The sequence below is a fragment of the Pseudomonadota bacterium genome, assembly GCA_036339585.1.
In the GTDB taxonomy this organism is placed as follows: domain Bacteria; phylum Pseudomonadota; class Alphaproteobacteria; order UBA8366; family UBA8366; genus UBA8366.
In genome coordinates this window covers 115,343-172,154 of record JAYZAS010000004.1, presented here as the reverse complement: position 1 = coordinate 172,154, position 56,812 = coordinate 115,343, and the positions used below count along the sequence as shown (strand labels likewise).

Below are 56,812 nucleotides of genomic sequence, written 5' to 3'. Positions count from 1 at the left end.
CTGAAGCAGCTCTAGGCGCTGAAGTGTTTGGTTTAGATCTTCGTCAACCAGTATCCGATGAGGTTCGAGATCTTCTACTTGAATGCTGGTTCCAAAATATGGTTCTCCTTTTCCGTAATCAAGATTTGTCAGATGAAGACATTCTATCAGTCGCTGACGTGTTTGGTGGACAGCAAGTAGCGGGTAGCCGTGCATTTTTTCTGAAGGCAGGTTTTCATGCGGGTGCAACACATCGAGTTGCGAAGCACGCTGGCATTAGTTTGGTTTCGAACCTTGGCGAGGACGGTAAGCCAGCACGCGAAACTGCGGGTGTTGGAAGCTTGGAGGCACTCTGGCATACCGACAACTCCTATGTCGATGTACCTCCGGGAGGTACCCTGTTGTGGTCAGAAATAGTGCCAACTAATGGGGGGGGTGAAACCTCTTTTAACAATCAATATCAAGCTTACGAGGAATTGCCGAGCGATCTCAAGAAGGCTATCCAAGGCAAGCATATTCGACATGACAATCTCCGGAACACCGCTGGGAAACTCCGGCCGACCGTAAAAGAGCCGCAAACTCGCGAAGAGATCACTGGGCCGGCACATCCGATCGTTCGCATTCATCCAAAAACGGGCAAACAATGCCTATATCTCGGTCGCAGGTATGAAGGTAATTCAAGTTACATTGAAGAGTTGCCTAACGAAGAGGGTGATCGGTTGTTAGATCGATTATGGGCGCACACGACGCAGGACCACCTTAAGTGGACCCACCATTGGCGGGTGCACGACCTTATTCTTTGGGATAATAGATGTACGATGCACCAGCGTAATCCGATTGACCACACCCAAGCTCGGGTAATGCACCGAGCACTTATAAAAGGTGAGCCGATTATTTCAGCTTGGAAAAACTAAGCCGTTTCAAAATGAGAAAGTGTGAAATATATTCAGCATTATGGGAAAGTGTTATTTAAATAAGGTTTGTGGTCTCAGGAGGAATAAAAAATGGCAATGGAAACTCATGAATTTGCTGCAAAGTATACGCATGCACCAGAGGTGCCTTCACCTGTAGAATTGGAGCAAAATACATTAGAAACCTTGAGTGTCATTCCTACTGGCAAGGCGGTGGGCGCCGAAATACAAGGGGTTAATCTGTCTAAACCCATTTCTAGAGATGTAGCTGCAGCGTTGAGAAAGGCTTGGGCAGACCATTTGGTACTTTTATTTCGCCACCAGAAGCTGGAACCTGATGATTATATGGCTGCAGCTAGAGTATTCGGTAAACCCCAGGAGGGGGCGAACAAAAAATTTTATGAAAGAGCGAAGAAAAAGTCTCTTTACCATGCAATGGACAACGAAATATCGATTTTATGCAATCTTGGCGAAGATGGTAATCCGGTGGAGAAAAATGATGGCCTTGGGAGCTTGGAGGTTGTGTGGCACTCAGATAATTCTTATATCGAGGAGCCCCCTGCTGGTAGCACACTCTATTCCCTAGTAATTCCGGACGATAATAGTGGGCAAACCTCTTTTAATAATCAATATTTGGCGTATGAAGAAATGCCTGATGACCTAAAAAAAGCTATTGAGGGCAAACGTTCCAAGCAGGATGCCACGCGCAACTCAGCCAATGTTCTCCGTCCCGGTGTTACCGAACCGACTTGTCCAGAGGAGGTTCCCGGGCCTATGCATCCCATGGTTCGCATCCATCCTGTCTCTAAAAAGAAAGCTCTTTATCTCGGGCGGCGGCGTACGTGGCCATCTCAATATATAGAGGGGATTCCAAATGACAGCGAGGAACTACTTGACAGAATTTGGGCGCACGCTACGCAGCCCAAGTATGCTTGGACACACAGTTGGCAGGTTGGCGACTTTCTGGTCTGGGATAATAGGTCTGCAATGCACAGACGCGAAGTAGTCAACCCGACACAACCAAGAGTGATGTGGAGGTGCCAATTTGCAGGAGATAAAGTCATTCCAGGGTGAATAGAAGCTCTACCTAGATGAGCTGACTCTGGCGCAGAAAAATAACGAATTTCTGCAAACAATTATTCTTTCTTAGGGGCTTCCTTACTGACCTTCTCGTACGAATCGGTTTCTGAGAAGGCCTATTCCGTCGATTTCTACTTCCACAGTATCGCCGTGTTGCAGGTTCGGTGCCCGTCCTTCTGTTCCCATCCAAATCATGTCGCCCGGGTGCAGCGTAAGGCAGCTAGTCATTGCTTCAATAAAAGTTGGAATGTCGAAATGGAAATTATTAGTCGGAAACTGTATTGTTTGTTTGCCATTCACACGAACTGTTGTGGTTAGGGATTCCAGATCAACATCAGTCTCAATCCATGGACCCATAGGCTTAAATGTATCTGTATTCTTCGCTCTCCACATCGTTCGGTCACCTGTTTGCCAGGTCCGTTCACTCACGTCGTTTCCAATTGTGTATCCCATAATACACGAGAGGGCATTTTCTTTTGTCAGATTTTTCGCTTTTTTGCCGACAATCGCTACGATTTCTCCTTCGTATTGGACAGTGTCAGGGGCGTGTGCCGGGATTACTACGTCTTCATCATGAGCAATTAACGCATTATTGGCCCGATATCCTATATCTGGCTTTTCCGGGAGATTCGGTTCCCTCCCGTGCATTTCTGCTTGCTCCTTCACATGCTCAGCATAGTTTAAGCCTGCTGCATAAAACACTTCAGGTTTAAACGGGACTAAAAGCTTGGTTGCACTTAACGCGTGGGTCTCTCCGGTCTTATTGAGGCCATCAAAAAGGCCACCCTCTACTTCATAGATAGTTTCACCTTCAATAATTCCGTGGCATGGGCGACCGTCCTTATCAAACCTCGCAATACGCATCGAATATGTCCCCTCTTAATTTGGATTAGAATTCCGCCAACTATTTGGCAAGCATAGCATCAAATTGTCCAGTGTATACTCCGTAGAGTGTTATTACCGCAAAGATCGCAACGCTCACGATAAAATAAGTTTTCATCATTACCTCCCTACTAGGGCTACTGTTCCCGGGTGAGTTTCTTAGGAACGCCATTATAATCACTTAAATGCGGGCCACGCGGCCATGGCTTTCCATAATAGTTGAGCCAAAGTCGTACCATGTGTCGTTGATCTTGCTCTTTCTCCCCATCCGTAAATTCTTTACGTGAATGCACTACCCGATAGTTATTTACGAACTGAATATCGCCATTGAGGAGCAGCATGTCCAGCCTGTAATCAGGGTGTTCAGCATAGAAGTCGAAGGCTACTAGTGCACGTGCCTCCTCTGGCGTAATGGGAATGTTTGCGCGTAGATGCGAGTTTTCAATTGGACCTCTGTTAAGTCGGCAACTCAAGACGCCATCTTGCTCGTGGAAGACTGGTAGTCGCCTAGGCTCATCGAGTCCAATATCTTCGGCATGTGCATGCATGTAACCACGTGTTAGTGCTGGAAGGTATTCAGGATGATGTTGAAGGATAGCATTGTAAATGGTCATCGAACTTGTAATACTACTTTCTCCTCCGGATAAGGCCTTCCTGAGACACAGTAGGCTAACAACATCTGCCCTATCGGTGTGAAACCGCAGCAATTGGTTCGTACGATATCCCCGAGGACTAACTTCGCTGGGGTCAGGTTTTTCATCATAGACATGGCCCAGCATGTCCCCAAAAGAGTTCTGCGAAAGTGCCAAACCAAGATGCGTTCCAATGCCCCAGTGGGCACGGTACACTTCCTCATTGGACATCTCACTGACGGGCAGTCCGCGCAATACGACGAAACCCCTTCCATTACGGATTTCGTCAACCAATCTCTCTAAACGGGGTGCAAGGAAAGGAACATGAAACTTCTGTCGAGTTATGCTCTCCAATTTTAGATCCCAAGTGTCGCTAACGACATTTCTCAGTTCCGCGATCTCGCCTTTCGTTAAAGTCCATATCCAATCATCAGTCTTAGTAAGGTCGGCACCTTTCCAGCTAGCTGGTCCAATGAATTTTGTATAATCAATCATTGAGAAGCCTTAGGAATGCCATCAAAATCAAAAAATGCGTCACCCACGGGTCGTGGTTCCGCAAATTTTAGCCAAAGTCGTAACATAAGCCTCTTCTCATTTTTATTCGGGCTGTCGGTGAAGTCAGTCCGTCCATGGGCAATGACATAATTGTTACAAAGCTGAATATCACCGGGCTCCAGATCCATTTCGAGGACAAATGCCTCGCTGTCCGCCAGTTCATCTAAATGATCTAGAGCCTCCCGTTCAATTTTAGTTAGCGAAATCCCGCATTTTTTTGCAGACATTTCAATTTGATTACGCTGCAGTCTGCAACTGAGGACACCATCAGCAACACTAAATGTTGGAACCCGTATGGGTTTAGTATCACCAGAAAGTTCGCTAACAACATACATAAATCCCCGGTAAAACGGCTCAAGCAGATCTGGGCGGGTAGCGAGAATTTCGTCATGAAGTGCGGTCATGCTTACTAAACGACTTACTCCACCATCTCTCGCTTTTCTAATACAAGCCAGAGCAACGAGGTCACAACGGTCAGAGTGAAAACGCAGATGGTCTGGCGTCATGTAGCCTCGAACCCGCTCCGTATGCATATGTACCCCGTGATCGAAGACATGTCCCAATAGATCCCCGTTAGAATTTTGAGAAATAGCTCGTCCCAAATATGTCCCAATCCCCCACGTAATAATTTCATTTTCGGACTTCGAAAATTGATGAATTGGTATGCCGCGCAGAACAGCAAAGCCACGCCCATGTTGCACATCATTTAAAATCCTCTGCAACGTCTTGGAAAGGCACGGCAGAGGAAAATCTTTTTTTGTCATTTGCAGGAGCGGAATATTTTGTGCCTTTACGCGTCGAAGGGCGCTTTCTAAGTCCGAAATTTCATTCTTACCAATTGTGTAGAGCCATTCCATGTTGGAATTCATTTTTGGCCCTCTCCAGCAACTTAGATCATTTACTGTCTGGGGTGATATCATGATGCCTCCAATCTTGTACTGCGGGCCTCTCGGCTTACAGCCGTTGAAAGCGACCCACTGGGAATATAGACGCCTCAGTAGATGTTTGATATCACGTAAAAATTGATCCGCAGGCGATTGCTATATTCGTGAGGCACTAATTATGCCATTATTTTGTAATTCGTCCAACGACTCCGAAATGTTATCTAAAGAAAAAAGGAATTTTATGAAAGTTTATTTGACTCACCATGCCAACGCACTAAGTGCCGAACAAGACCCGGAACGTCATTTAAGCAAGGTTGGTGTTTGTGAGGCCGAAAGACTTGGTATGTTTATGAAAGGTATAGATGCGATTCCATCGCAAATAATTCACAGCGATAAGCTGTGGACTAGAGAAACGGGAGAACTCGTGGCGGCAAATCTGGGTCAGCCTGTACCCGTTGCTATTTCAAATTACGGTATTGCTCCAGAGGATCCGGTCGAGCCTTTCATTGACCATGTTGAGTCAGGTGGGGGAGATATTATGATGACTGGGCACGGTGATTTTCTCCTGCGTGCTAGTGCGAAACTCCTCACTGGTGACGAGCGTAGATGGGTCCTAGAGTTCAGCCCCGGAAACGGCACGACCTTTTGTTTGGAGAAAAACAAAGGTGCTTGGAAGATTGTTTGGGGTTGGAGGCAAGAGCAACTGTCCTGTTTTTAAACAGGCTAAAAGATTTTAGCCTTAGATAATATATCTGAGAAAACAATTGGGAGCAGTAGGATGTTATCGAAATGCTGGAAATGTTCTGTAAAGCTCTTTGAAGCTTATTTGCGCCAAAATTCCAGTATTAAACTCAACGAAAGATAGTGGCATTGTTTCCGCTACTCGGGCGATCCCAATTATATATCGTGGAAGATTTACAGATGACGAGACTTACGATGTTGCGTACTAAATTGATTATTCCAGTACTTATTTTTGTTGCTTTGGTCTCTAAAATATCTCTAGGCTCTGCTTTTGCCGCTGATGAAAAAAAAGGAAGCAAAGCCGAGATGTTTTTTCCGATCGATAATATGAGTGTTCCTATCCTTCAAGACGGCAAAGCCAAAGGAGCCTTGCTTTTTAACTTGCTCATTGAAATGCAGCAACCCGGCGAACGGCCAATAATGTTGCAATATAGTCCAAAATTAACGGCAGTTTTTTTCGAGGAACTCTATAGGTATGCAGCAACGCTTGGCCAAGACAAAAAGGTGCGTCTGCGGAAGGTGAAGACGATTCTTACTGCCGCTGCCAGAAAAGTTGCAGGTGACGAGAGAGTTAAACAAGTGCTTGTGAAAGATTTCTATAGAGTTTTCGCAAAGTAATGTAGCGGGCAATTCTTGTCGTTACCAAAAGCGCGTGGCGTTTGGGCCTTCAAATTATGTTGCAAAAGATTTAGCTATGGAAGTATGAGTGAAATAAAAAAAATACGAAATTTCTCCATTGTTGCCCATATTGATCATGGGAAGTCGACCCTTTCAGATCGATTAATTCAAGCGTGTGGAGGGCTCAGCGATCGAGAAATGCGAGAACAAGTGCTCGACTCTATGGAGCTTGAGCGAGAACGCGGTATCACAATCAAAGCGCAAACGGTACGACTTGACTATAAAGCCAAAGATGGAAATCACTACCAACTAAACTTTATGGACACACCTGGTCACGTTGATTTTTCTTACGAGGTGAGTCGTTCACTCGCTGCTTGTGAGGGATCGTTGTTGGTTGTTGACTCAAGCCAAGGAGTTGAAGCGCAGACCCTTGCCAACGCTTATTTAGCTATCGAAAACAATCATGAGATTATCCCTGTTCTTAATAAAATAGACTTGCCGTCCGCAGAGCCGGAACGTATTCGAACTCAAATCGAAGACGTGGTTGGGATTGATGCATCCGATGCTATTGCGGTTTCTGCCAAAACGGGAGAGGGAATTGTGGACGTTTTAGAGGCACTCGTTAACAAGTTGCCCTCCCCAAAAGGTGCTGCCAATGTCTCTTTAAAGGCCTTGCTTGTTGATAGTTGGTATGACCCATATCTCGGTGTGGTTGCGTTGGTCCGTATTGTTGATGGATGCCTAAAGGCTGGCATGAAATTGAAGATGATCGCAACGGGAGCAATTCATGAAGTCGATCAAGTTGGTGTTTTTCGTCCAAAGCAAGATACTGTAGCTGAACTTGGCCCGGGTGAAATAGGTTTTATCACCGCAGGTATAAAATCTGTATCTGATTGTAAGGTCGGCGATACTTTAACAGAAGCGAAGAATGGGTCTGTCGAAGCTCTGCCGGGATTTAAGCCAACGGTCCCTGTTGTATTTTGTGGACTGTTCCCGGTCGACAATGCCGATTACGAGGATCTTAGAGAAAGTTTGGGTAAACTAGCACTCAACGACTCGTCTTTCCATTATGAGGCGGAAACCTCTGCAGCACTGGGTTTCGGGTTTAGATGTGGCTGTCTTGGTCTTTTACATCTGGAAATTATCCAGGAGCGCCTTAGTCGTGAATTCGATCTCGACTTAATAACAACGGCACCTTCTGTAGTTTATCGGTTACTCCTTATGAGTGGGGAGGAAATGACACTCCACAATCCGGCAGATTACCCTGATCAGGTTCAAATCAAATCGGTTCATGAGCCTTGGATAAAGGCAACTATTATTGTTCCGGATGAGTACTTAGGACCAATTCTTTCACTTTGCACGGAGCGGCGAGGCGAGCAAGATCAGCTCACCTATGTGGGGAACCGGGCGATGGCAGTTTATTATTTGCCATTAAATGAGGTTGTTTTTGATTTTTATGATCGTCTGAAATCAATTAGTCGTGGATATGCAAGCTTTGATTATGAGCTTGTCGGTTATCGTGAAAATGATCTAGTGAGGGTTGGAATATTGGTTAATGGTGAGCCGGTTGATGCTTTGTCTATGATAGTTCATAGGTCCTCGGCTGAAAGTCGAGGCCGTCAGATCTGCGAACGTTTAAAAGAGCTTATCCCACGACAATTATTCAAAGTGCCAATACAGGCCGCCATTGGTGGCAAGGTGATTGCTCGAGAGACTATTTCAGCAATGCGCAAAGATGTTACTGCAAAGTGTTACGGCGGAGACATCACACGGAAGAGAAAATTATTGGAAAAGCAGAAAAAGGGTAAGAAAAAGATGCGGGAATTTGGGAATGTGGAGATTCCACAATCAGCTTTCATTGATGCGCTCAAGATGAGCGACCGGTAGATATTTTAGATGCCGTTTCGAAGACCCTGAGCAATAGCAGCAAAGCTTTTTTCATTGTCGGGTGTGATAATTCCATGACGGATGAGGAAATCGATTATCACTAAATTGCAATTAAACTTAAAGCCGTCAGTTTCGCGAACCGTTTCTGCGACTTGCTCTATTGGCCAAAGGTAGAAGGCTTCGACCTCGCCATCTACTGGGTGAGGTTGGAAATCATTGGGCAATTCAATATCGAAGCAAAATATTTGATCCGGTTTTACTCCTCCAGTCGGCATGACGGGCATTATATGCGTGTAAGAGATGAAGCTTGTGGGTACTGATTCGGCTGCCAGCCCTATTGGTATTCCTGCTTCCTCATTACACTCTTTCATCAAATTTTCTTTTAATCCCAGTCCGATTGGCTGGCCGCCGGCGACCATGTTGTCTAGAAGGCCTGGGTATGTTTGTTTATTGCTATCACGTTTTGCAATCCACATGTGTATGCCGTCGCGTTTACGGACATAGCCATTCAGGTGAACCCCATAGGCCCTTATGCCAAAATAAGGGCAAGCAGCACGTTCAATCTGCATGACCGCGGGAGTGTGCCAATCAGAGGTGACAGGGTAAAATTCATCGCGCCATGCCTCCACGTAATTTGTTTTTAACAATTCAGCAAGGGGGGGCAGCACTGCCTCGCTTCTGCTATCAAAGTCTTTAAAGCTTTTTGATAATGCTACATGTTCGGGTGAGAGATTAAAAACATCTGTCCAAGTCGCGAGCTGGGAGGCAAATTCTGGCCCTATCCAACCGAATCTATCCCCGTTTATAATGAAAGGTACATAGTCTCCCTGATTGAAGTTATTGCAAGCACTTATATGGTCCAAATACGCCATGATTGATATCTATACTTATTCATAATGGTATGCAATCCGTCCAATGAAAACATTGATTTCATTTTGAGACAGTTTAGGTTAGGGGGCATGCTATCAATTTCTTTCTTCCGACGGAGGAGGTAATGCCGCAGTTATGGGATTTTAAGCGCAGGTCAAGTAGTTTGGTTCGTTATTTACATGGGGGTACTACTGCCCTTTATCCTTGGCAATCGTTGGACAGTATGCCGGCATTATTGTTTGAGGCTTATGCGTTTGCAGCAGCGGCAGATAGCGCTAATATGGTAGACGATAACATTCTTTCTTTTCCGGCTCGCGAAAGCCGACTAAGCCGTGCACACCATCACAGTCAATCTGGCCCAAGACTAGCCAGTAACAAGTGTCGAAAGGACTAAATTAAAGGAACGTTTCTGTTACATTCTTAAAAACATCATTACTTCGTCTGCGATGTGCGGATTAATATGCTAACTTTGGGCTAAAAGTGTAAACATGGTGATTCTCCTGATGTGATTCACCATCTTGATTATGTGGTTTGCACAATCGAAGTTGTAAACGTACAGTCAAACTTCTTAAAATGCCGCAAACAGTGCAACATTAAAAAAATTAATTTTAGGTAAAGGTAGAAAAGTGAGTCAGATCGCCACAGTGAAATCGCCCACCGAACACCCTGAAATGTTGGGTGATTACGTTATTGAACATTTGCTTGGTCATTGTGACGTGGCCGTGGCCGCTGCTGAACATTTAGCAGATAATGCCAGGGAGGTTATGCGCGGGAAGGTGGCGCCTACAGGGCAAATTGAAAGTGACCTTCTTGAGGAGGAGCAATTTGCAGCACATGGGTATGCTTGGATAGCCACTTATGTGGAAGCACTAAGGCAAATGCGTGCTTGGGCGGGCCGATTAAATGAAACTGGGCTGTTCGGGGAACAAGAGGCACTCATTCTCCAAAGCGCTTTTGGGGAATACCTTAATCAACTTTGGGGTGGCATTTCCATCAGCCAGGGGGAGATCGTGCGGCCGGAGGATATAGGTCTAGCCGATGATGCATTGGCTGAATTTGATCAACCTGCAGTGGCCGTGCTCGCAAATGAAGGAAATCGCATTGAGGTGCGTGCACGTATCGCGGAACTTATTATTGAAAATAAGCATGGAAACATGGGACTATGTGACGAAACGCTTGATATGATGGCTGATCAATTTCGGCGATTCTCAAATGAAAAAATAGCTCCCTATTGCCATCAATGGCATATCGAGGATGATTTAATTCCCCTTGACTTGATTGATGAACTTGCAAGCTTGGGTGTTTTTGGGCTCACTGTGCCGGAAAAATTTGGTGGTGCGGGGCTTGGAAAGTTAGCAATGGTGGTCGTCACTGAAGAGCTAAGCCGAGGCTACATAGGAGTTGGTTCATTGGGGACGCGCTCTGACATCGCTGCAGAACTAATTATCAAAAGCGGAACAACCGAACAACAAGATCATTGGCTACCAAAGATTGTGTCAGGCGAAGTATTGCCAACAGCCGTTTTTACGGAACCAAACACGGGGTCTGACCTTGGAAGCCTCAGAACTCGCGCCGAACGCGATGGTGAGGATTATCGAATATTCGGCAATAAAACTTGGATCACACATGGCGCTAGAAGTGACCTAATGACATTACTTGCTCGCACCAATCCAAATGAGCCGGGATACCGTGGTTTGTCTATGTTTCTTGCTGCAAAACCTCGCGGTAATGAAGATGAGCCGTTTCCTGCTCAAGGAATGTCGGGTGGGGAGATCGGGGTCTTGGGTTATCGCGGAATGAAAGAATACGATATAGCTTTTGATAACTTCAAAGTCAAAGCCGATCAGTTGTTAGGCGCTAAAGAGGGCGAGGGTTTCAAACAATTAATGGCGACATTTGAGGCGGCGCGGATACAGACGGCGGCACGTGCCGTCGGCGTTGCTCAAAACGCACTTGAGCTCGCTCTTCTATATGCTCATGACCGACAACAATTTGATAAGCCCTTAATAAATTTTCCTCGTATTTCTGGTAAAATCGGGTGGATGGCTGTGGATACAATGATCTCACGTCAGATGACCTATTTTGCGGCGCGCCAGAAGGATCAGGATCGCCGTTGTGACATCGAGGCAGGAATGGCAAAATTACTTGGTGCACGTGCTGCCTGGTCTAACGCGGACAATGCAGTGCAAATACATGGCGGTGTTGGGTATGCGGAAGAATTTCCAATTTCGCGAGTACTTTGCGATGCGCGAATTCTTAACGTCTTCGAGGGAACTGCAGAGATACAGGCTAACGTGATTGCTCGTGGTCTATTAAGTGAGCGTAATTAGGAAGGCGTTGGCTCCGTCCACTGGCTGTCAGATAATGCTTCGTATGCCGCCTCGAATGATTCAACATCACATGATTGCCACTCGCGCATGTGTCGGAATAAAGGTGTAGGCTTAGAGACGGTTGTTTGTTCTAAGACTCCCGGGAAGGCAGTCTTAAGGATGTTTTCTGATGTATCGAACAATCCTTCAACGTGTTCGAAAGTTATGCTTTGGTCAGAATCTTTTAGTTCAACTTCAACTTCAACTATGTCAATTTTGTATCCATCGAAGCTGTGTCCCATGCCGAGGTCAAATTTAATTTCAAATACGACTTCATTTTGCCCATTTGGATAATAAAGGATGGGAATACTCTGGCCCTGAAGGCAGGCTACAGGCTTCGGAATGGTGTTGCCGATTATCTTTTTTGCAAGCTCGTAGGCATCTTCCGGTAAGACGGATAAATTTATACCAAAACCGTCGAGATAATTGGAAATTTCTCGCCTGCTAAGTGTTCTCCCTTTGACGCCGGTTATCACAAACTTGACTACTTGTTCCCAGCAAGCTTCAGTGAGCATGCGTTCTGTTCTGAGCTCCACTAGACATTGATCGCTCAATTGATATCCCGACAGCATTTTTGTTGCCCAGTAAAGACGTTGATGTAATGGCTTTATGTTTGATGGAGAATGGGCGGTAGATACAAGTTGTTTAGAAAAATTTGAAGCATAAGGTGGCAAATCTAATGTTATGAAATGGGTGTGATCTTCCAAAACAAACTTAAAAATCTGGTGTAGTGAATGAGCTTTTTGTGCCCAACTATCAGCCAAAACTCTAAGTTTCCGTTCGCGTTCAGGTTTATCTCTGCCGGTGAAAATCTTCGGTTTTCTATGGTTCTCGCTCATTTCGTAACTATACCCCTGGCACTGCATGAAACACATTTGTAATTCACTTTGGATAATTATGCACTCTAGCTTAAGGGGACATTATAGTTGTTAGCTGGAAACCGAGTTTAAGCATATTTTTAAAAATTTTTCTTTTTTATGATTTTTTTGGGAAAAGACTATCCTATATATCTTGCTAATCTTTACCCCCACTGTTTCATCAATGTTCCTCAAGTGCAACGGAAGGTCTATAAATTAAAAAAAAAATGTTGATAAAAAAAAAATTGAACACACATATGATGGACGGTCTCTCTATTCGCCTAGCGCTGGGGCATCAAGGTAACACTTGGGGGAATTGACCATAATTGGAGCGTAAATATGCCGATAGAAGATCTGCTGACAGACACTAGTCGCAACTTATTTACAATTGCGCCAAACAAGGCTGTCGGTGACGCTATAGAAATATTGGCTGGTAATGATATAGGTGCCTTGCCGGTTTGTGATGCAGAAAAACATGTTGTAGGCATCATCTCGGAGCGGGACATTGTGCGTATATGTAGTGAGTCGGATGACAATTGGAAAAAGCAAAAAATTTCTGACATAATGAAAACAACAGTATTTTCTGCCAAACCGGAGGATAAAATAAGAGACATAATTGGAGTAATGAAGGAAAAACGTATACGTCATGTGCCGGTTATTGAAAAAGGAGAGTTGGTTGCCATGTTTAGTGTACGCGATTTATTTTCTTATCTCCTGAAGGTCACACAAGAGGAACGTGACACTATGACTATGGCATACGAGACCATACGATAATTTTTGAATTTGACTGAGTAGTTATGTCCAGCATTATTCCGTTTCTTATTTTTGCAGCAATAATAGCCACTGTGGGTGTCCTTATGGTCGGTTTATTCGCAATGGCACGTGGTGGTAAATTCAACTCTAAGTATTCAAACAAGTTAATGCGTGCCCGAATAGTTTTCCAATTCTTGGCGGTTGCCTTAATTGCTGTTTTGGCGCTGCTGAGTGGACAGACCTGATGGTAAAGTTGGACCGTATCTACACGGGCGGTGGCGACGGGGGGGTAACCTCCTTAGGCAACGGAGAGCGGGTCGCCAAGAGCAACATAAGAGTTCAAGCGTATGGCACTGTGGATGAGGTAAATGCAATAGTTGGATTGGTACACGCTCATTTGGATGATCAGTCGTTAAAGACACTACTTGCACGCATACAAAACGATCTGTTTGACCTTGGGGCAGATCTTTGCACTCCTCACGGTAAAGAGCGCAAAACTGGAGCCTTACGCATAACGGATGAGCAATGGCAATGGTTGGAAAATGAAATAGACGTCGTGAATGATGGGCTCAAACCATTGGGTAGCTTCGTATTACCAGGCGGATCTAAGGTAGCAGCGTATTTGCACCTTGCGCGCACTGTAGTGCGACGGGCCGAACGTCTTGTTTGCGAGTTGGGGGAACGAGAAAAAATTAGTGAAGCGGTGTTAAAGTATCTTAATCGTTTGTCCGACTACTTCTTCGTGCTTTCAAGACACTGCAATGACCGTGGTAATTTAGACTTGCTTTGGGTTCCCGGCGGCAACCAGTCGAAAAAATGACAAAATAATGATCATATGAAAGGACTCCGTTATTGTATGCAGCAGAGTTGGGCAAAACCATCGGAGTATTGCACTGATTAGGTGGCCGTATCGATTGCGATGACATGTGCGGCAGCTCTTCTTTAAATTACTGCGACAGGCTGTCCGCTTGACAGAACAACAGGTGTTTCTCATAACATTGGGCGTAGATATTCGATTTTGTAACAAAAAAGAGAAAGCAGACGATGAAAGTTCTCGTCCCCGTTAAACGGGTAGTAGATTACAATGTAAAAATTCGGGTAAAACCCGATGAGACTGGCGTTGAGACGGCAAACGTTAAAATGTCGATGAATCCATTCGACGAGATCTCTGTCGAAGAAGCTGTGCGATTAAAAGAGTCGGGCACTGCAAATGAAGTCGTCATTGTGTCAGTGGGCCCGCAACAGTCTCAGGAAACTATTCGGACTGCGCTGGCCATGGGAGCTGATAGGGGTGTGTTAGTTCAGACTGATGAAGACGTGGAGCCGCTCGCTGTAGCAAAGTTGCTCAAGACAGTCGCTGAAAAAGAAAATCCTGATGTTGTGATAGCTGGAAAACAGGCTATTGACGATGATAGTAATCAGGTAGGGCAACTACTTGCTGCTATGCTCGGATGGAGCCAAGCAACAAATGCATCAAAAATTCAACTTGGTGAAAGTGAAACTGAGGTTGTACGAGAAATAGACGGTGGGCTCGAAACCGTGAAAGTTAAGATGCCTGCGGTTATTACCGTAGACCTACGTTTGAATGAGCCTCGATATGCTTCTTTGCCGAACATTATGAAAGCCAAGAAGAAACCTATTGATACAATGACCCCGGATGATCTTGAGGTTGATATTACGCCGCGTCTCAAAACACTCAAAGTAACAGAGCCTCCTAGCAGAGACGGAGGTGAAATCCTAGAGAACATTGACGCATTGATCGAAAAACTCAGAAATGAAGCGAAAGTGATATAGATATGGCAAGTTTAGTTTTGGTAGAGCATGACAACACTGAAATTAAAGGAGCGACCCTTAGTGCTGTAACCGCAGCCCAAAAGCTAGGGGATGAAGTGCATCTCTTATTAGCCGGCTCTGGCTCCGATATGGCAGCTGAAGCTGCGGCCCAAATTAGTGGTGTTACCAAGGTTTTGCACGCCGACAGTTCAGAATACTCGGCTTCCCTTGCTGAAAACATTGCCCCACTGATAGAAAAGGTTGCCGCTGATTACACGCACATATGGGCACCAGCAAACACTTTTGGAAAAAATGTTATGCCGCGAGTATCGGCGGTTCTGGATGTACAACAAATTTCAGATATAAGCGCTGTAATTGACGATAAAACTTTTGAGCGGCCGATTTATGCTGGCAACGCTATAGCGACTGTTGAATCAGTGGATGAGAAAAAAATAATCACTGTGCGGGCAACCGCATTTGATGCTGCTGCGGCTGACGGCGGTTCGGCAGAGGTCGTAAAAATCGATGCATCCGGTGAATCTGGACTATCTTCATATGTGGGGTCTGAGTTGTCAAAATCCGAGCGGCCCGAGTTGACCGCTGCCGATATTATTATATCTGGTGGTCGTGGTATGCAGTCTGGCGATAACTTTGCGATGCTTGAGAAGGTAGCTGACAAATTGGAAGCTGCAGTTGGCGCATCCCGAGCGGCTGTCGACGCAGGGTTCGTGCCAAATGACTATCAGGTAGGCCAGACCGGTAAAATAGTGGCGCCGGAGTTATATATCGCTGTTGGTATATCTGGCGCCATCCAACATTTAGCAGGCATGAAGGACAGTAAGGTTATTGTTGCGATAAATAAAGACGAAGAAGCACCAATTTTTCAAGTGGCAGATTATGGTGTTGTAGGTGACCTTTTTGAGCTGGTTCCAGAATTGGAGCAAAAATTAAATTAACCCCCTTATCTGCATAGATAGAGCTATAATAACGTTTATCTACCGAAATTATTTTTTCTGATAGTGATTAATCAAGGCGAGGGCATCGGCGCTATCCCATTCCGCTGCACCGACAATGCGCCCGATAAGTTTGCCACGCCTATCGACTAATATGGTAGTAGGAAGGACGTTGACACCCATGGCTCTCGCTAGCATCATCTTGGTATCGACGTAAATAGGCAAATTAGTTTGTTTAATTTTTTTGAGAAAATTCAGAGGGGCTTTTGCACCTTTAGAATCGGTGCTGACTGGTAAAACTTTAAAATTCTGGCCATCTTTCTTAGCGTGGAGGCGCGCAATGGAGGGTATTTCACGTATACACGGTGCGCACCAGGTTGCCCAAAAATTTATCAGAAGCACTTTTCCTTCAAAATCAGCTAACACCTTTTTATTGCCGTTTGCATCATGAAATGGTATCCGCGGCGTTGGTATGATCCGATTGCTGATTTTAAAATTTTTCATCTGGCCTTTTATCGGTGGCGTGTTGGATGATCCGGTTATAAACCATGTGATAAGAGCTATAAAAATGACGGTGCCAAAAAACACTGGCTTGAGATATTTTTTGAGGACATATGACATTTAGGTGCCCCTTATGAAAAAGAGTAAAATGTGGGGTGGACGGTTCACCGCAGGCCCCGCTGACATTATGGAACAGATAAATGCTTCCATCGAGTTCGACCAGCGTCTTTTTGAGCAAGATATTGCGTGTTCAAAAGCGCATGCGAAAATGTTGTTAGACCAGGGTATCATTGGTGGCGATGATGGTTCTAAAATTTTAAACGGTCTTGATCAAATATTGATTGAAATTGAAACAGGTAAATTTCAATTTCAACTAGAATTCGAGGATATACATTTAAATATCGAATCCCGGTTAAAAGAATTAATAGGTGATGCGGCTGGGAGGCTCCACACTGCGCGTAGCCGAAATGACCAAGTAGCAACTGACTTTCGATTATGGGTAAGAGACACGATTGACCAGCTTGATATACAGTTACGTGACTTGCAGGCTGCTTTGATTGAGCTAGGAGAAAGTCACTTTGATACGCTTCTTCCGGGCCTGACACATCTTCAGCCTGCCCAACCAATTACATTTGGACACCACATGTTAGCCTACGTAGAGATGTTAGGCAGGGATCGTTCTCGATTAACCGATTGCCGCAAAAGGCATAATGAATGTCCACTCGGCAGTGCAGCTCTTGCTGGTACCTCGTTCCCAGTAGACCGGAACGCGACCGCTTTGTTGCTTGGTTTTGACCGACCTATGCCTAATTCGCTGGATGCAGTATCGGCCCGCGACTTTGCTGCTGAGTTCCTAAGTGTCGCTGCAATCACAGCTGTAAATCTCTCACGCTTTGCCGAGGAGATTGTGCTATGGGCATCGCCGCAATTCGGATTTGTGGAGCTAAGCGACTCGTTTAGCACAGGGTCATCAATTATGCCTCAAAAACGTAATCCTGATGCTGCTGAGCTGGCGCGTGGTAAAACCGGTCGCATTTTAGGGTCATTACAAGCTCTTTTGGTAGTCATAAAAGGTTTACCACTTGCTTATGCTAAGGATTTGCAGGAAGACAAAGAGCCGGTTTTTGACGCGACAGACTCTTTAACATTGGTAATTGCGGCCTTGACTGGAATGTTAGAAGACATGAAAATTAATAAAGAAGCAATGATGGCGGCATTAGAAAAGGGTTACCCAACGGCTACAGACCTAGCTGACTGGCTAGTAAGGGAATTAGATTTACCATTTCGTGATGCTCACCATGTGACGGGTGTACTGGTGAGAAATGCAGAGTCAAAAGGCTGTGAATTAGCTGAGTTATCGCTACCCGAGATGCAAAAAGTAGAAAAGCGTATCAACGATGCTGTATTCTCTGTGTTGAGTGTTGAGGCTTCTGCAGCGAGCCGCACAAGTTTTGGTGGCACAGCGCCGCAGCGTGTGCGCGAAGCGCTAGCAGCAGCAAAGGAGCGTTATCTGTGAAGTCAGTAAAAAACATCTTGGCGGCTTTTGTCTTATTGTCTACGACCGTGGTTATTGCTTCCTGTGGGGTTAAAAATGACCCCAAGGCGCTCGGTAAATCTGAATACCCACGCAGCTACCCTGCAACCAGATGAGTGAATTCGCATATACTAATGGGATTTTACATGCAGAGGGTAACAGTCTGGAAGCGCTTGCCCATTCCATAAGAACTCCCTTTTATTGTTATTCGACTGCTGCTCTAAAACATAATTACCAGGCGTTTGAAAACGCATTTAGTCGGCGAAACAGTCTCGTTTGTTTTGCCGTAAAAGCCAATCCAAATCTTGCGGTCATAAATACGCTATCTTCTCTCGGGGCGGGAGCTGACGTCGTTTCCGAGGGAGAATTACGCCGTGCACTTGTGGGCGGTGTGCCAGCAGAAAAAATTGTATTTTCGGGAGTTGGGAAAACTCTAGAGGAGCTTAGATACGCACTTGATAAAAGAATTCTGCAGATAAATGTAGAATCGCTATCCGAACTTAAATTATTATCCGAGATTGCATGTCAACATGGTGTCGAGGCTGAGATTGCCGTACGAGTTAATCCTGACGTAGATGCAGTTACCCACGAGAAAATTACAACAGGTCGGCAGGAAAATAAGTTTGGAATTGATATCTCAGCAGCGGAAAGTATTTACGAATACGCTTCAAGTTTACCTGGTGTTCGTCCCACAGCTGTTGCGATGCATATTGGATCGCAGCTTGTAGACCTTGACCCATTTCGAACTGCTTTCAAAAGATTAAGAGAATTGGTAACGGCCCTCGGCAGTGCCGGCCATCAAATACGTCGTATTGATTTGGGCGGAGGGCTAGGGATAGCGTACGATAGGGAGTCTAATGAGGTGCCCGGACCTGACTTATACGCGCAAGTAGTTAATGAAGTGTTAGGCGACATTGATTGTACGCTTATGTTTGAACCGGGGCGTGCTCTTGCCGGGAACGCGGGCATTCTAGTTACGAAAGTTATATACGTAAAAAAAGGCGAGGGGCGCAATTTCATTATCGTTGATGCGGCGATGAACGACTTAATTCGTCCAGCTCTTTATGACGCTCAACATGATATTCAGCCGGTACGTATGCCCCCGAAAGACGCTTGCACGAACCTCTTCGATATTGTGGGACCGGTATGTGAGACTGGTGACACGTTCGCTCGTCAAATTGCCATGCCTGATATTATGGAGGGGGATTACTTGGCAATTAATGAAGCTGGTGCATATGGCGCTTCCATGTCGTCTTCTTACAATAGTAGATGTTTGGTGCCAGAAATTCTTGTTCGTGGAAGTGACTTTTCCATTGTGAGAAAACGTCCCAGTTATGAAGAGATGTTCTCGCTCGAGCAGTTCGCGGATTGGCAGGACTAGTGTTGAATTATGGGCTCACGATAAGCTTCAGATGTGAGATTAGGCACATCACAGTAAATATTAAAAAAAATTTCCACAGAATTGCGGTGTGAAATGCTAGTACGGGGCACTAATAATAATTCTTATTGAGTTTATTTTTTGGCCGTATCTATCAAAAAAGATTATTAGAAAATTCTCAAAACTAGATAAATTGAGCATTTCATTTTCTAGTGAAAGTAATCTCGATTCGTACTGACTCAGATGGTGGGTTTTTAATTTCTGTTTTATATTTAACTTTTTCACCCGGCAATATTTCTGGAAGAGGAGCTTTAAAATGGTGAGTGAATATAATTGTGCCCATGGGGTCGTAGAATTCACTCTTTAAGGGAGGCAGGTCAATGGTATCTGCGAGGGTATTTTCGATTTCTCCGGAGATTGCCATTACACTATCGTCGCCCTCTTGCCTGAGTTTTGAGTCTGTGTTTGAAAGTTTGAGTCCATATCCCAATGGTTTCACCGGAATGTTAATAAGCTCAAAAATCCTTTCAATTGGGGGGTAAATTTTCGCAAGATCCGCTCGGAAGCTTATTCCTAGTAAAATAATAACAATTAGCGATATTAGCACTATCCCCTTGATAATGCGGAAAATTCCCTTTTTTGCGCTTTGCCTCCCCGCACTTTCTTCGAAATTATTTGCCAATCCATCTTGTGAGCCGGCATAAGCAGAAAATGGCTCATCACTATCGGAAGCTGTTGTTTGATCACCCGAAATACTCTCGTTTGTATCATTCGGACCATCAGCTAGGTCAGCGAACGGATCGGCGTCATTGATCTCCTCCTCTTGTTGTGCGTCTGGTGGAGTATCTTTGTCTGGTTGAGTGCTCGGTTCTTCCAGTACTATATCTGGAATGGCATGCCAGCGATGCCCGCATTTGCTGCATTTTACCTTACGTCCTTCTGTACCAAGCACAGCATCATCGAGGTTAAAATTGGCATTGCATTGAGGGCAAGAGAGAATCATTGTATGTAGATACTCGATAAAGTTTCAGCACAAAATATGGTATTATCGAGTTTAAGTGGTCAAACCGTTTGTTGCAACCGTCGTGGTACTTTACGGGTTTTGATTTTGCAGAAATTTTTATGGATGGTAGGACAGAAAAGAATTTTAACTTGCAGAAGGATTAGATCGGTGGTTGGTATCATCAAAGTTCGACTGCGCTAAAGAGCAGAGAAAGCATGTGATCCGATTTGAAAATGTTGGCATGCGATACGGCGCTGGCCCCGAGGTGCTCAGCGACATATCCTTCAGCCTTGAACCTGGAGCCTTTAGATTCGTCACTGGGCCAAGCGGCGCTGGAAAATCATCCATGCTCAAGCTGATGTACCTTGCTGAAAGGCCAAGTCGTGGTTTGATTAGGCTATTCGACCGTGATGTGTCAGGCTTGCGACGAAATGAAATGCCAGCACTGCGGCGCCAAATTGGGGTTGTTTTCCAGGAATTTCGGCTTCTAGATCATCTATCCGCCTTCGACAATGTGGCGCTGCCTCTGCGGGTTGCAGGTATGCCAGAGGATGTCATCGCCAAGCATGTTACAGAGCTCTTAAGCTGGGTTGGTCTCGCCGGTCAGCTCGATGCTAGGCCAGTAACATTATCTGGAGGGCAGCAACAAAGAGTTGCAATCGCACGCGCAGTCATAGCACGGCCACAGCTATTACTCGCTGATGAGCCGACAGGCAATGTTGATGATGCTATAGCCGTTCGCTTATTATATTTATTTGAAGAATTGAACAAAGTTGGCACTACTATCGTGATTGCTACTCATAACGAAGGGCTTGTGTCACACTTTGACTATCCAGTACTTCATTTGGAGGATGGTATTTTAACAACCCCTTGTCGCAGTGCAGGAAGCTAATATGTTCAGTGGACGCTTGGATTTGCCCTTAAGCAGCGACCCGGCAACACGTCTTCTGCCATGGATTATCAGTGTAATGGTTTTCCTAGCCATGCTTATGCTGGCTGGAGCACTTGTTCTTACTGGTGCCACCTCATCATGGGAAAAAGGCTTGAGCGGGCGGTATACGGTCCAAATTCCACCAATCGAAGGTGAAAGCACAGTCGAAGTTGACCAACGGATCGACCGTGCGATCACGATTCTTGAAGGCACCCCAGGTGTTTCTGCCGCAAAGCAAGTGCCCCCTGCCGAGGTCGCTATATCCCTCGAGCCTTGGCTAGGCGCAGGGACTTCAGTTGTTGATTTGCCGCTACCACACTTAATAGATGTTAGTCTCGCAGATAAGCCGCCAGTGAATCTTGGGCAACTGCGCGAGCAATTGGGGCTAGCTATAAAAGACTCAGTAATTGACGATCACGGCGCTTGGCGTCGACAGATAAAAGAGCTTATTTACTCGTTGCAGGCCCTAGCCGCAGGAATAATTTTACTGATCGCTGGTTGCGCAGTTTCGGCGGTGGTGTTTGCCACTCGGAGTGGGATTGCCGTTCACCATGACGTCTTAATTGTATTACACTTAATTGGAGCAACAGACAGTTACATCGCCCGACAATTCCAGCGGCATGCTTTAAAGCTCGCTTTCAAAGGAGGGATAGTGGGTGCCTTGTTGGTGGGTGCGACTTTGGCCCTTTTTTTCAAGGGTGTAGCCGAGCTAGACCCGATGCTAATGCCTGATTTGCGTTTTACTTTGTGGAACTGGCTAATTTTGTTGATAGTTCCGGTTGTTGTGTGTCTGATCGCTATGCGTACGGCACGAGCTACTGTGCTACGTGAGCTTCGGCGGATTCAGTAATGCGTCGAAGGCGAGCCAGTTTTCGGTTTAAGTTCAGATGGGCATTTCGTGGTCTTTTATTCATAGGTGTGATTTGGATTTGTGGCTTCCTGATTTTTGCGCAATCGCTTCCGGATACCGTAACTATGCCAGAGAGCCGAACAGATGCTATTGTGGTATTAACTGGGGGAAGCTTGCGGCTGGAGACGGGTCTCGATCTTTTGAGTGATAATAAAGCGAGTAAATTATTTGTTTCAGGGGTGCATCGTGGTGTTGACGTGCAGCAATTGCTCCAAATAGTGCGAAGATTTCCGGACGCAGCGACTTGTTGTATAGCGCTAGGGTACGATGCTGATAATACCGAGGGCAACGCAATAGAGACTGCAGCTTGGTTAAAAAAAGAAAATTACCACTCTATACGTCTTGTGACATCGAGCTATCATATGCTGAGGAGCTTGGCCGAATTCCGCGCAGTGTTGCCAGCAATTAGGATAATCGAACACCCTGTGTTTCCAAAATCTTTTAAGGCCAAGAATTGGTGGTTTTGGCCTGGTAGTACGGGATTGATCGTTGAAGAATATAACAAATACTTGATTGCCTATATTCGGAGGAAATTGCTTCGTGCTTTGTTTTGGCGCAGCTGATCAGAGTTTAATATGTTACGTGCTACGATCTTCTATTTTCTTTTTTATGGATGGACTGTTGTTCTAAGTCCATTCTACGTGCCATTGATGCTTTTACCTCGTCGGCATTTCCGCACCGCAACTCGGTTTTGGGTGCGCGGAGCAGTGTTAGCAATGCGACTAGGTCTTGGCATTTCCTATGAGATCCGTGGCCGTCAAAACTTACCACCGGAACCTTTCCTAATTGCATCTAAGCATCAATCTATGTGGGAGACGCAGATCTTAAATTTGGTATTTTATGACTGTATATTTATCCTTAAAAGGTCCCTATTGTCGGTTCCGATGGTTGGATGGTTTGTCCGACGTGCTGGAATGATTGATGTCGATCGAAGCGCTGGGGCCGCTGCCATGCGATACATGCTGCGCACTGCAAGAGAGCGGGTTTCTGAGGGGCATAGCATTGTCATTTTTCCCGAGGGAACGCGCACCAAGGTTGGAGAAGCTCCCCCTTATCAGCCGGGCATAATAGCCCTTTATCGCGAACTCAATTTGCCAGTTGTTCCTATAGCGCTTAACTCTGGGTTCTTCTGGCCTCGGCGAGAGTTTGTGAAGAAAAGTGGTTGCATTGTAATGGAGCTCTTACCGCCAATAAGTCCTGGGTTAAGCCGTCAGGAATTTATGGATGAACTGAAGAATCGCATACAATCGGCAACCGACAGGCTTGAAGTTGAAGCAAAATCAAAAGCAAAAAAGTAACGGGTAGAAAATTAATCTCGCCGCAATTTGGCTGACGTGGAGAGTTTATTTGAGTTGGTTCAGGAGGTTTATGACACTTTGATGCCTTAGATTGCTACCGTAATGCATTCGAACAAAATGATCTGACATGTAACATTATTGAGCATAATTTCCAAAATACTGTTAGGGGTCGTTCTTATCGAGGTACTTCAGCAAGTCTCCTGAAAACACGGCCTAAAGTCTTATCCTGGTAAATTTGGTAATGAAAAAATAGTTTTCACATATGGAGGGGACAATCCGGCTAATGTTTAAAATTTCCAACCGCACTTTTTTAGGCCCATTTCTACTTTTATCGGTGATTGCGGCTGGCTATTCTGCGTATTGGTATTATGCGGCAGGCAAGGCAAAGGAGAAATTCTCGAATGTTGTGAAAGTTTGTCTGACGCAGGGACACTTTTTCGCATTTTCCGATGTAATCTTAGACGGGTTCCCTCACTTAGTTCGGCTTAAGATAAAGAACCCGTCTCTGCGGACCGCACTCAAACAGGTTCGATGGGAAGGATCTGAAGCAATCATTGAAATGCAGCCATGGGATTTTTGGAAGTATAGGATCACATTGCCAGGGACACATCGTTTTGATATCTCACGATCAGGGTTTGGGGTGCCCCTGACATATGAACCAAACGAAACTTCAATACTGGTTCGCTTTTTTACTAATGGGAGACTGGCGGGGAGCCGCATTGATGTCGAAACTTCTCGATTGTTTAATGGTGCAAAAGATCTTTTAGCGTCAGCAGGTAGAATGCAGCTTAATTTGACACAACCGGAAACGCGAGAGATTGGCGTGGGCAAGACGTGGGTTTCACTCTTTTCACAAGTTGAAAACTTGGAAGTTCCCGAGGGCCAGAAGGTACAAATTGGAGGAAAGACTCGGCAAATACAATTCGTAGCAGATTTTAGAAATGCATCGTTAAGTGCATTTACTCACGAAGCTTTACAGAAATGGCAGACAGCTGGCGGTTTAGTAGATATTAGTTGGTTTGACATTATGTCGGCCCCACTGTTCTTACGGGGTCGCGGGTCAGTCGGGCTTGATCCACAGCTTCGGCCCGTGGTTTCCATAACATCGGATATACGGGGATTCTCGGAAACACTGAGTGCCCTCGAGCAATCAAAGATCGTGGAGCCAGATGCTGCAGCAGCAATGCGTGTCGCGCTGACGGTTTTGGCCAAGACGTCGCCAAAAGATGGAGAAAAGATTTTGTCGGTACCCCTTACTACTCGCAATGGGGAGCTTCGGATCGGTCCATTCAAACTACTAAAACTTAAGCCGATTAAACTTCCGTCTCGTTCGGATTGAACGATCCAGCCTGGCCCATTTCTATTATATCACGACGGATTTTTCGCCTACGCCGAAAGGTGCTCTCAAGCGTTTCTCCCTCTTCCCATCGTATTGCACGTTGCATTGCTGTGAGGTCCTCAATGAAGCGTCCAAGTAATTCAAGGACTGCATCTTTATTATTAAGAAAAATATCGCGCCACATTATGGGATCTGAGGCCGCTATTCTAGTGAAATCGCGGAAACCGCCTGCTGAGAATTTTATAACCTCTTCTGTTTTCTCTTCGGGACCATTAGATGATTTTTTTTTGCGTAGTTGTCCTTCGAGATCGCTTGCTGTTCCAACTATAGTATATGCAATTAAGTGGGGCAGATGTGAAGTGATGGCAAGGACACGGTCGTGGTGCGCTGCATCCATAATTTCAACTATGCTGCCAGCCGTTTCCCATAACGCTCTAATTAGGGCGACTGATTTGGGGTCAGTCTCCTCGGGTGGTGTTAATATACAATATCGATTTGCAAATAATTCAGGGAAACCTGATGTAGGCCCAGAATGTTCGGTTCCAGCAACGGGGTGTCCTGGCACGAAATGAACGCCTTTTGGTAGGCACGGTGCTACATCGCGAATAACAGCTACCTTTACTGAACCAACATCGGTTATGATCGCTCCTGGCTTCAATGATTGGCATATAGCCTTCGCTATCTTTTTATTAGCCCCGACGGGGGTAGCCAGTACAATTAAATCGGCATCTTCGACCGCATCAGAAGGTAGGGAATGTGCGCTATCGATAAAACCAATCTCAAGTGCCGTATCTAAGGTGGTTTGTGACCGGGCATTACCAGCAATAGTACCGGCCAAACCTTCTTGTTTCATTAAAAGGCACAATGACGATCCAATGAGCCCAAGACCGAGAACGGCCACTTTGTTAAAAAATGGTTTGTCAGCACTATCCATTCTTCTTACCAACTAAATCCTTCAAGGAGTTGACTAGGGCTTTATTGTCGTCCTCTAGGCCCACTGAAATACGAAGGCAGTGAGGGAGATGATAACTGGTCATGTGACGCGTTATTATACCACCGTTAAGTAGACCTTGATAAACAGTTTCAGCAACGTTTTTACTGCCAAAACTCGCTAGTACAAAGTTTGCTGCTGATGGTACAATATCGAGGCCTAGCTCAGTTAGGCTATTACTTAACCAAGGTAGCCACTCCTCATTGTGAGCAAGCGACCTCTCTGTGTGGGCTTGATCTTCCATTGCAGCAATCCCTGCCGCTTGAGCCGGGCCGTTTACATTAAATGGGCTTCTAATGCGATTAAGTACATCGGCCACAGCAGGCGGACAATAGGCCCAGCCCAATCTCAATGCAGCAAGTCCAAATATTTTAGAGCAAGTTCGTGTTATGACAATATTTTCATTCTGTTCCACAAGCTCAATACCGGCAGTGTAATCGGTGCGAGTAACATACTCAGCATAGGCACCGTCAAGGACAAGGAGTATGTCCTCTCGGAGTCTCTCTCTTAACTTGACCAATGAATTTTTAGTAATATAAGTCCCTGTTGGATTGTTGGGGTTTGCAAGAAATACAAGGCGAGTTCGGTCGGTCACTTTTGATAAAATCTTATCTGTATCTGCGGTAAAATGGGTTTCGTCGGCAGCCACAGGTTTCACGCCTGCCCCGATTGCGAAGATTGGATAAATTGAAAAGCCGTGTTTGCTGAATATTAACTCTTCTCCAGGCCCGGCGTAGGCCCGTATCAACATTTGAATAATTTCATCAGAGCCTGCACCACAGACGATCCGAGCTGGATCACAGCAAAATCGATTTCCTATGGATTCGCGTAAGCCTATTGCGTGGCCGTCGCAGTAACGGTGCATATTCTTAGCTGCATTTCTGTAGGCATTAATCGCATTCGGGCTTGCTCCAAGCGGCGTTTCATTCGACGCAAGTAGAATCACTTTTTCAAAGCCATCAACGCTGTGACGTCCTCCAACGTAGGGTGCTACGTCAAGAATACCGGCTCTGGGCTTAGGAAGCTTCATTTTTCATTACCAAATGCAGGGAGGGGCTCGGCATAAGATCCAATTATTGCGATTCTTAGTATTTCACTAATTTTGTTCAAATGTTCAATCCGGGCATCAATTTCAGTGATAAAGCTGCTGATCTCAACCAAGTGATACCAATCCCCTTGCTGGGAGGAAGTTAGCAGTGACGAATTAAGGCCAACACGCATTGTAAGGTCACAAACTGCAGACCTACTGAGTGGTTCTTCCGTTGCTATTACGAGTAAGGTGCGGTCATCTTTAGTTGTATCTGGTAGAATGCGCCCTACCGCAAAGGCAGTAGCAGCCTCATCGGGATTATTGCGTACGTTCGTTCCCTTGAAAAAGGGAAGTTTATAGACGATTTTCAATCCGTCTGGTACCATTAGGCTTATCCACCATGGGTCTGTTGAGTCATCACTGGGTGTTGGGACGACACCAATAGTAGCCTGACCGGATGCAACGCTGTTTAACACTACCTTGATGTGAGCGAAGTGCTGCATAGTTGTTCCAACGCCAAACTGATCACGAGCTAAATCCCAATAAGTTTGATTTTTATCCGTTACATAGACTGCCACCTTGTAAGTGGGCATTTCCATGCGTGTGATTCCCGCAATTATTTCGCGCCAGATTCGTGCGACTGCGACTTTTGGAAAATTACCGCGGTGTCGAGTCATAAGGCGACGTAGAATATAAGCTTCCCGCCCAGGTCGCACAGTTGCTATGGATTCTAAGCTCTTCACTTCTTTGATGCGTGTTACCAAATTAGCTCGATCCATAAGCAGGTCATGGACTTTACAGTCAATATCATCTATTTCAGCCCTCAGCTCGTCTAAGGTCTCTCGTTTCTCTACTTTATTCGGCATTTTTTTCATCCTCAAGCGGCGCTACTAGTAGTCCCTCCGCGCAGATAAATCAAAGAAAACATTGACACTCACTGTGGCAGGCCCAATATCCCGGGCTATTAATGGATATTTATAGAAATAAGCTATTTCGTATAAGGATAAAAGAATGCTAACAGGCGACCAAAAGTCGCGACATCTAGTCACAAATGCCAGCGGGTTTACCATCACGCTTGGTGATACACAACCTATGAGCTTGGATAATGGGACTCAATTCGGTCCATTCGATATTGCATATCAAACTTATGGTGTTATGAATGCTGAAAAGTCGAATGTAATTCTTATTTGTCACGCATTAACCGGGGATCAGTACGTTGCGAGTGAACACCCCGTGACTGGGAAGCCGGGTTGGTGGGATGACATGGTGGGGGCTGGCAAGCCAATCGACACTGAACGATTTTTTGTAATTTGCATAAATGCATTAGGTGGCTGCATGGGCAGTGCCGGCCCCAAAGAAATAGATCCAAAAACCAACCGACCTTACGGCCTTGAATTTCCGGTTATTACAATTGCCGACATGGTCCGAGCGCAAAAACTTGTGATCGAGCAATTAGGTGTTGACCAGCTTTTCTGTGTTGTGGGTGGTTCCATGGGCGCGATGCAGGTGCTTGAATGGGCCTCCCGTTATAAGGATAATGTTTTTTCCGCTATGCCTATCGCAGGTGCAGCAAGGCACACGGCGCAGAATATTGCCTTTCATGAGGTAGGCCGGCAGGCAATTTTAGCGGATCCGGATTGGCATGGCGGTAATTATATGGAACACGGTTCAGTTCCCAGACGGGGGCTTGGTGTGGCTCGTATGACTGCGCATATCACTTATTTGTCCGAGGCGGCTCTCCATCGCAAGTTTGGTCGTAATCTCCAGAATCGCGCTCAGCCGTCCTACGGTTTTGACGCTGATTTTCAGGTTGAAAGCTATCTCCGGCATCAGGGAAGCACATTCGTGGAACGTTTCGATGCGAATTCTTATTTGTATATAACACGAGCGATGGATTATTTTGATTTAGCTGCTGAATACGGGGGGTCGTTGGCGGCCGCTTTTGACGGCGTCAAAGCAAGATTTTGTATCGTTTCTTTTAGCAGCGACTGGTTATTCCCTACAGCAGAGAACAGAGCTATCGTGCATGCGTTAAATGCCGTTGCAGCTGACGTTAGCTTTGTCGAGATTGAAAGTGATCAAGGCCATGATGCTTTTCTACTCGACGAACCAGAATTTCGGCGCGTAGCAAGAGGTTTTATTGACTCGTGCGCTGAGCAGCGTGGCTTGGGGCGACCGGATCGGTAGATAAATATCATGATGTCTAATTATATGCGTAGTGATCTCCGTTTAATTGCTGATACCATCCCGCCTGAAAGCCGAGTACTTGATGTAGGGTGTGGTGACGGATCATTACTTGGCTTTCTAAAGAGCGATAAACGAGTTGATGGTCGCGGGATTGAACTTAGTATGGCGGGCGTGAGGGAGTGCGTTAGCAACGGGTTGTCAGTGATCCAAGGCGATGCAGACACTGATCTAGAGGCATACCCGGATGATGCCTTTGATTTTGTTGTATTGAGCCAAACCCTTCAAGCAACACGCCGTCCTCGTGAGGTATTGGAAAACCTTATTCGGATAGGAAATAAGGCGATCCTATCATTTCCTAACTTTGGACACTTGGGCGTTCGATGGAGTCTAGCTTTAGGCGGACGGATGCCGATAACTGGCAATCTGCCAGATAATTGGTACGACACACCTAACATTCACCTTTGTACAATTCATGATTTTTTGAATCTATGTGAGGATATTGAAGCAGAAATCGAAGAAGCTGTTGCCTTGGGTGCTAACGGCTTACCGTTAGGGTATTCTGCTTGCGCGTTGCGGGCCAACTTATTGGCTCCTCAGGCAATGTTCGTGTTGAAGAAGCGTTAATTAGTTATCTCAATATCGCTCCCAGCCACTACCCTTGTATTTAGGTTCAAACTCGTGAGGGTGCAGTATTTCTGCAATGATTTCCAATGATTGTGATATTCTAGGCCCGGATCTATTGAAGTATTGATTTCCATCAGCCAAGTATACGTCACCCGCTTTGACACATGATAGTTCGTGCCAGCCAGGAAAATTGGCTAACGTAAACATTTCTGCACGACAGCGTTTCAGGTCAAATCCGCAAGGCATCACTATTATTACATCTGGATCCGAATTTTTTAGTTCTTCCCAATCCATCCATGGAGAATGAATGCCAATCTCACCAAACAGATTAATTCCTCCCGCCATAGCGACCAGTTCTGGAATCCAATTGCCAGCAGCCATGAGGGGAGCTATCCACTCTATGCATACCACTCTGGGCCGTGATTGGAGAGCAGCACATTTCTTATCTATGGTAGACATGTTCACTCTGATTTTCGAGATTAGTTCGCGGCCCCTGTCATTAGCATCAATAACTTCAGCTATGTTTTTTATATCCTGCCAAATATCTGTAAGTTGATTTGATTTCAGTGAAACAACGTCAACACCATGGTGAAACCAATCGCCCAGAACACCAGATAGTTCAGCTTCGCTTACGGCACATACATCGCACTGCGATTGCGTAAGTATGATGTCTGGTGCGGCGGCTTTAAGCAAAGGCACATCAATCTCGTAGATCGAAAAGGCGCTGGACAGAAGATCTTTTATACTCTGGTCGATATCGCTCGATGGCACGGTTGTATCAATATTAACTTTTGTACAGACTGGAAGACTGCAGACTGATCGTGGATAGTCGCACGCGTGGCTGCGCACCACTAATTGGCTCAATGCACCTAGTGCTGCGGTAATTTCTGTGGCATTAGGCGTAAGGCTGGCGATGCGTGCCATTTTATCGTGTACTTACTATTTTCAATTGAACGCATATTTCTGATTCATATTATCGTCTGTGCCCAGATTTTTTCGCCTACGCCGGGTGCGATAAACTCCAAGACCCACTGCGAAGGTTCCCACTAGGATTGGCATAAAAGCTATGTTGGCGAATCGTATCCAAGTTTCTAGTCTACTTATATCTTCATTCAATTTCAGCCTGACATTGCGAAGCTCCTTGCGGGTGACAATTAGCTCGTTAAGTGCTTGTTTGATTTCTATTTCTATTGTCTTTTTTCTGTCTGAATTATTAGTCTCTGTTTTTTCATCCTGCCTGTCACGTAATTCCCCAAGTTTCTTTTCTGTCATTTTAAGCTTGCTGGCTAAATTTTGCTCGGCTTTACGATACTTAATCTCAGCTTCTCTTCGAATCTCATTTACTTTTGAAAAAGGCCTGCGAGTGGTGCCGCGAGATCGCAAACTAATCAGGTCAGCGTTGCCGGTAAAGTGATCTACGGCATTTATAACAAAATCGGCATTATTTGAGGTTGGCACCAAGACATTCTGGCCAAGAAACTGTCGTACCTGCACCCAAAAATGATTTTCTAAAAAATCGGCATCAGAAACTAGAAGAACATTGAACGGTTTTTCAGAGGTTTTTAAATGAGACGCGATTTTTTTCTCGCGATCTCGTTTTTTTTCTTCTTCTTCCGCGGCAGTTTTAGCTTCTACATTAGTATCTTTCGCAGTAGGTGCCGGTTTTGAAGTATTCCCTAACTTATTTTTTTTTACTTTGTCCTCGACTATTTCCGGAGGGCCATCTGGGAAAATCGATGCGAATTTTCCTGATATGCGGGTCGCAAGTATCAATTCTTTTCCACTTGGTTTGAAATTAGCTGCCATACTTTCAACGTCCACGCGGCCCTTATGTGTTTTGACATCGACCTTTTGACTGTCTTTTGTTGTGCGGACCAAAGGTTCTACCTCTATACCAGGAATCTTTGTAACATCAATAATCCCCGCGCTTTGGAGATTTAATAATCGCAGTTCTGACGTTACTGGGTCATTGCGCGACATAAGGCTAGCTGGAACGGCTAACCACGTTACGAAGGGGGCTGGGAGGATACGTGTCGTTGTACCCGCATTAACCATGCGTGCAATGGAACGATCAGCAGCTATAAATTGACCGGAAATAGTGATGCCCCAACGGTCGAGAAACTCTTGCACATTAGAGACTGAATTAAGAGTTGGTTTTTGTCCTTGCGGCATTGAAGTGCCGGCTGCTGTCTCATTAAAGGGATCTAAAATGAAGATGGCTTTGCCACCTCTGAGCAGAAATTGATCAAGTTCGTATTTTTCATCCATTTCAAGTTTGAGTGGATGGACGATTATCAGAACATCCGGCTTTTCGAAAGGTAAATCTCGGAGGCTGAACATATGGTTAACTTCAAATCGTTTTCTTAACTCCGGCACTATTCGATACGCCTCAGTTGGCAGGCCTGCCATCATACGCCGCATGTCGCCGAACAGAGGGCGACCAGTATAGATTGTTATTATTTTCTTATTTGAGCTTGAGACTGCATGGATCATTCGCGCTAAATCATATTCGAGGAACTTTTCGCGCTGCGATTGAAAGAAGGGAATAACCGAGCTTTCCTCTCCCGATTTAACTTGAAGCCCAAAATATGCCTGATCGCCGGATTGATCCAATGGTGCGCCCTGCAGCCCAGCCTCAACGGCTTCGTCTTCGATTTCAGAAAACGCAACGGGGTCCTGCTCTTTGATCACGACTTTCCCTCCACCGGCGAGTTTCATTTCGTTAAGCATGTCGCGAACCCGCTTAGCATAGTTTCCGAATGCAGGTGCTGCGCTACTTAACTCCTTGGAGAAATAAAAATTCAAAGTAACCTTGTTTTCTAGGTCACCCAACATGTTGCGTGTGCCGTCAGATAGCGTGTGCAGACGTTCTTCAGTGAGGTCGAGGCGTGTACCAGAAATGGGTGCAGCTAAGAAATTGACCAAGGCAAAGAGAACTAAAACGGAGCCCCCCGATAAGATCCATCCATGTTGATGCTTGAAAACTTTCCGTAACATTTAAAACTCTCGTTAATTTGACCGGACACGATCGATTACGATCGCATTTAGGGTTAGAAATAGTCCAATAATACTTATAAAGAAAAGCACACTTCGGAGGTCTAATACTCCTTTGGAAATGCCGGCGAAGTGATTAAGAATGCTAATATATCTGACAAACTCTAGAAATTCATCATTTGCCCAGCCACTTACGAAATCTATGACTATAGTTGAGCCCATAACTACGAAAAAGAAACACACGGTTACTGTAACAACGAAGGCAATTACTTGATTGCGTGTTGTAGCGGAGATGAAAGCTCCAACGGCAAGATATGAGCCCGCCATTAACCAGCTTCCAAGGTAACTGGCCAAAATTACGCCGTTGTCGGGATCTCCTAAATAATTGACCGTAATCCAAAAAGGAAAAGTAAGGGCTAGCGCGATACCCGCAAAACACCACGCTGCAGCGAACTTCCCCACAACGGCCTCACGCAAGCGTATGGGTAGTGTCATAGTAAGTTCAAGTGTGCCGGTTTTGCGCTCTTCTGCCCATAAGCGCATAGACAAAGCGGGTATTAGGAAAAGGTAAAACCATGGATGCAAGCCAAAAAATGATTGCAATCCAGCGTGCCCTTGTCCAACAAAATTTCCGACAAATATCGTTAGTATTCCCGCTAAAACTAGAAATATAACAATAAAAATATAGGCTAGTGGAGTGGCGAAGTAGCCTGCCATCTCACGTTTAAAGATCGTTGTTGTGGTTCTCATAATTTTGGACTCAACTCTGTCGCGTAATGGTTCGAAAAACGTCATCAAGACGACCGCTCTCTGTGCGGATTTCATTTATCTTAAGCCGCGCAGAACGGAGTGCTTGAGCAACCTCCTCGTTAATTGGCTCTTTGTTTTTTGGATAGGCAATCAACCAATTCTCACCGATTGGTTGTACTCTTCGGACTGAGTCGAGCTCCTCCAATACTTTTTGCGCCTTTTCGATGTTGGGTACAGCGATTGAAACAGCATTGTAATGTCTTGATTTCTTGAGGAGTTCTCTTGGCGTTGCGTCGGTGAGCAACTTGCCTTTAGCAATTATCATGGCCCTTGTGCAGACTGCTTCTACCTCCTCAAGAATATGAGTTGAGATTATGATTGCTTTCTCATGTGCCATTTTTTGTATCAACTTTCGAACTTGGTGTTTTTGATTGGGATCAAGGCCGTCAGTTGGTTCATCTAGGATTAGAATTTCGGGATCGTGCAGCATGGCTTGCGCTAACCCTACACGACGTTTGAAGCCTTTTGATAGAGTTTCTATGGGCTGCATAAGCACATCATTAAGTTGTGTAAGTGCTGCTGCTTTTTGAACTTTATTTTCAGCATCATCACTTTTAAATCCGCGCACTGCACTGATAAATTTTAAAAATCCCCAAACCGACATATCTGCCCACATCGGGGCTCCCTCCGGCAGGTATCCTATTGCACGTTTCACCTCTATTGGCTTGTTGCGGACGTCATAGCCATTTATTAGCGCTGTTCCACTGGTTGGTGAGAGGAACCCTGAAATCATTTTCATAGTTGTTGATTTGCCTGCGCCGTTGGGACCAAGAAACCCAAGAACTTCGCCCTTTGACAAGTTGAAAGATATATCATCGACAGCGAGCGTATCGCCAAATCTTTTGCTAAGGCCTTTGACCTCGATCATAAAGTGGATACCTCCAAAACAAACTTACCCTGTTTACATTAGACACAGGAACTCATGGATAACATCTATTGGCATACGTCATTGAAGAAGAAAGCCTATACCATAATAACATTTGGGTAACGAATTAGGCAATTCCAAGGCTAACCTCAACGGCCTTACAACAAAAATTAAGACTTAACTTAAAGAATGGTACTGTTGGGAGCTGTAACTGAAGAATATCGGGCTCTACAATCTGCTACTCGAAAAGTGGCTTTACACCTGAAAAATGCAAAATATTGGTTAGAACCGAGGTATCATAGGCTGTGAGGAATGTCGTTAAAATGGGAGCATCTTGATTGAAATTACGAGACAGAGAACATTAGAATTGCTGCATATTAATAAACGTTGGCTTTTGTGAACTCTTTTCCAATCACAAAAGCCGTCTTTGCATATAGGGCTATATGTATGTCGTTAAAAGCTTTTGCGTTGCAGCAATTATCTTGCGAGTGCGAAATTTGACGGCTAGCATAACGCAAGGTGAGTGCAATTATTATCGAACGAAGGAGATGGATTATGCCATTTGGGCGAATAGGTGTTATTGGTGCGGGCACCATGGGTTCCGGCATAGCTACCAACATAGCAGGGCATGGTTTTTATGTTCAGCAAGTTGATATTTCATCAGAAACACTTTATCGAGCACAAAGAGCAGCCGAGAGATTTTACGCGCGCAATGTTGAAACACAACGGATGGATCTTTCTGCCAGCGAAGCAGCGCTTGCAAGACTGAGTTATTCTAAAGATTTTCAAACGCTCGCTGATTGCGATCTAGTCATTGAAGCAATCTTCGAGCGTATGGATGTCAAAATGCAGCTATACGATATGGTCATACCTATTCTTAAGGATGAAGTTATTCTTGGCACCAATACAAGTTGTTTGCGAGTAAGCACCCTTGCTAAGGCTGTTGCTAAGCCACAAAACTTTATTGGTATTCATTATTTTAATCCTCCTACAATTAGTCCTATTGTTGAAGTTGTTAAGGGAGCGAAGACGGCACCCGAAGTAGTGGACTCCATAGTTGAATTTTGTAATCAAACAAACAAAAAGCCCGTCCTTTGCAAAGACAGTAATGGATTTGCGCTTAACCGGTTTTTCTGTCCCTACGCCAATGAGGCAGCTCGTCTCTTCGATGAAGAGGCTGGTTCACCCGCTGAAATTGATCGTGTAGCCAGTGATGTTTTAGGTGCGGCTGCGGGGCCTTTTGTCGTTATGAATTTAGTTGGAATGCAGGTTATGTCGCATGCTCAGAATAATCTGGCCCAGCTTGGGCCTTTCTACAGCTTAGCCAAATCAGTTGAGGAAAAGGGTTTAAGTGGTGAGATTTGGTTAATAGATGAACTTAAAAGTGCACCTGAGCCTGAGCGCGACAGTGTTATCTCTGATCGGCTTCTCGGCGCTACCTTTCTACCTATTTTGCAGGCCCTTGATGAGGAGGTTGCAAGTCCAGCTGACATCGACATGGGCGCGCAGCTTGCGTTAAAATTCGGCAAGCCACCATGTATTTTAATGGATCGGCTTGGCACCCTTGAAGTTGAGCGGATTCTGAAACCTTTTGCGGAAAAATATGATACAGCAATGCCGGTTTCATTGTCTAAAATCGGAGAATTGACCAAATCAAATAGTGCATACATTCTTTGATTGGAATAAAACCGTGTAATGCAAGGTGTTCGGTCAATGTTGTGTCCCTTCTGTGGTCGTGAGACACCTATAGATTATGTTCATGGGCATGCTCAATGCATCCATTGCAAGAATAATCACTCTCCTTGTTGTGACGGCGCTACCTGCGACAGCAATTTTGAGGGTGAGAGGTCCAACCATTTTTCGAAAGGTGGAGAAGAACCCAAAAGGGAATGAAGAAAGTTTTTTATTTCAGGACGCACCAAATAGTTCGGATCGTGCTATGTACAATAAAAAGGAATCAGATCCACTGAATTGTTTTAAGATTTGCTTGTCGGGAGTGTTGATGCCGATCGTTCGCCAAAGGCCATTTCTTATTGGTACAGTGCTATTTATAGTCTCTTTGTGGGCTTTATTGTATCTTTTTTCAACGGCGATGGCCGCGAACAAGGAAATAAATGGCCTTGCACAGGTACTGTCCGCGAACCTCATTCTTATCAAAGGTAAAACTATTCGTCTGTTTGGTATTCATGCTCCTCAACTAGATCAGATTTGCAAGATTAATGGAGCTAGGATGCGGTGTGGCGTGGTTGCTTGGGCTGAGCTGATTCGGATTGCCGATGGTGCCTACCTGTCTTGTGATGTGGAAAAAACCAAGGACAGAAAAACAGGGGTAAAGGTTGCTACCTGTTACTCAGGTGAGCATGACATTGGAGAATCGCTTGTACGCACGGGTTACGCAAGGGCTCTTATTTCTCAATCGGATCGTTACAGAGTCGATCAAGAGGACGCCAAGCAGTCTGTTCGTGGTCTGTGGGCGGGGGAATATTTTTCGGGCGCCGATGATGCGGCTGTTCCGCTCGAACGTAAGGGTAACAATAAGCTAGAGAAGAAAAAAGCCAATGGACTCATAGAAGAACCTCAAGCTGCCATTGTGCCAAAAACATCCTCTGCGGCATCCCCGAAAGGTAAGAGTAATAGTATAGGTTTATACGGAAGGGAAAGCAGCAAAAAGATAATTAAAGGGCTGAGTAAAAAGAAAACTGGGAAGCAGCAAGCGGCTAGTCCAAAAAGTACTTCTAAAGAACTCCAATCAAATGCAGTTAAAACGAAAAAGGTTCATCTCAGTGGCAAACCGTTGAGGCCTACTGCACCATCAAGAGCGCGTGGGAAGAAAAATCTCAAAAGGCAGTCTTTAGTTGCCGAGGAAAATACTGCTCTCCAAGAGGCCTCGGAAATTAATGCTGTGAAGGAGGATCTAGTTGATAATGCGGAGCTTACCAATGAGGCCGCGCCAATGTCACGCGGGGCGGGGTCATTTTTCCAACGCATTTTTGGTGTCGATACCGACAAGTTTGATGATAGCCAGGAATTCTGAATTACCCAACAGTTTGGCAAAAAATGCACCTTCGGATAAATTCTGAAAATCACACAAAGTTTGTGAATTTTTGAATGGTTTACTCAATCTCCAGGGGATATCATCTTTTCAGGCCGCACAAGATTTTCAAATTCTTGCTCCGTTACGTAGTTAAGTTTCAATGCTTCTTCCTTCAATGAAGTGCCATTCCTGTGAGCCGTTTTTGCAATCTCGGCTGCTTTGTCATACCCTATAGCTGGCGCCAACGCGGTTACCAGCATTAAAGATCTTTCCATCAAATTGGTGATATTGCTTGTATTGGCAGAAATCCCAGCCACACAGCGATCAGCAAAACTTATAGCTGCATCTGATAAGAGGGCTATAGACTGAAGCATTGCGAGGGCCATTACCGGCTTATAAACGTTCAATTCAAAATGCCCTTGACTGCCCGCGAATGAGATTGTTGCGTTGTTTCCATGAATCTGTGTACAGACCATAGTCATGGCTTCAGCTTGTGTAGGATTCACCTTGCCCGGCATTATAGATGAACCAGGTTCATTCTCAGGAAGTGATAATTCACCGAGGCCAGATCGCGGACCAGATCCGAGCAACCGTATATCGTTAGCGATCTTAAATAAAGACACAGCAACGGTATTGAGTGCGCCATGAGCGTGCACATAGGCATCATTTGCGGCCAGCGCTTCAAATTTATTGGTTGCAGTACGAAACGGAAGTCCAGTGATTTTGGAAACCTCAGCGGCAAAATCCACATCAAAACCAATTGCACAATTGAGTCCGGTGCCAACGGCGGTGCCGCCCTGTGCTAAATGGTATAATCCATCTCGAGCTGCCGATACACGTTCGATACCTAATTCCAATTGAGCGACGTAACCACTGAATTCCTGTCCCAAAGTGAGTGGTGTAGCGTCCTGTGTGTGGGTTCGACCAATTTTAACAATATCTGACCATTCCGTTACTTTTCGATTTAGCGTTTTTTTCAGATGCACTAATGCAGGAATAAGTGATTCATTCACTTCTTTAGCTGCTGCAATATGCATTGCGGTCGGAAAGGTATCATTGGACGATTGCCCCATATTACAATGGTCGTTAGGGTGAATGGGATCTTTCGTTCCAACTTCCCCACCCAAAATTTCTATCGCCCTATTGGAAACCACTTCATTTGCATTCATGTTTGTTTGCGTGCCGGAGCCGGTCTGCCATACTACTAGGGGAAAATGGTCATCTAATAAGCCATCAGCAATTTCACCAGCGGCCTTGTCAATCGCCTCGGCCCGAACCGCATCAAGTTTTCCTTGAGCTCTATTGACTCGAGCAGCAGCTTGCTTAATGACTCCTAGCGCGTGTACTAGAGGTCTTGGCATTAATTCCTGGCCTATAGGAAAGTTTATTAGCGAGCGTGCTGTTTGTGCGCCGTAATACTTCTCTGAAGGCACTTCCAAAGTTCCGAAAGTGTCAGATTCCATGCGAAGACTTTTTGACATTTTGACCTCTTTTCTGTTCTGCCCGCATGGAAAATAGGAGCACACAATGACAAGATTGTAAGGTGCACGAATGTTGAGTGAATTTTTCCAGGTCAGGGCAACACTATCATTATTAACACTCGTCGACCATATTGCCCAGCTTACTTAGACTGATGCCTAACTGTCAAAACTCTAATTCACATTAGGGCTTTTAAAGGGGAAAAATCCTAAATAAAAGAAAGCGGATCCATTTGTCTAACCACTGTGGAACGTAGAATGAAAAATGCAGAAAACTGCATTAAGTCCTCACAGCTTTGGCATGCTATTCGTCAAAACAGCGGCGTGGCCAGCAAACGATTTATCACAGTGGATCGTATTAAATCGCGGCAAATTTCGTCTATTAACAGTCGTGTTATTGGTTGTGCTTTGCGATGCTATTTTTTTATAAAGGTGTCTGGTTTTCTCTTTGCAACTTCGAAGGTTGCAACGGTGATTGCTACCGCTGCGAGAATGGCTAAATGCGCTAAAGCTGTGAAGCCGAAAATCCACATGCTGCCCATATAAATAGAAAATGCGGTACACCACATCCAAGCGAGAATTTGCATTATTAAATGCCGCACATTTTCGTCAGGAATGTGCCGTAAAGGATTATGCCGTGCGTTCATTACCGAATTCCAAGTCTTAACGATAAACGCGTTCATCAGAAATCCCTCCAAGTAGCTTATTCCACGAACGTAGTGTTAAAAGGTTTGGTTTCAAGCCCCTACCGCATTGATTTTGCGACCTGACCCATGCGACTGGCATTATACTTTCCTAACCTATTGCCTATAAAAGTACCAACCCCGTACCCCAGCGGTGGTACAAATTTTGGCGCGCCCGGGAGGATTCGAACCCCCAACCCCCTGATCCGTAGTCAGGTACTCTATCCAGTTGAGCTACGGGCGCTTGGGACTCAAGAAATGCAACACCCTGAGCCATTTTATTCAATCTCATGGTTTGATAAAAATATAAGGTTATAACTGCGTAAAACTTATTAGCCCAGCGCTCACGCAATGTCACCTAGAAGTTTCGATTTAATTGTTTTCAGCTTTTCCGACCAACCCAGAATACACCGCCTTGCTCGAACGTACGGTGCGTGCTTTGTGAAAACAATAAAGAGACTGGTAACAATAAAGTTTAAAACTGATACTTTGGGTGAAGGTTAATCTTAATTAAAAAAAATATTGGTTTGTTACTCAACCAGAAGGTTGAGCACCACTGATGGACTGAATTGCCGGAACGTATTCGATGTTGACCGATATCAGGAAATGAACCGTCACCGTCGACTGAAAAAATAGCGGCGATCAAAAAATTTCCAACATTCTGTATATTGTATATATTATTTAAGGATGGCACCCTATATTGTAACATGGGGCCATTTGCTGACTGAACTGGTTTGTTAGCGATGGTCACCAGCTACGAGAATGATAAGTTTAGTAAGAGTCACAATTAGGGTGGGATAAATGTTGCGAATTCCTGTTCAATTGTCCATATTTGGTTAATTGGAGTATAGTGTATATGTGTGGTAGAGTTTTTCCTAGGCATGAAGGTCTGTATTCGAATACAATGCGTTCGGTGTTGCCGCGTGCACTTAGAGGGCTTATGAAAGTTGGTTCTGTTTAAGATTGACAAAGTTTGTAAATCGCAGGGTGGTATTTTGAAATGACATTTTCGCGAAAATTGCTCGTTTTGTTTTTAGGCGGCTCCCTCCTTGCTGGCTGTGAGTCAAATTCCATGTGGCCGTCCTTGTCGAGTGAAGCGCCTCGGGCAGCCTCAAACTCGACTAAAATTAATATTGCTGCACCAAGTGCCCCGGCTCCAGTTGGATCGGTCGGACGAACCTACCAGCCCCCTCAGTCAATTAACCCATCTGGAAAATCCAGCAAAACTGTGGATCGGGCCGTTTCAGAAAGCCAAACGGCTTTGGGAGGCAAGGAAACAGGCACTTTTGTGGGCAAGAAAATTTTTTCGATGCGCGGAGACCTTTCGAAGTTGAAAGGCGCAATAAACAGATTAAACAGTCGCATGTCGAAGCTCCGTGGTGAAAATGAGGCAGCCACCCAACGCTACCATGGAATTGTCGCAGCAATGAGTGCAAAACTGCAGGCTGGAACTACGCCGGGCAATCCAGTGCTAGTGAAACAATGGAATGAAGCGCAGAATCAGTTGGAGAAGATAGAAGGTAACATATCTAAAATGAACGGGCTCTCAAATGACTCGGGCTCTGAAGCCACTGTGGCTGGATATCTCCTCGACAGCGTACGTGCTACATACACCCTGAGCGGAGCCGTTGATGAAGACCACGTTCAGTTGCGGCGTCTTGAAGATGAAGTAAATCGTACGGTAGTGTTTATTGATCGGCTTTTAAATGAGTTGTCAAATGACATAAATAGGCAAACAGGGTATTTGGGAAATGAGCGGCGTAATTTGACTACCATGTCCATAGCCATAAAGAATGGAGAACGCTACGGTGCCAGCTTAGTCAATCGCGCCTTTGCGCAAACCGAGATTAAGACACGAGCAGCTGTGCGCTCTGGTAAGCGCCGAGCAAATAGCCGGCCTCTCGTGGTTATACGTTTTGATCGTCCAAACGTCGCTTATCAGCAGGCATTATATAACGCGATCAGTCGTGCCGTAGAGCGGAAACCAGAGGCTGCTTTTGATCTGGTGGCAGTTAGTCCAAACGCCGGCACCCCATCCGCGCGTATATTAAATACCACGGCGGCCAAGCGAAATGCTGAAGGAGTTCTCCGAACGTTGACTGATATGGGTTTGCCAGCGTCGCGGGTGAATTTAACTGCAGCTAACAGTACTACGGCCCGGACAAATGAGGTGCGTGTTTACGTGCGGTAGACACCCTAAAAAAGAACTGTACATAAACTACGAGACATGTCTTTAAGTGCTTCCCAATAAAATACTTAATATCAAGGCTTAGCATTTGTGCATGCCTGTTAGGCAGCGGAATAAGAATGAATTAGAAGAAAAACACTGTTGTTTCTAACCCGCTTCATGGCTCTACGAACTCGTCCTCTCACACATTTGTACAAATTAAGTGTTGAACTCAATGGGTACATTGTCGATTAACCTCGTAGAATTCAGGTTTGCCGCAGCAAAGATTCTGGCAAATCTTTTGGATCCGATAGTGTCCTCTGTTTTCTCCAAGGTTATCCCGTCCCTAACATCTACATATTCAATATTGTTAAAGCCCGCAATTTTTAAAGTATCTGCTGCCCACTCTTCAACTTCTCTGCAGCGCGCGCCCTTTGCTATATTACTCGCAGCCTCTTCTAATGTTTTAAAGAGTGTAGCGGCAACCTGCCGCTGTTGATGATTGAGATAAGTATTGCGGGATGACAGCGCGAGGCCATTTTCGTCGCGTATTGTTGGGCACCCGATAATCTCACTTGGGATATTTAGATCTTTAACAAGCTGTCGTATTACAAGTAATTGTTGGTAGTCTTTTTCGCCGAAATAGGCTCGGTCTGGCGCACACTGATTCAGAAGCTTAGCGACTACTGTCGCTACTCCACTAAAAAAATCGGGTCTCGCTATTCCACACATACATTCGGTGAGGTGGCCAACTTCAATCCGAGTTGCAAAGTTCTGGCCGTAGATCTCTTGAACGGGAGGGGCATAAGCGATAGACACATCAAAAGCTTCAAGCGCCTCAAGATCCTGCTCTTCGTTGCGCGGATATCTCTCTAGATCCTCATGTGCAGAAAATTGCTTGGGGTTTACAAAAATACTTACAATAACTTTGTCGCATTCAGCCTTTGCATGCTCAATGAGAGAAAGATGACCCCTGTGCAACGCACCCATCGTTGCCACCAGTCCCACTCTCAGGCACTGTACTCGCCAAGTATTAGCCAGTGCACGAATTTCAGTAACAGTACGAATGATTTCAGGCATACTCTAAAAGCTAGCCCGAGACTTTGCGTGGCTCTGCTCCAAAACAATGTTCTGCATCTGGAAACTTTCGTTGACGGACATCGTGAGAAAACTTTTCAACCGCTTTCGCCATTTCATTGTTGAGCTCTGCGTACCTCTTCACAAACTTCGGGCGGAACGTATTAAACATACCAACTAGATCTTCGGTTACTAACACTTGACCGTCACAGCGTGGTGAGGCGCCGATACCAATTATTGGAACTGGCGTGTTTTCAGTAACACGAGCGGCTACCGGCTCAACTGTTCCCTCAATCACGATTGCGAATGCCCCTGCTTGGGCTATAGCTTCCGCATCTCGCAAGATCTGGTCTGCTTCTCTGTGGTCTTTTCCATGGCTACGGAACCCGCCGGCGGTATGCAGACTTTGTGGTCGCAGGCCTACGTGCCCGAAAACCGGCACCCCACGTTCACTTAGAAAATGCACCGTGTCCTCCATCTCTACGCCACCTTCTAGTTTTATAGCTTGGCAGCCAGTTTCAGACATTATTCGAGCCGCATTCCGAAATGCTTCTTCTTTACTTCCTTGGTAGCTTCCAAACGGCATATCAACAGCAACAAGGGCAGTACTAGAAGCCCTTACTACTGCTTTGCCGTGACCAATCATTGTGTCGAGTGAGATACCTAGTGTTGTCTCCATTCCATAAAGAACCATTGCCACTGAGTCTCCCACCAATAGGAGATCCACATATCGATCAAGAATTTCGGCAGTTGGTGCAGTGTATGCCGTTAAGCACACAATTGGCTCCCCGCCTTTCCTGGCCTGGATGTCTGGTGCTGTTAGACGTCGTTCAGTTTTATTCATGGTTGTGGTCCCATCCACCATCCTGCGGTACGATCACGTCGACGTGAGTTACATGTCACATGTGGTGCATTGCAGCAAGAGAGAACTTGGATTCTCTCACGTCACAGTGCAATTTTCCATATAGGAACCGATAAAGTCTTTGTGGAAAGCGTGTTAGATCTGAATTCGCCAAATTACAAAAAGCGGCTATTGTAATTTTAGTAAAGTCTTCTTTCTTCCGTCTTCCAATAGATCAAAACTAATTTAGGGCGTTGTTTAAGTAATATTTGAATGTAAGATAGCACCTAAAAGTTGGCTAATTATTGCCCGCATTTATATGCCGAGTTGCCCGGCGTCTTAGTCGCTTGTACAAAACTGGAAGCAGAGTGAAGGTGGCAATACTGCAAAGTAATACAATCGAATCAGGCGTGAGTATATAATCGACTGTGAAGGTATTGCCGCTGCTTAATATTGATCCTAGGCTTGCACCGGCTGTTGCGAAGATGAAAGTGCTTGGTATGATGCCAAAAAAAGTACCCAATAAATACGGTCTTAGACCAACACCCAAGAAGGCCGGCACAATATTTACTATGAAAAAGGGAAATATTGGTATCAGTCGTAGGAAAAGCATGTAGTAAAGAGCATTTTTTTGAAAACCTGGCTCCATTATTTTGATATTACGTTCGGCACGTTCACGAAGTGACATGCCTAGTGCAGTTTTAGCTAATGAAAAAACGATGTAAGCACCAGTGGTCGCCGAGGTTACGACATATATTGTTCCGAGCGCTTGGCCGAATATATATCCCCCCAAAATCGTAAGCAATGTACCTATTGGCAATGAGAGGGCTACGCTCATTATATAGGTAAGCATAAAAATCGCTGTTATCATGGAAGGGTATTGTTTGGCCTGTCCCAAAATCCAGTGTCTATGGGCTTTTATAGTCTCCAACGTGGCGAATTCGCCAAGACCTGAGATAGAGAATATAACAAACCCTAACCCAAGTATTAGCGACACACCTATTCCGATACAGAGTGGTCGGAAGCTCTCCCAGAGTCTACATTCCGCGTCAGGGTCAATTTTTGTTGGTTTTGTAATCATGATATTCTTTAACAGTAGTTGGCGGAGGATAATGTGCTACAAAAATTTTGTTTGGATTGCCATTTAGTTGCATTCTTCTTGATCACTTGTTTTGCAGGGATCGTTGACTTAGTTGGCGATAAATCCTATAGAGCGCACGATATTTAATAGCGTTTGGAGTCCTTTGTGAAACGTACATTTCAACCGAGTAGATTAGTCCGTAAACGTCGCCATGGTTTTCGCGCTCGAATGGCAACGAAGTCCGGCCGTCAAGTTCTTGCCCGGCGGCGCGCCAAGGGCCGCAAGATTTTGTCTGCATAGGCATGCCGACTGGCATATTGCCGCTGAAACAGCGCGCACAGTTTCTCCACGTGGCTGCCGCTCGACGCTACTTTGTTGCCCCGAGCCTGTTATTACAGGTGTGCCTTAATAGCGAGGCTGGTAAGACTATACGTGTCGGCTATACTGCTAGCAGGAGGGTTGGCAACGCTGTAGTTCGCAATAGGGCTAAGCGACGCTTGCGTGCAGCGGTGGAGGAGGTTATGCCTTCACATGGCGTATTGGGTTGCGATTACGTAATTATAGCAAGGTTGGCGACAACTAAACAGCCGTTTCATGCAATACAAGCGGATCTGAAGACTGCGATGAAGAAATTGAATGTATGGCGCAAAGCTGGTGTGATGGCGTCTCAATTTGAAGCTAGGGGAAAATGAATGCACTTTGTTGGAAAATGTCTTGTATTCTGCATTCGCTGCTATCAGCTTACTGTTGCCGCTTTTACAGGGAATAACTGTCGATTCTCCCCGAATTGTTCAACTTACGTTGCTGAAGCGATTAAAATCCACGGTCCATGGAACGGGGTTTTGCTCGGAATCGCGCGCATTTTGCGATGTAACCCTTGGGGGTCCTCGGGTTACGACCCAGTACCACCTGACGCGGATGATAACCACTCCCAGTTACCACCTGGTTAACTTGTACAGAACTGGATTTTTTTATGTTGCCCGAACAACAAAAGAATATGCTATTGGCGATAACAGTCTCGTTAATGATTGTTGTCGGATTCAACATTATTTTTCCGCCACCACCACCCGAGGAGATGGGTCAGGACCAAAAGGAGTTAGAGCAAAAAACGCCGGCCGAAAATCTTGGCGGACAAACATCAACCGATGTTCGTGGCAAAGCAATTGATCAGAATGTAACTGCTGACGCGGGGCCCAAGTTGGGTGCCGATACAAAAGATATGGTACGGCAACCTTCTCCGAAAAGCCTCAAGCCAATTTTCAAAGACCGTGCCTCGGCGCTCCAAGACAGTGGGGGTCGAGTAAAAATCTCTTCAACGCGTTTGACAGGATCAATTGCTTTGACCGGAGCCCGCATTGATGATTTGGTTCTTAAAGGCTATAGGTCGTCGCTTGATCCTAATAGTGAAGAAATCATTTTATTACAGCCACAAGGCTCTGAGCAGCCATATTATGCAGAATTTGGTTGGCTTGGAAATGCAGTTAAAGTTCCAGATGCTAAGAGCGTATGGAAGGCAAATCGCTCCGTCTTAAGCCCCGGCAAATCCGTTACTCTTAGCTGGGATAACGGTAAAGGATTGTTATTTGAGCGTGTAATTTCTCTTGATGATTCTTACATGTTTCAAATCACTCAGCGTGTGAAGAACATAACAACTCAAACGATTGCACTTGCACCTTACGGGTTGGTCTCACGAACCGGCACACCTGAAGTCTTAGGGTTCTACATTTTGCATGAGGGAATGATTGGCGTTCTTAAGGGAGTGTTGCAGGAGGTAGATTATGACGAGTTCGACGACGGGAGGCCTAAGCGTTTTGAGAGCACGGGCGGCTGGCTTGGGATCACGGATAAATACTGGCTTACAGCCTTAATTCCAAACCAACAGCAGACAGCAAATACAAGCTTTGTGAGCCACAAAAGAGGCACACAGCAAGCGTACCAGGCTGATTACCTCAGCCCATCCATGACTGTTAATCCGGGTGAGACGATTGAAGCGAAAAGCAACTTTTTTGCGGGTGCTAAAGAGAAAAAACTTTTGGATTTATATATGGCGGAACTCAAAGTGGATAAATTTGATCTTGCCATTGATTTTGGTTGGTTCTGGTTTTTCACAAAGCCTTTTTTCTCGGCACTGAGTTACTTTAACGAAATGTTTGGTAACTATGGGGTCGCCATATTGATATTGACAGTGATCATAAAGATCATCTTCTTTCCACTCGCTAATAAATCTTATCGCGCGATGAGCAAAATGAAGGCGCTCCAGCCAAAAATGGAAGAATTGAAGGAGAGATTTGGAGAGGATCGCCAGCGCATGAATACTGAACTAATGAATTTATACAAGACTGAAAAAGTAAATCCGGCCGCTGGTTGTTTTCCAATTCTGATACAAATTCCGGTGTTCTTTGCTCTCTATAAAGTTTTATTCGTGTCTATCGAAATGCGACAAGCGCCATTCTTTGGTTGGATCCATGACCTTTCGGCACCAGATCCCTTGGGTATATTTACTCTTTTCGGGCTCATTCCGTGGGAGGTGCCTGCAACTCTTGCTTTCATTAATATTGGAATCTGGCCCATCATAATGGGAGCAACAATGTATCTTCAACAGAAGCTCAACCCTACTCCCGCAGACCCAATTCAGGCAAAGATTTTTATGTTCATGCCAATCATATTTACCTTCATCCTTGCGCCATTTCCCGCTGGATTAGTAATTTACTGGGCTTGGAACAATATCCTCTCAATAGCGCAACAGTGGTTGATTATGAAACGGATGGGTGTCAGCATTAACTAGAGGTGTTGCTGTCTTGGTAAAGCGTTGTCATAGCTTGAGTGTAGACGGAGATAGAATTGAGGCAGGGCGTGTGCTTTTTGCGCAAACCTGTGGTTTTGTCACTGGCGCAGCTCAGCTTGGGCAATTACCATTACATGCTCTACCCGAACTCGCATTTGTTGGCCGCTCTAATGTGGGAAAATCAAGTTTGATTAATTCATTGACGGGTCGCAAGTCATTGGCCCGTACGTCGAATACACCTGGCCGTACCCAGCAGATAAATTTTTTCAATTTAGGTGATCGTCTCATGCTTGTTGATTTGCCGGGGTATGGATATGCTCGTGCACCTAAGATATCAGTAATAAAATGGACCCAGTTGATCCATTTGTATCTGAAAGGGCGGGCCAATTTACGCCGTGTATGTGTTTTGGTTGATGCCCGCCATGGTTTGAAGGATAGCGATCGATCTTTGATGAGAGAGCTTGATCAAGCGGCTGTGGCCTATCAAATCGTGCTCACTAAAGTTGATAAGGTGAGGAATATCGCTCAGCAAACGCGTTGCAAGATCGAGCGGGAATTATTGAGGCATCCAGCGGCATTTCCTTCGGCTTTCTTAACTAGCGCTCAGAAGGATATAGGGCTCTCAGAATTGCGAGCCGAACTATTGTCAATAGTGCCTAAGCTAGGCCAAGGTATGCCTGTAGGCTAACATCTATCGCATTTTGAGAAACTGGAAGTTTGATATGATTGATAAAGCAAAGGTCCGTGCCGAGTGGTTGGGTAAAGCGGGAATACTTACCGAGGCGCTTCCATATATGCGCCGTTATGGCGGCAAAACCTTCGTTATAAAATATGGCGGGCATGCCATGGGTGATTCTAAGCTTGCTGCTGGGTTTGCCCATGATATCGTTTTGTTACAGCAAGTAGGCATTTACCCTGTCGTGGTACATGGAGGTGGACCCCAGATCGGTGCAATGCTTGAGCGATTAGCGATTAAAAGTAAATTCATTGATGGACTTCGGGTAACTGATGCTGCGACGGTAGAGATTGTTGAAATGGTATTGTCAGGCCAACTGAATAAAAATATCGCAGCGGAAATCAGTAGGGCTGGTGGCAAAGCGATTGGTATTTCTGGCAAAGATGGAGGTTTGATAACGGTTGAGAAGGCAACAAGTACGTCAGTAGCTTCCGGAGCCATAAATGCTATAGATCTTGGTTTTGTAGGAGAGCCGACAGAGATAAATCCATATATTATTGACGCGCTGCGAGAGACTGAGATCATTCCAGTAATTGCTCCGCTTGGCTGTGATATGGCAGGGCAAACCTTTAATATAAACGCAGATACGGCAGCTGGTGCAGTTGCTGCTAGCGTTGATGCAGAGCGTCTTCTTCTTCTGACAGATGTTGAGGGAGTGCTTGATAAGGATGGAAAATTAATACCAGAACTCTCCACGGATGAGGCAAAACTTCTCATGGAGGACGGGACTATCTCAGGCGGTATGATCCCAAAACTAGAGACTTGTATCTGTGCCGTTGAGGGTGGGGCTGAAGGTGCGGTGATAATAGATGGTAGAGTGCCACACGGTATGCTTTTAGAAATTTTTACTGAACATGGCTCGGGAACCTTGATTCGATCGCATTGATATTTAGATGAGCAATCTGCCATTCTTTTAAATTACCGTAATTGCGAACCACGATTCGACTAACTTAAAATTTGTAACAAGTATAACACCTATTATTCTGATATTGATGGGATTGGGCCGGTCCATGTTAAAATGAAGCAGCACTGAAATTCCAAACGGACAGATTTTTTTTGCTATAACAAGCTCAACATGAAATTAAAAGTGGCTAATTTTCTTAATGGGTATGCAACGTGTCATTAAATATTGCAAAATCAGAACACTGGATTTTTGATCTCGATAACACTCTGTACCCCGCAGATTGCAAATTATTCCATCAGGTTGATATCCGGATGCGAAGCTTCATTGCTGACTATCTCGATTTGAATGAGGAGGATGCCCGGAAGCTGCAAAAGCGTTATTTTCGCGAATACGGCACTACACTCAATGGGCTTATGCAGAATCATAGAATGAAGCCCGAGGCATTTCTCGAATATGTTCACGATATTGATGTTAATGTGGTATCTCCGAATCCATCTTTGGAACATTCGTTGTCACGGTTGCCCGGCCAAAAATTGGTTTTTACTAATGGGACATCAGAGCATGCAGGGCGCGTGATGAAACGGTTAGGCATTGAGCACCACTTTGATTGTGTGTTTGATATTTTTGCTGCAGATTTCATCCCTAAACCAAGCATTACTGGGTATCGTAGGTTGATAGAAAGCTGTGCCATTAATCCTCATAAATCGGTCATGGTAGAGGATGTGGCTTGTAATTTAGAGCCGGCAAAGAGTTTAGGAATGGAAACTGTACTTATTACGAACTCGTATGAATGGTCAGGTGAAGATAAAGAGGGTAAATATATCGACCATCGAGTAAATGATTTAACCAGGTGGCTTGGCAAGTTGTCAGACTCACTCTAGGGCAGCAAATCTTGACTTAATAAATTTCGTTGCGAAAATGCAATCGGCATGAGCCAAATAACATCATTCAAAACACAGGGAAAATCATGAGTGATATAGGTTTAGAAAAAGCGATTGATGAGGCTTGGGAAAACCGTGATTCAATTAATTCCGAGACAACGGGTGAATTTCGTGTTGCTATAGAAAGAGCACTTGATTTGATGGACACGGGACAGGTAAGGGTCGCTGAAAAAAAATCTGGTCGTTGGCGAGTTAATAAATGGCTCAAGAAAGCTGTACTTTTGTCGTTTCGTATAGAGGATATGCGTTCCCAAACGGGGGGGCCTGATGGCTCAATGTGGTGGGATAAGGTACCCGCAAAAACGAAAAATTGGACTGAAAAGGAATTTGAGAAGGCTGCGTTTCGATCGGTGCCGTCGGCCGTAATAAGGCGTTCCGCATATATCGCTCCTGGTGTAGTGCTAATGCCATCATTCGTGAATCTTGGTGCGTACGTTGACTCGGGCACAATGGTTGACACATGGGCCACTGTTGGCTCCTGCGCCCAGATTGGAAAGAATGTCCATATATCAGGAGGTGCTGGCATAGGAGGCGTACTTGAGCCCTTGCAAGCAGATCCGGTAATTATTGAAGACAACTGCTTTATTGGTGCACGTTCAGAGGTAGTCGAAGGAGTTATTGTCGAGACGGGCTCGGTACTGTCTATGGGCGTATTCATAGGTCAATCTACGAAAATTATTGATCGTGAGACTGGTGTGATTACGCGCGGTAGAGTGCCCGCTTACTCGGTTGTTGTGCCGGGCAGTCATGCCGGAGATCCTCTCCCAGACGGATCAGCTGGCCCTAATCTTTACTGCGCTGTAATTCTCAAGACGGTAGATGAAGGTACCCGCGAGAAAACTTCAATTAATGAATTATTGCGGGATTAAGCATGCCTGTTGATGCGATTGAGCTTTCTCGCCAGCTAATAAGGTGTCCCAGTGTTACTCCGGAAGATGGGGGTGCCCTTAGTTTGCTCCAGAGCACTTTAGAGGGTCTCGGATTTACCTGTCATAGGCTTGTGTTTTCTGAAGAGGGTACAGCCGATGTGGACAATCTTTATGCGCGTTTCGGCGAAGGCAGTCCCAACTTTTGTTTCGCGGGTCACACTGATGTTGTTCCGCCAGGAAACATGAATGAATGGACGCATGATCCTTTCGGAGCTGATGTTGTGGACGGCATTCTCTATGGGCGCGGCGCGGTTGATATGAAGACAGCGATTGCCTCCTTCGTCAGTGCATCAGCGAGTTTGATAACTGATCACCATTTCAATGGCTCAATAAGTTTCTTAATTACGGGTGATGAGGAGGGTCCTGCGATAAATGGTACACGAAAGGTGCTCGATTGGCTCCCTTCTGCAGGAGAAAAACTGGATGCATGTTTGGTTGGGGAGCCAACAAATCCCTCTCGATTTGGAGAAATGATGAAAATCGGGCGACGTGGCTCGATGAACTCAGTTGTCACTGTTAATGGTGTTCAAGGGCATGTTGCTTACCCAAAGTTGGCTGATAGCGCATCACACCGTCTAATTCGTATGATGAAATCACTTTTGGATGACCCCTTAGATAGCGGCAACGATTATTTTGATGCGTCCAGCGTCCAAATCACGTCGATTGACATAAACAATCCTACCGAAAATCTTATTCCTGGTACCGCGGAAGCGCGGTTTAACATTCGGTTTAACGATCTACACAGTTCAGACACTCTGAAGAATTGGATAAAGGAAAAGCTTGATAAAGCTGCGGGTGGGGCATCAAATTATGAGATTTCCACTAAAGTAAGTGGCGAATCATTTATTTATCCCCCAGGCCCACTTAGTAATTTGGTAGCTGAGTGTGTCCAGCAGGTTACAGGAGAGCGCCCTGAGATGAGCACGACTGGTGGGACCTCCGACGCTAGATTTGTAAAAGATCACTGTCCTGTTTGTGAGTTTGGTCTGGTGGGTCAAACCATGCACAAAGTTGATGAGTCTTGTACGCTGTCGGATGTTATGGCGTTGACTGAGATCTACAGAGCTATATTAAAGGGCTATTTCTGCGTTGAGAAATAAAAAACTTAGTATGTCCCTTCCTTGCCGAGATAGAATATGAATGCAAAAATCAACCACATGCGCTTCTGAGTTGATAATTGCGAGTGCAATTCAAATTAAGGCAATAACAACGATAAATGTAAGATGAGTTCATCTTTTAGTTATGACTTGAAACTGCAGATGTTCAGAGAAAAATGGAACTACAGTGCAATTAGGTTAGACCGTTGTCGAAGTGCCCTGATGTAAGTTTTGCAAAACAAATACAACACCTATTCTAATAATCTACTGATGTAAGATATAAGCCCTCAGCGGGTGCGGTTGGACCAGCTGCAGACCTGTTTCTTGCTGCTAATGCCCGTTCTACATCAGCACGGCACCACTTGCCCTCCCCAACGAGCTTTAGTGTGCCTACTATATTCCGAACTTGGTGGTGTAGGAAAGAGCGGGCATCGGCTTCAATATGTATTTCATTTTCTACTTTATATATTTTGAGACGCATCAAAGTTTTAATCGGTGAATTCGCTTGGCAGGCGGTGGCTCTAAAGCTCGTGAAATCGTGCTTCCCAATGAGAGCAGTGGCAGCACTAGCCATTTCTTTAATGTCAAGCTTGTGAGGAACATGCCAAACCCTGCCAATATCAATAGTTGGGGGGGGACGACGGTTGAGTATTCGATACTTATAATGTCGTGCTATAGCATCAACCCGTGCGTGAAAGTTGGCATATGTTTTTTCGGCATTCAGAATAACAATGGGTAAAGGCCGAAGGTGAAAATTGATCGCATCACGCACTGTGTCTGGGGAAGTCGCATAACTAAGATCAAAGTGTGCACTTTGGCCGAGCGCATGGACGCCAGAATCAGTTCGTCCCGCACCATAAAGTGTTACCGATTCCTGCGAGAATGAATGAATAGCATTTTCTATCGCTTCTTGGACTGTTTTGCCATTCTTCTGGCGTTGCCAGCCAACAAATGGCTGTCCATCATATTCAACAGTGATTTTCCATCGAGTTCTCATTTGAGTTGGGTCAGGGGTGGAATGGGCATTCCACGAAGAAAAGCCGCTGTATCCAGCACACGTTTCCCGGGCCGCTGCAAATGGAGTAGCCGCAGACTTTCCTGACCGCAAGCTATTGTTAATTGATCATCGAGAACAGTTCCAGGCTGTCCTTTGAGCCGGCTAGTTTCTGCCGAAGAAACTTTTATACGAGCTCCATCGTACTCGAACCAACTCCCTGGCCAGGGTTTAAACGCCCGGATCTGGCGTTCGAGTTCGTTTGCTGGTCGTGCCCAGTTTAGGCGGGACTCGGTAGGATTAAGTTTGCTGGCATAGGTAATGCCTGATTGAGGTTGGGGGGTTGGTATAAGGGCACCGCTCTCTAATTTGCGTAGTGTTTCGACAATCAATGTTGCGCCAAGTTCCGTAAGTGATTGGTGTAATGTTTCCCCGGTGGTTTCATCGTCTATAGGAGTTGACCTCGATGATAGGATTGGGCCGGTATCAAGTCCTTCATCCATTTGCATTATGGTTATACCTGTGTGCGTGTCGCCAGCCCGAATAGCATTCTGTATAGGTGCGGCCCCGCGCCAACGTGGCAGCAGAGAAGCATGTATGTTAATGCAACCAAGCCGAGGTGCTTCTAGAATTTCTTTCGGCAGGATGATCCCATAAGCCGAGATAATTGCTACGTCGAGTGAAAGTGCAGTAAAAGCATCTAACTCACATTTTTTTCGAAAATTAACAGGAGTCATGATCGGCACGTTCATTTCTTGGCCCACAGTGTGAACTGGGCATGGTCTTTCATTTTGCCCCCTGCCGGCTGGACGCGGCGGTTGGCAGTAGACGGCTACTATATTGTGACCAGCTTTTTCGATTGCTCGTAGTGGAGAAACCGAAAATTGGGGAGAGCCCATAAATGCAACACGAAGAGCCATACGGTTATCCAGTTAATGCGACTTATTCATTTCGGTTTTGACATTCATTTTTTTCAATTTCTTAAGCCGACGCAAGATGATATTCCGCTTAAGAGATGAAAGATGATCTATGAACAAGATACCTTGTAGGTGGTCCAGCTCGTGTTGGATGCAAGTCGCGAGGAGGCCGGATGCTTCCCTAACAACTTTCTCATTATTTTCGTCTATGTAACGAAGCTTTATTCGGTCTGGGCGCGTTATTTCTCCATATTGTTCTGGCAACGAAAGGCATCCCTCTTCGCGGGAAACTTTTTCTTCTGATGACCAAACAATTTCTGGATTAGCCATGCAAATTGGGTCATTGAGTTGGTCTCTTTTTGAAATATCAATAACAACCACTTTCTTTAATACACCAACTTGCGTTGCTGCGAGACCAATTCCAGGAGCCAGATACATAGTCTCTAACATATCTTCCATAAGTTGACATATCTCTGAATCGACAGTTTGGACTGGCATAGCCTTTGTTTTAAGTATTGGGTCTGGGGCTAAAATAATCGGTAAAACAGTCATAATTTATTACTCACTCATGCCACAGGGCTACCTTTTTCGTATTGGTAGCATGGCAGAAAATCAAGATCAGAGGTGTCAGGATATGATTACCATGATACCTTTCATTTACGATGCAAATACTGATAGATCACATTTTTAAAGAGCCCGCAATTCTGGTTGCAGCTGCAGCCTTTATTCTGGCCTTAATTGTAGTGTTTGGACAGCGTCGAGATCGATCAGCTGACCTCTCGGCACAAATTAAGTTTTTGGCCGAACAACAAGTGGTATCGCAAAATCAAATTACTGGCAGGCTGCAGGCTCAGGAACGCGCTTTGTCAAAGTCGCTTGAGGAGCGTTTGGAAGCTGTAAGCCGGCGGGTCGGAGATTCATTAGTTAAGCAAGCTAGTGAAAATTCAAATGCTTTAACCGACCTTCGCGAGCGTTTAGCAGTCATTGGCAAGGCCCAAGAAAATATTACGCAGCTTTCAAGCGATGTAGTTAACCTACAACAGGTATTATCAAATAAACAGACCCGAGGGGCATTTGGTGAAATTCAGCTGGCAGATCAGGTGAAAAATATTTTGCCTCCCGATGCATATGGCTTTCAAGTAGCACTTTCAAATCAAACGCGGGTTGATTGTCTGCTTAAGATGCCGAGTCCGCCCGGCTCGATTGCTATCGATGCTAAGTTTCCATTAGAAAGTTTCAACCGTTTCCGGATCGCAGAGGGGAAAGAAGAAAAATTAGCTGCACGGCGTAAATTTGCCTCGGATATTTTGAAACACGTTAGAGATATCTCTGAAAAATATATAATTCCAGGAGAGACTGCTGATAGCGCGCTGATGTTTCTGCCCGCCGAGGCTGTTTACGCAGAATTACATGCATCGCTGCCGGACGTTGTAGAAAAAGCGCATCGGGCACGAGTTTATATTGTTTCACCGACCACTTTGATGGCAACATTAAATACAATACGTGCAGTACTAAAGGATGCGGAGATGCGGGAACAGGCCGGGTTGATACAGAAAGAAGTAATGGCTATGAATGATGATGTGGGGCGGCTCGATGACCGAGTGCTGAAATTACAGCGACATTTTGGTCAAGTTGAGGAGGACATTAGGCAAATTCGTATTTCAAGCGATAAAGTACAAAAACATGCCGTACGTATTGCAGAGGTTGAGTTGGAGGACCAAGACACGGCCCCAGTTCCCGATCTTCGCGATGATCGTGAGAAATAAAAGTTGGTAATTGATGCAACCGATAGTCAGATCTGGGGAGGGTATTCTCTCAAAATAATCGATCTCCAAGAGAACTCAGAGCCTGGTTCTTTTAGGGATCAAAAAAATAAATTGAAGTATTTTACTGTGGCTACAGAGTTTCGAGATTTTCAGCGATTAAACCAGCCTACTCCCTGCCTTATTAAAATGGCACACGGGTCAAACGGCATTCTTATGTAACCTGTATCGAGGCAAAACTAGTGAATAGCTTTTGTTTTTAAAACTGGGAATTGACTTGCCGGCGTGCTTTTAGTGCTGCCGTCAATGTACCATCGTCCAAGAAATCTAGTTCTCCACCTACAGGCACTCCGTGGGCAAGTCGTGTGATTTTTACATTGGATTCCGATAAGCACTCAGTTATGTAGTGAGCAGTTGTCTCGCCATCTACTGTCAGGTTAGTTGCTAGAATAATTTCGGTTATTTTTTGATTTTTGACTCGTTCGATAAGGCCTTCAATATTCAAATCTTCGGGGCCAATGCCATCTATTGCCGATAGCCTGCCGCCTAGAACATGGTATCGCCCTTTAAAGGCACTCGTACGTTCCATTGCCCAAAGATCTGCAACTTCTTCAAGCACGCAAAGCTGATTTGAATTTCTTTTTGCGTCACAACAGATTAGGCAAGGGGAAACAGTGTCCACATTCCCACAATCTTCGCAGTATTTGATGCTGTTACTAATTTCACCGAGGGCTTCACGTAGCGGAACAAGAAGGCTTTCATTCTTCTTGATAAGGAAGAGAGCAACTCGACGTGCTGAACGAGGACCTAGGCCCGGTAATCGTGCCAATAAGTGTATCAATTTGTCTATTGGAGTCATAAACGAATAAAATATTAAAAGGGTAATTTCATACCGGGTGGTAGCTGAAATCCACCCATCATTTCAGATGTTTTCTCTTGGACAAGTTGTTCTAATTTCATTTTTGCGTCATTGTGAGCCGCCACAACTAGGTCTTCGAGAATTTCTATTTCCGCAGGATCAATCAGATTTGGATCAAGTTTTAAACTCCGCATTTCACCTTTTCCGTTCAAAGATACCATTACCATGCCTCCACCGGCACTGCCTGAAACATTAAGCTCAGCCAGACTTTCTTGGAACGAACCCATTTTCTCTTGCATTTCTTGAGCTTGTTTCATCAATTGTCCTAGGTTCTTCATAAATCAATCCTTTTCCTTAATTCTGTGATTTTTCTGCAAGTTGTCATCT

General features: G+C 45.2%; 59 protein-coding genes and 1 tRNA gene (2 of these 60 cut by a window edge). 34 read left to right on the top strand and 26 right to left on the bottom strand.

The window, feature by feature from the left end; translation table 11 throughout:
- Positions 1-893, top strand: the 3' portion of a protein-coding gene (locus VX941_03735; protein MEE2932516.1) for a TauD/TfdA family dioxygenase. The gene continues 40 nt to the left of window position 1, outside the view; only the last 893 of its 933 coding nucleotides appear in the window; its start codon lies beyond the left edge, outside the window; its stop codon occupies positions 891-893.
- A 90-nt stretch (positions 894-983) separates the two neighbouring features.
- Entirely contained in the window at positions 984-1,964 is a 981-nt protein-coding gene (locus VX941_03730; protein ID MEE2932515.1) for a TauD/TfdA family dioxygenase, read from the top strand.
- Positions 1,965-2,048: 84 nt separating this feature from the next.
- Here the strand turns inward: VX941_03730 and VX941_03725 are convergent, their stop codons facing one another.
- The 3 genes from VX941_03725 to VX941_03715 all read right to left on the bottom strand — a co-directional run bounded on the left by VX941_03725 (position 2,049) and on the right by VX941_03715 (position 4,908).
- Complete coding sequence (locus tag VX941_03725; protein ID MEE2932514.1) at positions 2,049-2,834, bottom strand: fumarylacetoacetate hydrolase family protein; 786 nt, start codon at positions 2,832-2,834, stop codon at positions 2,049-2,051.
- Positions 2,835-2,989: 155 nt separating this feature from the next.
- Positions 2,990-3,979 carry a TauD/TfdA family dioxygenase gene (locus VX941_03720; GenBank protein ID MEE2932513.1) on the bottom strand — a complete coding sequence of 330 codons (990 nt, stop codon included), beginning with the start codon at positions 3,977-3,979 and terminating at the stop codon, positions 2,990-2,992.
- Positions 3,976-4,908, bottom strand: a complete 933-nt coding sequence (locus tag VX941_03715) for a TauD/TfdA family dioxygenase (protein MEE2932512.1) — start codon at positions 4,906-4,908, stop codon at positions 3,976-3,978. Before VX941_03715 ends, VX941_03720 begins: the two co-directional genes overlap by 4 nt.
- A 256-nt stretch (positions 4,909-5,164) precedes the next feature.
- Here VX941_03715 and VX941_03710 point away from each other — a divergent pair, with 256 nt between their 5' ends.
- The 3 genes from VX941_03710 to lepA all read left to right on the top strand — a co-directional run bounded on the left by VX941_03710 (position 5,165) and on the right by lepA (position 8,169).
- Positions 5,165-5,641, top strand: coding sequence for a hypothetical protein (locus VX941_03710; protein ID MEE2932511.1), 477 nt, complete (start codon positions 5,165-5,167; stop codon positions 5,639-5,641).
- 203 nt (positions 5,642-5,844) lie between these two features.
- Complete coding sequence (locus VX941_03705) at positions 5,845-6,282, top strand: hypothetical protein (GenBank protein MEE2932510.1); 438 nt, start codon at positions 5,845-5,847, stop codon at positions 6,280-6,282.
- An 84-nt stretch (positions 6,283-6,366) separates the two neighbouring features.
- Positions 6,367-8,169, top strand: coding sequence for a translation elongation factor 4 (gene lepA / locus VX941_03700; GenBank protein ID MEE2932509.1), 1,803 nt, complete (start codon positions 6,367-6,369; stop codon positions 8,167-8,169).
- A gap of 5 nt (positions 8,170-8,174) precedes the next feature.
- Here the strand turns inward: lepA and VX941_03695 are convergent, their stop codons facing one another.
- Positions 8,175-9,041 (bottom strand): DUF4743 domain-containing protein, encoded by an 867-nt coding sequence (locus VX941_03695; GenBank protein ID MEE2932508.1) that lies wholly within the window; start codon positions 9,039-9,041, stop codon positions 8,175-8,177.
- Between the two features lie 122 nt (positions 9,042-9,163).
- On the opposite strand from VX941_03695, the gene VX941_03690 reads away from it, so the two are divergent.
- Both VX941_03690 and VX941_03685 read left to right on the top strand, forming a co-directional pair.
- Complete coding sequence (locus tag VX941_03690) at positions 9,164-9,433, top strand: hypothetical protein (GenBank protein MEE2932507.1); 270 nt, start codon at positions 9,164-9,166, stop codon at positions 9,431-9,433.
- A 277-nt stretch (positions 9,434-9,710) separates the two neighbouring features.
- The gene (locus VX941_03685; GenBank protein MEE2932506.1) at positions 9,711-11,369 is read left to right on the top strand and encodes an acyl-CoA dehydrogenase family protein; all 1,659 of its coding nucleotides are present in this window, start codon (positions 9,711-9,713) and stop codon (positions 11,367-11,369) included.
- On the opposite strand, the gene VX941_03680 is transcribed toward VX941_03685, so the two are convergent.
- A complete protein-coding gene (locus tag VX941_03680) occupies positions 11,366-12,247 on the bottom strand; it encodes a hypothetical protein (GenBank protein ID MEE2932505.1) in 882 nt (293 codons plus the stop codon). The genes VX941_03685 and VX941_03680 overlap by 4 nt on opposite strands.
- Positions 12,248-12,604: 357 nt before the next feature.
- Here VX941_03680 and VX941_03675 point away from each other — a divergent pair, with 357 nt between their 5' ends.
- From VX941_03675 to VX941_03655, 5 genes are all read left to right on the top strand, one after another.
- Complete coding sequence (locus VX941_03675; protein MEE2932504.1) at positions 12,605-13,039, top strand: CBS domain-containing protein; 435 nt, start codon at positions 12,605-12,607, stop codon at positions 13,037-13,039.
- A gap of 23 nt (positions 13,040-13,062) precedes the next feature.
- On the top strand, positions 13,063-13,263 hold the full coding sequence (locus VX941_03670; protein ID MEE2932503.1) for a twin transmembrane helix small protein: 201 nt from the start codon (positions 13,063-13,065) through the stop codon (positions 13,261-13,263).
- Positions 13,263-13,838 (top strand): cob(I)yrinic acid a,c-diamide adenosyltransferase, encoded by a 576-nt coding sequence (locus VX941_03665; protein MEE2932502.1) that lies wholly within the window; start codon positions 13,263-13,265, stop codon positions 13,836-13,838. The genes VX941_03670 and VX941_03665 overlap by 1 nt, the downstream gene beginning before the upstream one ends.
- 224 nt (positions 13,839-14,062) lie before the next feature.
- Positions 14,063-14,812: an electron transfer flavoprotein subunit beta/FixA family protein gene (locus VX941_03660; GenBank protein MEE2932501.1), complete on the top strand. Its 750-nt coding sequence runs from the start codon at positions 14,063-14,065 to the stop codon at positions 14,810-14,812.
- A gap of 2 nt (positions 14,813-14,814) precedes the next feature.
- Positions 14,815-15,747, top strand: a complete 933-nt coding sequence (locus VX941_03655) for an FAD-binding protein (protein ID MEE2932500.1) — start codon at positions 14,815-14,817, stop codon at positions 15,745-15,747.
- A gap of 48 nt (positions 15,748-15,795) precedes the next feature.
- Here the strand turns inward: VX941_03655 and VX941_03650 are convergent, their stop codons facing one another.
- Positions 15,796-16,365 (bottom strand): TlpA disulfide reductase family protein, encoded by a 570-nt coding sequence (locus VX941_03650; protein ID MEE2932499.1) that lies wholly within the window; start codon positions 16,363-16,365, stop codon positions 15,796-15,798.
- 13 nt (positions 16,366-16,378) lie between these two features.
- Here VX941_03650 and argH point away from each other — a divergent pair, with 13 nt between their 5' ends.
- Complete coding sequence (gene argH, locus VX941_03645) at positions 16,379-17,761, top strand: argininosuccinate lyase (protein MEE2932498.1); 1,383 nt, start codon at positions 16,379-16,381, stop codon at positions 17,759-17,761.
- A 130-nt stretch (positions 17,762-17,891) separates the two neighbouring features.
- The gene (gene lysA, locus VX941_03640; GenBank protein MEE2932497.1) at positions 17,892-19,160 is read left to right on the top strand and encodes a diaminopimelate decarboxylase; all 1,269 of its coding nucleotides are present in this window, start codon (positions 17,892-17,894) and stop codon (positions 19,158-19,160) included.
- A gap of 199 nt (positions 19,161-19,359) precedes the next feature.
- Here the strand turns inward: lysA and VX941_03635 are convergent, their stop codons facing one another.
- Positions 19,360-20,160 (bottom strand): zinc-ribbon domain-containing protein, encoded by an 801-nt coding sequence (locus tag VX941_03635; GenBank protein ID MEE2932496.1) that lies wholly within the window; start codon positions 20,158-20,160, stop codon positions 19,360-19,362.
- Between the two features lie 217 nt (positions 20,161-20,377).
- On the opposite strand from VX941_03635, the gene ftsE reads away from it, so the two are divergent.
- The 5 genes from ftsE (at position 20,378) to VX941_03610 (ending at position 24,638) form a co-directional block, all read left to right on the top strand.
- Entirely contained in the window at positions 20,378-21,052 is a 675-nt protein-coding gene (gene ftsE / locus VX941_03630) for a cell division ATP-binding protein FtsE (GenBank protein MEE2932495.1), read from the top strand.
- 1 nt (position 21,053) lies between these two features.
- Positions 21,054-21,941 carry a hypothetical protein gene (locus VX941_03625; GenBank protein MEE2932494.1) on the top strand — a complete coding sequence of 296 codons (888 nt, stop codon included), beginning with the start codon at positions 21,054-21,056 and terminating at the stop codon, positions 21,939-21,941.
- Positions 21,941-22,564 (top strand): YdcF family protein, encoded by a 624-nt coding sequence (locus tag VX941_03620; GenBank protein MEE2932493.1) that lies wholly within the window; start codon positions 21,941-21,943, stop codon positions 22,562-22,564. Before VX941_03625 ends, VX941_03620 begins: the two co-directional genes overlap by 1 nt.
- Positions 22,565-22,576: 12 nt before the next feature.
- Positions 22,577-23,299 (top strand): lysophospholipid acyltransferase family protein, encoded by a 723-nt coding sequence (locus VX941_03615; protein ID MEE2932492.1) that lies wholly within the window; start codon positions 22,577-22,579, stop codon positions 23,297-23,299.
- Between the two features lie 283 nt (positions 23,300-23,582).
- A complete protein-coding gene (locus VX941_03610; GenBank protein MEE2932491.1) occupies positions 23,583-24,638 on the top strand; it encodes a DUF2125 domain-containing protein in 1,056 nt (351 codons plus the stop codon).
- On the opposite strand, the gene VX941_03605 is transcribed toward VX941_03610, so the two are convergent.
- From VX941_03605 to pheA, 3 genes are read right to left on the bottom strand one after another with little or no spacing between them, the layout of a single operon-like run.
- Entirely contained in the window at positions 24,613-25,572 is a 960-nt protein-coding gene (locus VX941_03605) for a prephenate/arogenate dehydrogenase family protein (protein MEE2932490.1), read from the bottom strand. The genes VX941_03610 and VX941_03605 overlap by 26 nt on opposite strands.
- A complete protein-coding gene (gene hisC / locus VX941_03600) occupies positions 25,565-26,659 on the bottom strand; it encodes a histidinol-phosphate transaminase (GenBank protein ID MEE2932489.1) in 1,095 nt (364 codons plus the stop codon). Before hisC ends, VX941_03605 begins: the two co-directional genes overlap by 8 nt.
- Complete coding sequence (gene pheA, locus VX941_03595) at positions 26,656-27,525, bottom strand: chorismate mutase (protein ID MEE2932488.1); 870 nt, start codon at positions 27,523-27,525, stop codon at positions 26,656-26,658. The genes hisC and pheA overlap by 4 nt, the downstream gene beginning before the upstream one ends.
- A gap of 145 nt (positions 27,526-27,670) precedes the next feature.
- Between pheA and VX941_03590 the strand changes: the two genes are divergently transcribed.
- Together VX941_03590 and metW are read left to right on the top strand one after the other, a co-directional pair.
- Complete coding sequence (locus tag VX941_03590) at positions 27,671-28,846, top strand: homoserine O-acetyltransferase (protein MEE2932487.1); 1,176 nt, start codon at positions 27,671-27,673, stop codon at positions 28,844-28,846.
- Between the two features lie 24 nt (positions 28,847-28,870).
- Positions 28,871-29,470, top strand: a complete 600-nt coding sequence (metW, locus tag VX941_03585) for a methionine biosynthesis protein MetW (protein ID MEE2932486.1) — start codon at positions 28,871-28,873, stop codon at positions 29,468-29,470.
- Between the two features lie 9 nt (positions 29,471-29,479).
- Here the strand turns inward: metW and VX941_03580 are convergent, their stop codons facing one another.
- From VX941_03580 to VX941_03565, 4 genes are read right to left on the bottom strand one after another with little or no spacing between them, the layout of a single operon-like run.
- Positions 29,480-30,394 carry a cobalamin-binding protein gene (locus VX941_03580; GenBank protein MEE2932485.1) on the bottom strand — a complete coding sequence of 305 codons (915 nt, stop codon included), beginning with the start codon at positions 30,392-30,394 and terminating at the stop codon, positions 29,480-29,482.
- A gap of 21 nt (positions 30,395-30,415) precedes the next feature.
- Positions 30,416-32,467: a Gldg family protein gene (locus tag VX941_03575; protein ID MEE2932484.1), complete on the bottom strand. Its 2,052-nt coding sequence runs from the start codon at positions 32,465-32,467 to the stop codon at positions 30,416-30,418.
- A 12-nt stretch (positions 32,468-32,479) separates the two neighbouring features.
- A complete protein-coding gene (locus tag VX941_03570) occupies positions 32,480-33,214 on the bottom strand; it encodes an ABC transporter permease (GenBank protein ID MEE2932483.1) in 735 nt (244 codons plus the stop codon).
- Between the two features lie 10 nt (positions 33,215-33,224).
- On the bottom strand, positions 33,225-34,142 hold the full coding sequence (locus VX941_03565; protein ID MEE2932482.1) for an ABC transporter ATP-binding protein: 918 nt from the start codon (positions 34,140-34,142) through the stop codon (positions 33,225-33,227).
- A 552-nt stretch (positions 34,143-34,694) separates the two neighbouring features.
- Between VX941_03565 and VX941_03560 the strand changes: the two genes are divergently transcribed.
- Positions 34,695-35,816 (top strand): 3-hydroxyacyl-CoA dehydrogenase family protein, encoded by a 1,122-nt coding sequence (locus VX941_03560; GenBank protein ID MEE2932481.1) that lies wholly within the window; start codon positions 34,695-34,697, stop codon positions 35,814-35,816.
- A gap of 82 nt (positions 35,817-35,898) precedes the next feature.
- On the top strand, positions 35,899-37,173 hold the full coding sequence (locus VX941_03555; protein MEE2932480.1) for a thermonuclease family protein: 1,275 nt from the start codon (positions 35,899-35,901) through the stop codon (positions 37,171-37,173).
- 83 nt (positions 37,174-37,256) lie between these two features.
- Here the strand turns inward: VX941_03555 and fumC are convergent, their stop codons facing one another.
- From fumC to VX941_03540, 3 genes are all read right to left on the bottom strand, one after another.
- Entirely contained in the window at positions 37,257-38,654 is a 1,398-nt protein-coding gene (gene fumC, locus VX941_03550; protein MEE2932479.1) for a class II fumarate hydratase, read from the bottom strand.
- Positions 38,655-39,067: 413 nt separating this feature from the next.
- Positions 39,068-39,334 (bottom strand): hypothetical protein, encoded by a 267-nt coding sequence (locus tag VX941_03545; GenBank protein MEE2932478.1) that lies wholly within the window; start codon positions 39,332-39,334, stop codon positions 39,068-39,070.
- Positions 39,335-39,501: 167 nt separating this feature from the next.
- Positions 39,502-39,578 (bottom strand) — tRNA-Arg (locus VX941_03540).
- A 756-nt stretch (positions 39,579-40,334) separates the two neighbouring features.
- Between VX941_03540 and VX941_03535 the strand changes: the two genes are divergently transcribed.
- Positions 40,335-41,525, top strand: coding sequence for a hypothetical protein (locus VX941_03535; protein MEE2932477.1), 1,191 nt, complete (start codon positions 40,335-40,337; stop codon positions 41,523-41,525).
- 195 nt (positions 41,526-41,720) lie between these two features.
- Here the strand turns inward: VX941_03535 and panC are convergent, their stop codons facing one another.
- The 3 genes from panC to VX941_03520 form a co-directional block, all read right to left on the bottom strand.
- Positions 41,721-42,581: a pantoate--beta-alanine ligase gene (gene panC / locus VX941_03530; protein MEE2932476.1), complete on the bottom strand. Its 861-nt coding sequence runs from the start codon at positions 42,579-42,581 to the stop codon at positions 41,721-41,723.
- A gap of 10 nt (positions 42,582-42,591) precedes the next feature.
- The gene (panB, locus tag VX941_03525) at positions 42,592-43,422 is read right to left on the bottom strand and encodes a 3-methyl-2-oxobutanoate hydroxymethyltransferase (GenBank protein MEE2932475.1); all 831 of its coding nucleotides are present in this window, start codon (positions 43,420-43,422) and stop codon (positions 42,592-42,594) included.
- A 295-nt stretch (positions 43,423-43,717) separates the two neighbouring features.
- Complete coding sequence (locus VX941_03520; GenBank protein ID MEE2932474.1) at positions 43,718-44,500, bottom strand: TVP38/TMEM64 family protein; 783 nt, start codon at positions 44,498-44,500, stop codon at positions 43,718-43,720.
- Between the two features lie 165 nt (positions 44,501-44,665).
- On the opposite strand from VX941_03520, the gene rpmH reads away from it, so the two are divergent.
- The 9 genes from rpmH to dapE all read left to right on the top strand — a co-directional run bounded on the left by rpmH (position 44,666) and on the right by dapE (position 51,895).
- Positions 44,666-44,800, top strand: a complete 135-nt coding sequence (rpmH, locus tag VX941_03515; GenBank protein ID MEE2932473.1) for a 50S ribosomal protein L34 — start codon at positions 44,666-44,668, stop codon at positions 44,798-44,800.
- Positions 44,801-44,802: 2 nt separating this feature from the next.
- Complete coding sequence (gene rnpA, locus VX941_03510; protein ID MEE2932472.1) at positions 44,803-45,192, top strand: ribonuclease P protein component; 390 nt, start codon at positions 44,803-44,805, stop codon at positions 45,190-45,192.
- On the top strand, positions 45,193-45,450 hold the full coding sequence (gene yidD / locus VX941_03505) for a membrane protein insertion efficiency factor YidD (protein MEE2932471.1): 258 nt from the start codon (positions 45,193-45,195) through the stop codon (positions 45,448-45,450).
- Positions 45,451-45,473: 23 nt separating this feature from the next.
- Entirely contained in the window at positions 45,474-47,285 is a 1,812-nt protein-coding gene (gene yidC / locus VX941_03500) for a membrane protein insertase YidC (GenBank protein ID MEE2932470.1), read from the top strand.
- Positions 47,269-47,973 (top strand): ribosome biogenesis GTP-binding protein YihA/YsxC, encoded by a 705-nt coding sequence (gene yihA, locus VX941_03495; GenBank protein ID MEE2932469.1) that lies wholly within the window; start codon positions 47,269-47,271, stop codon positions 47,971-47,973. The genes yidC and yihA overlap by 17 nt, the downstream gene beginning before the upstream one ends.
- A gap of 34 nt (positions 47,974-48,007) precedes the next feature.
- Positions 48,008-48,907, top strand: a complete 900-nt coding sequence (gene argB / locus VX941_03490; protein ID MEE2932468.1) for an acetylglutamate kinase — start codon at positions 48,008-48,010, stop codon at positions 48,905-48,907.
- Positions 48,908-49,137: 230 nt separating this feature from the next.
- Complete coding sequence (locus tag VX941_03485; GenBank protein ID MEE2932467.1) at positions 49,138-49,806, top strand: pyrimidine 5'-nucleotidase; 669 nt, start codon at positions 49,138-49,140, stop codon at positions 49,804-49,806.
- Between the two features lie 86 nt (positions 49,807-49,892).
- A complete protein-coding gene (gene dapD / locus VX941_03480; protein MEE2932466.1) occupies positions 49,893-50,735 on the top strand; it encodes a 2,3,4,5-tetrahydropyridine-2,6-dicarboxylate N-succinyltransferase in 843 nt (280 codons plus the stop codon).
- Between the two features lie 2 nt (positions 50,736-50,737).
- Positions 50,738-51,895, top strand: a complete 1,158-nt coding sequence (gene dapE / locus VX941_03475) for a succinyl-diaminopimelate desuccinylase (GenBank protein MEE2932465.1) — start codon at positions 50,738-50,740, stop codon at positions 51,893-51,895.
- Between the two features lie 253 nt (positions 51,896-52,148).
- Here dapE and truA read toward each other — a convergent pair whose 3' ends face one another.
- From truA to def, 3 genes are read right to left on the bottom strand one after another with little or no spacing between them, the layout of a single operon-like run.
- Positions 52,149-52,889: a tRNA pseudouridine(38-40) synthase TruA gene (gene truA / locus VX941_03470; protein MEE2932464.1), complete on the bottom strand. Its 741-nt coding sequence runs from the start codon at positions 52,887-52,889 to the stop codon at positions 52,149-52,151.
- Complete coding sequence (gene fmt, locus VX941_03465) at positions 52,886-53,806, bottom strand: methionyl-tRNA formyltransferase (protein MEE2932463.1); 921 nt, start codon at positions 53,804-53,806, stop codon at positions 52,886-52,888. The genes truA and fmt overlap by 4 nt, the downstream gene beginning before the upstream one ends.
- 12 nt (positions 53,807-53,818) lie before the next feature.
- Positions 53,819-54,355: a peptide deformylase gene (def, locus tag VX941_03460; GenBank protein ID MEE2932462.1), complete on the bottom strand. Its 537-nt coding sequence runs from the start codon at positions 54,353-54,355 to the stop codon at positions 53,819-53,821.
- A gap of 110 nt (positions 54,356-54,465) precedes the next feature.
- Between def and rmuC the strand changes: the two genes are divergently transcribed.
- Complete coding sequence (gene rmuC, locus VX941_03455; protein ID MEE2932461.1) at positions 54,466-55,569, top strand: DNA recombination protein RmuC; 1,104 nt, start codon at positions 54,466-54,468, stop codon at positions 55,567-55,569.
- Positions 55,570-55,825: 256 nt separating this feature from the next.
- Here rmuC and recR read toward each other — a convergent pair whose 3' ends face one another.
- The 3 genes in view from recR to VX941_03440 are tightly spaced (at most 14 nt apart) and all read right to left on the bottom strand, a layout consistent with a single transcriptional unit that may run on beyond the window.
- Positions 55,826-56,425, bottom strand: a complete 600-nt coding sequence (gene recR / locus VX941_03450; GenBank protein MEE2932460.1) for a recombination mediator RecR — start codon at positions 56,423-56,425, stop codon at positions 55,826-55,828.
- Positions 56,426-56,439: 14 nt separating this feature from the next.
- The gene (locus VX941_03445; GenBank protein MEE2932459.1) at positions 56,440-56,763 is read right to left on the bottom strand and encodes a YbaB/EbfC family nucleoid-associated protein; all 324 of its coding nucleotides are present in this window, start codon (positions 56,761-56,763) and stop codon (positions 56,440-56,442) included.
- A gap of 3 nt (positions 56,764-56,766) precedes the next feature.
- A protein-coding gene (locus tag VX941_03440) for a DNA polymerase III subunit gamma/tau (protein MEE2932458.1) crosses the window boundary here: on the bottom strand, positions 56,767-56,812 show its final stretch. It continues 1,688 nt past the right edge of the window; 46 of the gene's 1,734 nt are visible here — the last part of the coding sequence; its start codon lies off the right edge, out of view — the gene reads right to left on this strand; its stop codon occupies positions 56,767-56,769.

What these genes read in the sequence shown, in the direction of transcription:
- VX941_03730 (MEE2932515.1), top strand. Translation starts at nt 984, where the DNA reads ATGGCAATGGAAACTCATGAATTTGCTGCAAAGTATACGCATGCACCA.
- VX941_03725 (MEE2932514.1), bottom strand. Translation starts at nt 2,834, where the DNA reads ATGCGTATTGCGAGGTTTGATAAGGACGGTCGCCCATGCCACGGAATT.
- VX941_03720 (MEE2932513.1), bottom strand. Translation starts at nt 3,979, where the DNA reads ATGATTGATTATACAAAATTCATTGGACCAGCTAGCTGGAAAGGTGCC.
- VX941_03715 (MEE2932512.1), bottom strand. Translation starts at nt 4,908, where the DNA reads ATGAATTCCAACATGGAATGGCTCTACACAATTGGTAAGAATGAAATT.
- VX941_03710 (MEE2932511.1), top strand. Translation starts at nt 5,165, where the DNA reads ATGAAAGTTTATTTGACTCACCATGCCAACGCACTAAGTGCCGAACAA.
- VX941_03705 (MEE2932510.1), top strand. Translation starts at nt 5,845, where the DNA reads ATGACGAGACTTACGATGTTGCGTACTAAATTGATTATTCCAGTACTT.
- lepA (MEE2932509.1), top strand. Translation starts at nt 6,367, where the DNA reads ATGAGTGAAATAAAAAAAATACGAAATTTCTCCATTGTTGCCCATATT.
- VX941_03695 (MEE2932508.1), bottom strand. Translation starts at nt 9,041, where the DNA reads ATGGCGTATTTGGACCATATAAGTGCTTGCAATAACTTCAATCAGGGA.
- VX941_03690 (MEE2932507.1), top strand. Translation starts at nt 9,164, where the DNA reads ATGCCGCAGTTATGGGATTTTAAGCGCAGGTCAAGTAGTTTGGTTCGT.
- VX941_03685 (MEE2932506.1), top strand. Translation starts at nt 9,711, where the DNA reads ATGTTGGGTGATTACGTTATTGAACATTTGCTTGGTCATTGTGACGTG.
- VX941_03680 (MEE2932505.1), bottom strand. Translation starts at nt 12,247, where the DNA reads ATGAGCGAGAACCATAGAAAACCGAAGATTTTCACCGGCAGAGATAAA.
- VX941_03675 (MEE2932504.1), top strand. Translation starts at nt 12,605, where the DNA reads ATGCCGATAGAAGATCTGCTGACAGACACTAGTCGCAACTTATTTACA.
- VX941_03670 (MEE2932503.1), top strand. Translation starts at nt 13,063, where the DNA reads ATGTCCAGCATTATTCCGTTTCTTATTTTTGCAGCAATAATAGCCACT.
- VX941_03665 (MEE2932502.1), top strand. Translation starts at nt 13,263, where the DNA reads ATGGTAAAGTTGGACCGTATCTACACGGGCGGTGGCGACGGGGGGGTA.
- VX941_03660 (MEE2932501.1), top strand. Translation starts at nt 14,063, where the DNA reads ATGAAAGTTCTCGTCCCCGTTAAACGGGTAGTAGATTACAATGTAAAA.
- VX941_03655 (MEE2932500.1), top strand. Translation starts at nt 14,815, where the DNA reads ATGGCAAGTTTAGTTTTGGTAGAGCATGACAACACTGAAATTAAAGGA.
- VX941_03650 (MEE2932499.1), bottom strand. Translation starts at nt 16,365, where the DNA reads ATGTCATATGTCCTCAAAAAATATCTCAAGCCAGTGTTTTTTGGCACC.
- argH (MEE2932498.1), top strand. Translation starts at nt 16,379, where the DNA reads ATGAAAAAGAGTAAAATGTGGGGTGGACGGTTCACCGCAGGCCCCGCT.
- lysA (MEE2932497.1), top strand. Translation starts at nt 17,892, where the DNA reads ATGAGTGAATTCGCATATACTAATGGGATTTTACATGCAGAGGGTAAC.
- VX941_03635 (MEE2932496.1), bottom strand. Translation starts at nt 20,160, where the DNA reads ATGATTCTCTCTTGCCCTCAATGCAATGCCAATTTTAACCTCGATGAT.
- VX941_03625 (MEE2932494.1), top strand. Translation starts at nt 21,054, where the DNA reads ATGTTCAGTGGACGCTTGGATTTGCCCTTAAGCAGCGACCCGGCAACA.
- VX941_03620 (MEE2932493.1), top strand. Translation starts at nt 21,941, where the DNA reads ATGCGTCGAAGGCGAGCCAGTTTTCGGTTTAAGTTCAGATGGGCATTT.
- VX941_03615 (MEE2932492.1), top strand. Translation starts at nt 22,577, where the DNA reads ATGTTACGTGCTACGATCTTCTATTTTCTTTTTTATGGATGGACTGTT.
- VX941_03610 (MEE2932491.1), top strand. Translation starts at nt 23,583, where the DNA reads ATGTTTAAAATTTCCAACCGCACTTTTTTAGGCCCATTTCTACTTTTA.
- VX941_03605 (MEE2932490.1), bottom strand. Translation starts at nt 25,572, where the DNA reads ATGGATAGTGCTGACAAACCATTTTTTAACAAAGTGGCCGTTCTCGGT.
- hisC (MEE2932489.1), bottom strand. Translation starts at nt 26,659, where the DNA reads ATGAAGCTTCCTAAGCCCAGAGCCGGTATTCTTGACGTAGCACCCTAC.
- pheA (MEE2932488.1), bottom strand. Translation starts at nt 27,525, where the DNA reads ATGCCGAATAAAGTAGAGAAACGAGAGACCTTAGACGAGCTGAGGGCT.
- VX941_03590 (MEE2932487.1), top strand. Translation starts at nt 27,671, where the DNA reads ATGCTAACAGGCGACCAAAAGTCGCGACATCTAGTCACAAATGCCAGC.
- metW (MEE2932486.1), top strand. Translation starts at nt 28,871, where the DNA reads ATGCGTAGTGATCTCCGTTTAATTGCTGATACCATCCCGCCTGAAAGC.
- VX941_03580 (MEE2932485.1), bottom strand. Translation starts at nt 30,394, where the DNA reads ATGGCACGCATCGCCAGCCTTACGCCTAATGCCACAGAAATTACCGCA.
- VX941_03575 (MEE2932484.1), bottom strand. Translation starts at nt 32,467, where the DNA reads ATGTTACGGAAAGTTTTCAAGCATCAACATGGATGGATCTTATCGGGG.
- VX941_03570 (MEE2932483.1), bottom strand. Translation starts at nt 33,214, where the DNA reads ATGAGAACCACAACAACGATCTTTAAACGTGAGATGGCAGGCTACTTC.
- VX941_03565 (MEE2932482.1), bottom strand. Translation starts at nt 34,142, where the DNA reads ATGATCGAGGTCAAAGGCCTTAGCAAAAGATTTGGCGATACGCTCGCT.
- VX941_03560 (MEE2932481.1), top strand. Translation starts at nt 34,695, where the DNA reads ATGCCATTTGGGCGAATAGGTGTTATTGGTGCGGGCACCATGGGTTCC.
- VX941_03555 (MEE2932480.1), top strand. Translation starts at nt 35,899, where the DNA reads ATGGGCATGCTCAATGCATCCATTGCAAGAATAATCACTCTCCTTGTT.
- fumC (MEE2932479.1), bottom strand. Translation starts at nt 38,654, where the DNA reads ATGTCAAAAAGTCTTCGCATGGAATCTGACACTTTCGGAACTTTGGAA.
- VX941_03545 (MEE2932478.1), bottom strand. Translation starts at nt 39,334, where the DNA reads ATGAACGCGTTTATCGTTAAGACTTGGAATTCGGTAATGAACGCACGG.
- VX941_03535 (MEE2932477.1), top strand. Translation starts at nt 40,335, where the DNA reads ATGACATTTTCGCGAAAATTGCTCGTTTTGTTTTTAGGCGGCTCCCTC.
- panC (MEE2932476.1), bottom strand. Translation starts at nt 42,581, where the DNA reads ATGCCTGAAATCATTCGTACTGTTACTGAAATTCGTGCACTGGCTAAT.
- panB (MEE2932475.1), bottom strand. Translation starts at nt 43,422, where the DNA reads ATGAATAAAACTGAACGACGTCTAACAGCACCAGACATCCAGGCCAGG.
- VX941_03520 (MEE2932474.1), bottom strand. Translation starts at nt 44,500, where the DNA reads ATGATTACAAAACCAACAAAAATTGACCCTGACGCGGAATGTAGACTC.
- rnpA (MEE2932472.1), top strand. Translation starts at nt 44,803, where the DNA reads ATGCCGACTGGCATATTGCCGCTGAAACAGCGCGCACAGTTTCTCCAC.
- yidD (MEE2932471.1), top strand. Translation starts at nt 45,193, where the DNA reads ATGCACTTTGTTGGAAAATGTCTTGTATTCTGCATTCGCTGCTATCAG.
- yidC (MEE2932470.1), top strand. Translation starts at nt 45,474, where the DNA reads ATGTTGCCCGAACAACAAAAGAATATGCTATTGGCGATAACAGTCTCG.
- argB (MEE2932468.1), top strand. Translation starts at nt 48,008, where the DNA reads ATGATTGATAAAGCAAAGGTCCGTGCCGAGTGGTTGGGTAAAGCGGGA.
- dapD (MEE2932466.1), top strand. Translation starts at nt 49,893, where the DNA reads ATGAGTGATATAGGTTTAGAAAAAGCGATTGATGAGGCTTGGGAAAAC.
- dapE (MEE2932465.1), top strand. Translation starts at nt 50,738, where the DNA reads ATGCCTGTTGATGCGATTGAGCTTTCTCGCCAGCTAATAAGGTGTCCC.
- truA (MEE2932464.1), bottom strand. Translation starts at nt 52,889, where the DNA reads ATGAGAACTCGATGGAAAATCACTGTTGAATATGATGGACAGCCATTT.
- fmt (MEE2932463.1), bottom strand. Translation starts at nt 53,806, where the DNA reads ATGGCTCTTCGTGTTGCATTTATGGGCTCTCCCCAATTTTCGGTTTCT.
- def (MEE2932462.1), bottom strand. Translation starts at nt 54,355, where the DNA reads ATGACTGTTTTACCGATTATTTTAGCCCCAGACCCAATACTTAAAACA.
- rmuC (MEE2932461.1), top strand. Translation starts at nt 54,466, where the DNA reads ATGCAAATACTGATAGATCACATTTTTAAAGAGCCCGCAATTCTGGTT.
- recR (MEE2932460.1), bottom strand. Translation starts at nt 56,425, where the DNA reads ATGACTCCAATAGACAAATTGATACACTTATTGGCACGATTACCGGGC.
- VX941_03445 (MEE2932459.1), bottom strand. Translation starts at nt 56,763, where the DNA reads ATGAAGAACCTAGGACAATTGATGAAACAAGCTCAAGAAATGCAAGAG.